Origin of the sequence: Enterovibrio qingdaonensis (assembly GCF_028683135.1) — a bacterium.
GTDB classification, from domain to species: domain Bacteria; phylum Pseudomonadota; class Gammaproteobacteria; order Enterobacterales; family Vibrionaceae; genus Enterovibrio; species Enterovibrio qingdaonensis.
The window spans coordinates 1-42,187 of record NZ_JAJUBB010000031.1 but is presented as its reverse complement, the minus strand read 5'-3'; the positions used below and the strand labels follow the sequence as shown (position 1 = coordinate 42,187).

The 42,187-nt window shown below is 48.1% G+C and carries 43 protein-coding genes and 1 other RNA gene; 34 read left to right on the top strand and 10 right to left on the bottom strand.

The annotated features are described in order from the left end of the window. Positions 1-254: 254 nt before the first annotated feature. A complete protein-coding gene (locus LRP49_RS23885) occupies positions 255-728 on the bottom strand; it encodes a helix-turn-helix transcriptional regulator (RefSeq protein ID WP_274146007.1) in 474 nt (157 codons plus the stop codon). Next, positions 725-2,089 carry a type II toxin-antitoxin system HipA family toxin gene (locus LRP49_RS23880; RefSeq protein WP_274146006.1) on the bottom strand — a complete coding sequence of 455 codons (1,365 nt, stop codon included), beginning with the start codon at positions 2,087-2,089 and terminating at the stop codon, positions 725-727. The genes LRP49_RS23885 and LRP49_RS23880 overlap by 4 nt, the downstream gene beginning before the upstream one ends. Positions 2,090-2,744: 655 nt before the next feature. Here LRP49_RS23880 and LRP49_RS23875 point away from each other — a divergent pair. Next, positions 2,745-3,032, top strand: coding sequence for a helix-turn-helix domain-containing protein (locus LRP49_RS23875; protein ID WP_274146003.1), 288 nt, complete (start codon positions 2,745-2,747; stop codon positions 3,030-3,032). Positions 3,033-3,135: 103 nt separating this feature from the next. On the opposite strand, the gene ssrA is transcribed toward LRP49_RS23875, so the two are convergent. Further along, positions 3,136-3,503: a transfer-messenger RNA gene (ssrA, locus tag LRP49_RS23870) on the bottom strand. A gap of 45 nt (positions 3,504-3,548) precedes the next feature. Next, entirely contained in the window at positions 3,549-4,034 is a 486-nt protein-coding gene (smpB, locus tag LRP49_RS23865; RefSeq protein WP_067419998.1) for an SsrA-binding protein SmpB, read from the bottom strand. A gap of 112 nt (positions 4,035-4,146) precedes the next feature. Here smpB and LRP49_RS23860 point away from each other — a divergent pair, with 112 nt between their 5' ends. Both LRP49_RS23860 and LRP49_RS23855 read left to right on the top strand, forming a co-directional pair. Continuing rightward, positions 4,147-4,581 (top strand): SRPBCC family protein, encoded by a 435-nt coding sequence (locus LRP49_RS23860; protein WP_274146001.1) that lies wholly within the window; start codon positions 4,147-4,149, stop codon positions 4,579-4,581. Continuing rightward, complete coding sequence (locus LRP49_RS23855) at positions 4,571-4,921, top strand: RnfH family protein (protein WP_274145999.1); 351 nt, start codon at positions 4,571-4,573, stop codon at positions 4,919-4,921. The genes LRP49_RS23860 and LRP49_RS23855 overlap by 11 nt, the downstream gene beginning before the upstream one ends. Before the next feature lie 112 nt (positions 4,922-5,033). Here the strand turns inward: LRP49_RS23855 and ppk2 are convergent, their stop codons facing one another. Together ppk2 and LRP49_RS23845 are read right to left on the bottom strand one after the other, a co-directional pair. Next, positions 5,034-5,870, bottom strand: coding sequence for a polyphosphate kinase 2 (ppk2, locus tag LRP49_RS23850; RefSeq protein ID WP_274145998.1), 837 nt, complete (start codon positions 5,868-5,870; stop codon positions 5,034-5,036). Positions 5,871-5,986: 116 nt separating this feature from the next. Next, positions 5,987-6,721: a copper homeostasis protein CutC gene (locus LRP49_RS23845; RefSeq protein WP_274145996.1), complete on the bottom strand. Its 735-nt coding sequence runs from the start codon at positions 6,719-6,721 to the stop codon at positions 5,987-5,989. Between the two features lie 383 nt (positions 6,722-7,104). On the opposite strand from LRP49_RS23845, the gene cspE reads away from it, so the two are divergent. After that, entirely contained in the window at positions 7,105-7,314 is a 210-nt protein-coding gene (gene cspE, locus LRP49_RS23840) for a transcription antiterminator/RNA stability regulator CspE (protein ID WP_067420003.1), read from the top strand. 555 nt (positions 7,315-7,869) lie between these two features. Here cspE and LRP49_RS23835 read toward each other — a convergent pair. Further along, positions 7,870-8,472, bottom strand: a complete 603-nt coding sequence (locus LRP49_RS23835) for a peroxiredoxin C (RefSeq protein WP_067420004.1) — start codon at positions 8,470-8,472, stop codon at positions 7,870-7,872. Between the two features lie 130 nt (positions 8,473-8,602). On the opposite strand from LRP49_RS23835, the gene LRP49_RS23830 reads away from it, so the two are divergent. The 3 genes from LRP49_RS23830 (at position 8,603) to aceA (ending at position 13,178) form a co-directional block, all read left to right on the top strand. Next, positions 8,603-9,499, top strand: coding sequence for a hydrogen peroxide-inducible genes activator (locus LRP49_RS23830; protein ID WP_274145994.1), 897 nt, complete (start codon positions 8,603-8,605; stop codon positions 9,497-9,499). Positions 9,500-10,208: 709 nt separating this feature from the next. Beyond that, positions 10,209-11,816 (top strand): malate synthase A, encoded by a 1,608-nt coding sequence (gene aceB, locus LRP49_RS23825; RefSeq protein ID WP_274145992.1) that lies wholly within the window; start codon positions 10,209-10,211, stop codon positions 11,814-11,816. 57 nt (positions 11,817-11,873) lie between these two features. Then, positions 11,874-13,178 (top strand): isocitrate lyase, encoded by a 1,305-nt coding sequence (aceA, locus tag LRP49_RS23820; protein WP_274145990.1) that lies wholly within the window; start codon positions 11,874-11,876, stop codon positions 13,176-13,178. 65 nt (positions 13,179-13,243) lie between these two features. On the opposite strand, the gene LRP49_RS23815 is transcribed toward aceA, so the two are convergent. Beyond that, positions 13,244-13,855: an acyl carrier protein phosphodiesterase gene (locus LRP49_RS23815; protein ID WP_274145989.1), complete on the bottom strand. Its 612-nt coding sequence runs from the start codon at positions 13,853-13,855 to the stop codon at positions 13,244-13,246. Between the two features lie 21 nt (positions 13,856-13,876). Beyond that, positions 13,877-14,332, bottom strand: a complete 456-nt coding sequence (locus tag LRP49_RS23810; RefSeq protein WP_274145987.1) for a CBS domain-containing protein — start codon at positions 14,330-14,332, stop codon at positions 13,877-13,879. 178 nt (positions 14,333-14,510) lie between these two features. Here LRP49_RS23810 and LRP49_RS23805 point away from each other — a divergent pair, with 178 nt between their 5' ends. The 8 genes from LRP49_RS23805 (at position 14,511) to secF (ending at position 23,642) form a co-directional block, all read left to right on the top strand. Next, positions 14,511-15,482: a serine protease gene (locus LRP49_RS23805; RefSeq protein ID WP_274145985.1), complete on the top strand. Its 972-nt coding sequence runs from the start codon at positions 14,511-14,513 to the stop codon at positions 15,480-15,482. Between the two features lie 191 nt (positions 15,483-15,673). Next, on the top strand, positions 15,674-16,687 hold the full coding sequence (locus LRP49_RS23800; protein WP_274145983.1) for a S1 family serine peptidase: 1,014 nt from the start codon (positions 15,674-15,676) through the stop codon (positions 16,685-16,687). A gap of 232 nt (positions 16,688-16,919) precedes the next feature. Continuing rightward, positions 16,920-17,915: a serine protease gene (locus LRP49_RS23795; protein ID WP_274145981.1), complete on the top strand. Its 996-nt coding sequence runs from the start codon at positions 16,920-16,922 to the stop codon at positions 17,913-17,915. A gap of 143 nt (positions 17,916-18,058) precedes the next feature. Beyond that, positions 18,059-19,114, top strand: coding sequence for a tRNA preQ1(34) S-adenosylmethionine ribosyltransferase-isomerase QueA (gene queA / locus LRP49_RS23790; protein WP_274145979.1), 1,056 nt, complete (start codon positions 18,059-18,061; stop codon positions 19,112-19,114). Positions 19,115-19,260: 146 nt separating this feature from the next. Continuing rightward, positions 19,261-20,388, top strand: a complete 1,128-nt coding sequence (gene tgt / locus LRP49_RS23785; RefSeq protein WP_274145977.1) for a tRNA guanosine(34) transglycosylase Tgt — start codon at positions 19,261-19,263, stop codon at positions 20,386-20,388. A gap of 81 nt (positions 20,389-20,469) precedes the next feature. Next, on the top strand, positions 20,470-20,799 hold the full coding sequence (gene yajC, locus LRP49_RS23780; RefSeq protein WP_274145976.1) for a preprotein translocase subunit YajC: 330 nt from the start codon (positions 20,470-20,472) through the stop codon (positions 20,797-20,799). A 26-nt stretch (positions 20,800-20,825) separates the two neighbouring features. Then, positions 20,826-22,679, top strand: a complete 1,854-nt coding sequence (gene secD / locus LRP49_RS23775) for a protein translocase subunit SecD (RefSeq protein WP_274145974.1) — start codon at positions 20,826-20,828, stop codon at positions 22,677-22,679. Between the two features lie 12 nt (positions 22,680-22,691). Beyond that, entirely contained in the window at positions 22,692-23,642 is a 951-nt protein-coding gene (gene secF, locus LRP49_RS23770) for a protein translocase subunit SecF (RefSeq protein ID WP_274145972.1), read from the top strand. 138 nt (positions 23,643-23,780) lie between these two features. Here secF and suhB read toward each other — a convergent pair whose 3' ends face one another. Further along, complete coding sequence (gene suhB, locus LRP49_RS23765; protein ID WP_274145970.1) at positions 23,781-24,584, bottom strand: inositol-1-monophosphatase; 804 nt, start codon at positions 24,582-24,584, stop codon at positions 23,781-23,783. Positions 24,585-24,768: 184 nt separating this feature from the next. On the opposite strand from suhB, the gene trmJ reads away from it, so the two are divergent. The 19 genes from trmJ (at position 24,769) to der (ending at position 42,157) form a co-directional block, all read left to right on the top strand. Continuing rightward, on the top strand, positions 24,769-25,500 hold the full coding sequence (gene trmJ, locus LRP49_RS23760; RefSeq protein ID WP_274145968.1) for a tRNA (cytosine(32)/uridine(32)-2'-O)-methyltransferase TrmJ: 732 nt from the start codon (positions 24,769-24,771) through the stop codon (positions 25,498-25,500). A 110-nt stretch (positions 25,501-25,610) separates the two neighbouring features. Further along, positions 25,611-26,132, top strand: coding sequence for a Fe-S cluster assembly transcriptional regulator IscR (gene iscR / locus LRP49_RS23755; RefSeq protein ID WP_274145966.1), 522 nt, complete (start codon positions 25,611-25,613; stop codon positions 26,130-26,132). A 33-nt stretch (positions 26,133-26,165) separates the two neighbouring features. Further along, complete coding sequence (locus LRP49_RS23750) at positions 26,166-27,380, top strand: IscS subfamily cysteine desulfurase (RefSeq protein ID WP_274145964.1); 1,215 nt, start codon at positions 26,166-26,168, stop codon at positions 27,378-27,380. Positions 27,381-27,409: 29 nt separating this feature from the next. Further along, the gene (iscU, locus tag LRP49_RS23745; protein WP_274145962.1) at positions 27,410-27,793 is read left to right on the top strand and encodes a Fe-S cluster assembly scaffold IscU; all 384 of its coding nucleotides are present in this window, start codon (positions 27,410-27,412) and stop codon (positions 27,791-27,793) included. A gap of 26 nt (positions 27,794-27,819) precedes the next feature. Then, a complete protein-coding gene (iscA, locus tag LRP49_RS23740; RefSeq protein ID WP_274145960.1) occupies positions 27,820-28,143 on the top strand; it encodes an iron-sulfur cluster assembly protein IscA in 324 nt (107 codons plus the stop codon). A gap of 13 nt (positions 28,144-28,156) precedes the next feature. Continuing rightward, positions 28,157-28,672 (top strand): co-chaperone HscB, encoded by a 516-nt coding sequence (gene hscB / locus LRP49_RS23735; RefSeq protein ID WP_274145958.1) that lies wholly within the window; start codon positions 28,157-28,159, stop codon positions 28,670-28,672. A gap of 38 nt (positions 28,673-28,710) precedes the next feature. Beyond that, on the top strand, positions 28,711-30,561 hold the full coding sequence (gene hscA / locus LRP49_RS23730; protein WP_274145956.1) for a Fe-S protein assembly chaperone HscA: 1,851 nt from the start codon (positions 28,711-28,713) through the stop codon (positions 30,559-30,561). A gap of 2 nt (positions 30,562-30,563) precedes the next feature. Further along, positions 30,564-30,902, top strand: a complete 339-nt coding sequence (gene fdx / locus LRP49_RS23725; RefSeq protein ID WP_274145955.1) for an ISC system 2Fe-2S type ferredoxin — start codon at positions 30,564-30,566, stop codon at positions 30,900-30,902. A 24-nt stretch (positions 30,903-30,926) separates the two neighbouring features. Beyond that, positions 30,927-31,127, top strand: coding sequence for a Fe-S cluster assembly protein IscX (iscX, locus tag LRP49_RS23720; RefSeq protein WP_274145953.1), 201 nt, complete (start codon positions 30,927-30,929; stop codon positions 31,125-31,127). A gap of 253 nt (positions 31,128-31,380) precedes the next feature. Beyond that, positions 31,381-32,682 carry an aminopeptidase PepB gene (gene pepB, locus LRP49_RS23715; protein WP_274145951.1) on the top strand — a complete coding sequence of 434 codons (1,302 nt, stop codon included), beginning with the start codon at positions 31,381-31,383 and terminating at the stop codon, positions 32,680-32,682. 151 nt (positions 32,683-32,833) lie between these two features. Beyond that, positions 32,834-33,265, top strand: a complete 432-nt coding sequence (ndk, locus tag LRP49_RS23710) for a nucleoside-diphosphate kinase (protein ID WP_274145949.1) — start codon at positions 32,834-32,836, stop codon at positions 33,263-33,265. Between the two features lie 214 nt (positions 33,266-33,479). Then, positions 33,480-34,601, top strand: coding sequence for a dual-specificity RNA methyltransferase RlmN (rlmN, locus tag LRP49_RS23705; protein ID WP_274145947.1), 1,122 nt, complete (start codon positions 33,480-33,482; stop codon positions 34,599-34,601). Between the two features lie 25 nt (positions 34,602-34,626). Further along, on the top strand, positions 34,627-35,382 hold the full coding sequence (gene pilW / locus LRP49_RS23700; RefSeq protein WP_274145946.1) for a type IV pilus biogenesis/stability protein PilW: 756 nt from the start codon (positions 34,627-34,629) through the stop codon (positions 35,380-35,382). Next, positions 35,372-36,319 carry a cytoskeleton protein RodZ gene (gene rodZ, locus LRP49_RS23695; RefSeq protein ID WP_274145944.1) on the top strand — a complete coding sequence of 316 codons (948 nt, stop codon included), beginning with the start codon at positions 35,372-35,374 and terminating at the stop codon, positions 36,317-36,319. Before pilW ends, rodZ begins: the two co-directional genes overlap by 11 nt. Positions 36,320-36,334: 15 nt before the next feature. Beyond that, positions 36,335-37,453, top strand: a complete 1,119-nt coding sequence (gene ispG / locus LRP49_RS23690) for a flavodoxin-dependent (E)-4-hydroxy-3-methylbut-2-enyl-diphosphate synthase (protein ID WP_274145943.1) — start codon at positions 36,335-36,337, stop codon at positions 37,451-37,453. 52 nt (positions 37,454-37,505) lie between these two features. Beyond that, positions 37,506-38,774: a histidine--tRNA ligase gene (gene hisS / locus LRP49_RS23685; protein WP_274145942.1), complete on the top strand. Its 1,269-nt coding sequence runs from the start codon at positions 37,506-37,508 to the stop codon at positions 38,772-38,774. Between the two features lie 13 nt (positions 38,775-38,787). After that, entirely contained in the window at positions 38,788-39,393 is a 606-nt protein-coding gene (locus LRP49_RS23680) for a YfgM family protein (protein WP_274145940.1), read from the top strand. Positions 39,394-39,408: 15 nt separating this feature from the next. Next, positions 39,409-40,566 carry an outer membrane protein assembly factor BamB gene (gene bamB, locus LRP49_RS23675; RefSeq protein ID WP_274145938.1) on the top strand — a complete coding sequence of 386 codons (1,158 nt, stop codon included), beginning with the start codon at positions 39,409-39,411 and terminating at the stop codon, positions 40,564-40,566. Positions 40,567-40,654: 88 nt separating this feature from the next. Continuing rightward, a complete protein-coding gene (gene der, locus LRP49_RS23670; RefSeq protein WP_274145936.1) occupies positions 40,655-42,157 on the top strand; it encodes a ribosome biogenesis GTPase Der in 1,503 nt (500 codons plus the stop codon). Positions 42,158-42,187: the final 30 nt, after the last annotated feature.

Here is a 42,187-nt window from a genome sequence, read left to right as displayed (position 1 = left end):
GAACAATAAAAAAGGCCAACCCTTTCAGGTTGGCCTTTTCCAAACGTTTGGTGGAGCTGGTGGAATCTGAATTTGCTTTTCATTGTCTTTAAAATCATTAACTTAAGAGTGTGCAATGGATTTGATGCAACTACCAATGTTACTAGAAAATCCTACTCTGGAAGGAACTGAACTCGCGTCTTCTTATTCCATTGTTATGCTATAGCCTAGGTCTTTTATGACAACTTAGTCTAAAGCAGGGCTCCAGACCTATTTTAATTCGTCGTTCCATCACTCTGTAATAACGATCTCAAGGCATTGGTTGAGGATGGGAGCAAGCCCACTCTCAAGCCAAAAGGCTTAAATGCCTTGTTCAATATGTCCGTTTTGTAACTGCCTCGGTCATTCTCAATATCTGAAAGCGTTTTTCGAGAAATATCCACCAGTTTTGCGTACACATCCTGTTTCAGTCCAAGTACATTGATCCGAAGGGCTTTCAAGGCTTGCCCTTGAGTTAACTCACCGAACAATAATTGCTTGATTATTTTGTTGGCGACATTTTTGCGTTCAGCGGCATCAACAGGTGTTTTGTTCTTTGAAACCCTTTGGATTTTTGGGGAGTTTGAAGCACCGTTTCCCATTACATCTCTATCATCAAATTGTGCTTGAGAAGGCTGTATACGGTTAGCTTTAAGGCGAGCAACGGTTGCTTTAGCTGACTCGTTGAGTGTCGATTTTTTTGTGCTCACAGAAGACCCCACTTAGTCAGTTTGTCTGATATATGGTTGAACCCTATGCCTGGTAGTTCGAGAATACTTTCTGGTACCCCCTTTGCTGCCAGTCTTTCCTTGAGATCAGTACATTGGCTTGCTGTATCGCGCAGAGCCACGAGTAAGGTCTCGCTAGGCACTAGGTCTGACAACGTGTTGGCTATTCCCACAAAATCATAGGTTCCGCCAACCTCCAAAGGTGCCCTCCATTTGGTTGTTCTTGGTATGCCTTCAGGATCAGCTTTCATCGGCGCAAAGTCGTAAATGGGTGCAAGTTTGATGTAGCCATCTCCTTTGAGGAACGATGTATTACGCCCGTGGTTATCGCTATTTCCAAAGAGGATATTAAGAAGGTCTCTTTTGACCCACTCGATAACAAATGACTGAATATCAAACTGATACCCTTGATGCGTCACCATGTAACTCTGAGTGATTTTATCATTGAGAACTCTGATGGTTTCTTCATGATCTAGGGTAACACCAGCACTTTTCCCCAAGATGGAATAGACCGACTCCATGCCAAATCTTTCAATCTTCCCTTGAGAGTTATAGCTAATGTCAAAACGAGGAAGCCACAATGAAGGGTAGTTTGCGCCTTCTTCCAAACGCATGTGTTCGATGGGGATGGTGTCAAACCCCATTTCTGTAAGCTCATGATAGTAAAGAAACTCTGCGCGAAGAATATCGCAATCTATGTCACTTCTTGAGCCTCTTGGGTATTTGACTAAATAGTGCAAATCCCGATTGTTGTTGTCGTCCTGATAAGGGTCTATCCATATTTTCCAGTTACTTGGATCATCTTCGATAGCGGCGCGGAGAAGGAGCTTGGGTGCTTCTCCTCCTGCACCTGTTGCACCGCCAGCCGCCGCTCCTCTCTGTTGGGCATAATCTAAAAAGTCACTGGCGCGGCTTTTTACATCTTCTACTGAGAAGACGAGACTATCTGCAAGCTCGAACCGATCAGGGAGAGAGTCTTTGATTCTAAGATTACCAACTGGAGACATGGTGCCATGCTTCAACAAGACGTAGTTTTGCTCGGCAGTGGGAAGGTCTTCAATTTCTAATTGTTTAACCCAGTATTTCCTGCTGGCACCACTGGGCATGATGTCGTCGAGAAACTTCAACCAACCTGGCTCTCCGTTGTCATCAAAGAAAAAAGCGACAGGGTGGTTGATGGAGACCGCGTGCAGGTCATCTTTTTCAAAATGGTCAATGGCATAGCCCTGGAGATAGTCAACAGCGGTCACCTTGTAGTTGTGTTGGTCACTTTCAGGAAACGAAATGATGGCGATATCGAGCCATTGTTCATTGATAAATGCCTGAATGGTCAGTTGTTCCATCACCATTGCTCCAAAATAAACTAATGCGTATTAATTTACGCATAAATTGCTCGTATTGCAATTAATGAGTAGTTTTCTACCCAAAGAGAAGCATGAATGCGCTCGAGCATAGTAATAAGAGTTTATATGAAGACACTGTCACTTAAAGGTTGCGAGTAGTTAATTACTCATAATCTGATTCATGCTTAATTAAAGAGTGTTGTTTTACGCAATAATGGCTTTCTGATAAGCATAATGTAAGCTTATGTACTCATTAACTATTTTAAATTTGACATTGGCAAACCTGAGGGGAAAAGTGCCAAGCGTGGTTCCAATTGGAACCAGTCAAAATAACGCATGAGTGGCGGCTTAAGCCAACAGCTAATCTATGGTGTAAGTTGATCTTGCTTATTAACTTATTGTTCTTACGCTAATTATATTGATTTGATTTTTATCGATGTACCTTTCGGTGTACCAATTCGTTAGGGTTACCCCAATTCTTCACCTAAATAGAGCATATTTCCTCAGAATCTAACGCGCGTATCTAACTCAACAATACAACCCTAAAGTTGTTCGCGGGGCTACGTACAACCTTAAAGTTGTTATAGGTTTTTTTTTACAACTAATATGTTGTTTATTGTGATTGCTACGACGATAGAGTTGTTTGAGGTGTGCAGTGAAGAATGTTGATGAAATTGCAGCGTTGCTCATTGAGCAACGTAAAAAGCTAGGTATCGAGCAAAAAGATATGTACATGCGAATCGGCATGAAGCAGCAACAGTACCAGCGCATTGAAGCGGGGAGCGATGTAAAACTATCAACCTTGCTTAGGGTGCTTGAGGGGCTAGACTTGGAGCTATCGATATCTCCCAAAGGTACGCCAGCTGATACAACCGGCTTTAGCAGAGCCGGAGTTGAGTTAGCTGATGACGTTGATGATCTCGATTTTTGGTTTAATTCATAAGATAGCTCATGAGCAAAAGTCATTGAGTCAAATGGCTTGCTTTTGAAAATATAGGCACAACAAAAAAGCGCCAACCCTTTCGAGTTGGCGCTTTCCAAACGTTTGGTGGAGCTGGCGGGAGTTGAACCCGCGTCCAAAATCAGTCTAACTAATGGCGCTACATGCTTAGTCTATCTTTAATCTCGTCAGTGTGCTGCGAATAGACACGCTACAAAAAGACATACCAGAATTCTATTTCGCGGTTCAGCTCTCTAGTCAAAGCTTCCCTCGCTATCCTGATTGGGTTTGACTGCCCTGATTCCCCGTCCTACAGGCGGAGGCTAGGGAGGGCAGGCTCTAAGCAGGTTATTAAGCTGCTAGTGCGTAGTTTTCGTCGTTTGCGACTATTTTTTTGCGGCTTTTTACGAGGCAAACCGCCCCTCGGCATGCTCCACGAGCCTTCTTGATCCTGTCGAATCCTGAATCAGCCCCGGAATATGGCGCAGATACTAGCATAACATGCTGCTGCGTCAATGATTATCTGGCTGCAGCCTTCATGATACGCGCTTTGTCGCGCTGCCAATCGCGATCTTTTGATGCATCGCGTTTGTCATGAAGCTTTTTACCTTTTGCCAGACCAATCTTAAGTTTAGCCCACGACTGTTTCCAGTACAGGGAGAGTGCGACAACGGTGTAACCTTCACGGTTCACTTTGCCAATCAAAGAGTCGAGCTCGCGACGCTTGAGCAGCAGTTTACGCACACGTGTTGGGTCAGCCACTACGTGAGTAGAAGCAACATTCAACGGGGTGATGGTCGCACCCGACATGAAGGCTTCACCATTTCGGAAGAACACGTAGCTCTCACTGATGTTGGCTTTACCTGCACGGAGCGATTTCACTTCCCAGCCTTGGAGCTCAAGCCCGACTTCAACATCGTCTTCGATGAAGTACTCGTGGCGAGCTTGGCGGTTCTGCGCAATTGTATTGCTGCCCGCTTTATTCTTTGAATTTTTCTTTACCATAATGGCACCATTATACGGCAGTGATTCTCTCTGGCGATATACTTTTTATGGGTTTTTTTGCCTAAATTCAGTCCAGTGATATGATGTCGGCATCGACCTGTGAGGAGATGCTATGCCACGTATTACCCGTTCTGCCCTCGTGCCGTTTAGTGCAGAGCAAATGTTTAAGCTTGTTAATGATGTTGAAGCCTATCCGTCTTTCTTGCCTGGCTGCGCCGGTTCGCGCGTGCTGGAAGCAAGTGACAGTGCGATGACGGCTTCTGTTGATGTTGCTAAGGCAGGTATTCGCAAAACCTTTACTACCCGCAATGAGTTAGTGGAAGGCCAAGCGATAAAAATGGAATTGGTCGATGGCCCGTTCCGTAAGCTGGTGGGCGGTTGGCATTTCACTTCGCTGGATGTTGACGCATGCAAGATTGAGCTGAACTTAGATTTTGAATTTACCAACAGTCTGGTTGAAATGGCGTTTGGTAAAGTGTTTAACGAGCTGACGTTGAACATGGTAAAAGCGTTTACCCAAAGGGCGAGAGACGTATATGAGCGATGAAAAACTGCTGCACGTGGAAGTGGTGTATGCCCTGCCGCAGGAACAGCGCGTGTTTAAGGCGATTGTGACGCCGGACATGCATGTCGAAGACATCATCCGTCATTCTGGGGTGTTAGATGCTTACCCTGAGATTGATCTGAAAAAGAACAAAGTGGGTGTGTTTAGCCGTTTGGTAAAATTAGACGCGCTGGTACACGATGGCGATCGCATTGAGATTTATCGCCCTTTGGTGGCTGACCCGAAAGAAATTCGCCGCCGCCGTGCAGAGCGCGCCAAATTGGAAGGCAATGCTGACCCGGTTACGGGTGGCAAGGTAAACCCGCTACGCAAAGCGGAGTAAGCGTTTACCTGTTTGATGCTTAAACGTATGAAGGGCAGCCGAGGCTGCCCTTTTTTGTGTCTGATTGTTGAGGGGAGCCCCGCTGAAGCGCCCTTTAATGTGCGTAACGTGTTTAGTCATCACCGAGCGCAACATCGTGGGCGATGTCCGGCACAAAGCGTTGGCTGTCGAGTGGCGCGCGAATATAGCCTTCTTGGTTGATGTCGGGCAGGGCAATATCGTCGTAGGTGATGGTTTCATACGGGATGCTGGCAAGCAGGTGCGAGATACAGTTTAGGCGTGCGCGCTTTTTGTTGTCAGCATCAACGACCCACCAAGGCGATTCTTTGGTGTCGGTGAAAGCGAACATCCTGTCTTTGGCTTCGCTGTATTCAATCCAGCGGCTGCGTGACTCCAAGTCCATCGGGCTGAATTTCCAACGTTTGATGGGCGTTTCAATCCGCTCTTTGAAGCGTTTTTCCTGCTCGTCGTCGGAAACAGAAAACCAGTACTTCAGCAAGATGATGCCTGAACGCTGTAGCATGCGCTCGAACTCGGGACAGGTGCGGAAGAATTCTTCGTATTCATCATCGCTGCAAAAACCCATGACTCGCTCAACACCTGCGCGGTTATACCAGCTTCGGTCAAACAGCACGATTTCGCCTGCAGCGGGTAGGTGCGCCACATAGCGTTGGAAGTACCACTGGGAGCGTTCGCGTTCGGTGGGTTTGTCGAGGGCGACAATGCGGCATACACGTGGGTTGAGTTTTTCGGTGATACGTTTGATGACACCGCCTTTGCCTGCGGCATCACGGCCTTCGAATACCACAACGACTTTCAGGCCTTTGAGCTTGACCCATTCTTGCAGTTTGACGAGCTCGGTTTGCAGCTCGGCGAGTTTGTCTTCGTAGGCGGCTTTGGTGAGTTTCACCTTCTTGGTTTTCTTTGTGGTGTTGTCTGGGTTTGCCATCAACCGCTCCTTTCCGTTTGAGCTTTGGATTCTGATCACCCTAAAAAGGAAGGGGGATCATTTCAATCCCCCTTTTTTAGAAAGTGCCAAATGGCGCGGAAAAATGCGACGTTCGGTTAGCGCAAGGCGGCGATGGTGCGCTGGATGATGTCAGGGTTAGTGACGGTAATGTCAAAGTCGCTGTCACTGTTGCCCATGGTCGCTTTCTCGTTGCGATAGTTCATCAGCGAGGCGCGGGTGGTTTTGCCAGAGAGGTGAATTTCGTGCGCGCCGGTGGACTCGATAATCAGCTTGGCATTGTCGGGTGATACACCCGCTCCCGGCATGATGCTGAGTCGGCCTTGGGTGAAGGCAACCATCTCTTTTAAGGTGTCGATGCCCAGTGCAGCACTTTTGGCGAGGCCGGAGGTCAGCACACGCTCTGCGCCGTGGGTCATCAGAAACTCCAGGGCGTCAAACGGGGCTGAGCAATGGTCAATCGCGCGGTGGAAGGTAACACCTAGGTCGCCAGCAGCCTTGAACATCTCGCTCACGGCGTCTTGCGCAATTGTGCCGTCTGCATTCAATGCACCGATGACAACGCCATGAAGGCCTGCTGAGCGCGCCATGTGGATATCGGCGAGCATGATCTCGATATCATCACTGGAATACAGGAAGTCGCCTTCACGGGGGCGAATGATGCCGTAAACAGGGATACCACTGATGCGTGCGGCCTGTTTCATATAACCGGCACTGGCAGTCAGACCGCCGGTTGCCAAAGAGCTGCACAGTTCGATGCGTCCTGCGCCGGCGGCTTGAGCAATAGGAAGAGATTCAAGGCTGTCGATACAAACTTCGACCAATACAGACATTACGCGTTCCTCGCTATGAAATTACGCTCATCATCAATGAGATATGGTTAAAATAGAAGCGGGTAGGGTGTAAAAGTTTGGTAAAAATCGGGTGACTAGTTACAGAATGCACTAAGTGGTTAAAAAATAAGCAATGCGTAAAATTGTTTAAATAAAACGCACGATATCGCTTTACTTTGGTGGCTGTTCCTATAGTATGAGCCTCGCTCTGGTTTGCAGAGTTATTAATGCAACATAAAGTTAAAGTAAGACCGCAGATTTCCTTCGTTAATACGATGACCTCTGTGTCCCCTTCGCTTAATCGTCACATTCAATAATTCAACATTCAGTGCAATACTCGCAATTTGCGATTTTTCATCGAATTTATATATAAGGGGCATAAAATGTCTAAGTCTACTGGCATCGTAAAATGGTTTAACGAAGAAAAAGGTTTTGGTTTCATTTCTCAAGACAACGGCGGCGCAGACGTATTCGTTCACTTCCGTGCAATCGCTTCTGAAGGCTTCAAAACTCTGGCTGAAGGCCAAAAGGTTTCTTTCGACGTTGAGCAAGGCCAAAAAGGTCCTCAAGCAGCTAACGTAATCAAGCTGTAATTGTCGTAAAAAGGGCCGCGGAGTAATCCGCGGCCCTTTTTTGCTATCTGGAAGGTGAGAATCTCACTTTCTAATGCCTCTGCGTTTTTTCGTTAGCTCTCCTTCTTTAGATTCTTTTCCTACGCGCAACGCTCTTTCTTCTCTCGTTTTTACCGCTCCATCTCGTTTTCACTGCATCATCTCGCTTTATTCGTACTCTCTCGATTTACTCTTTCTTACCAAGCACCAAGCACCAAGCACCAAGCACCAAGCACGCCAGTATCATCTATGATGACGCTCTGAATCCGTGTGCGCGGTATTCGGTAGTCCTTAAGCTTGTGGCTTTGTTGTTTAAACACTCAGTGTGAAACGAATGTGGTAGAGCGAGCTGTGCGTATGCTTTGATTGGCAGCAGGTGGGTTTAGGTTGAGTCGTGAAGGTGAGGTGAGACAGGGCGTTTCATAAACCCCAGATACAAAAAGGGCCCGGTGGTCCGGGCCTCATATTTTTTATAAGCTGACTTATTGGCTTTACGCTTACGCGTTAGGGACTGCTGTTGAGTAGCAGTCAGACCAATTACAGGTCTTCAGTGTGCTCAGACAGGTAAGCAGCAACGCCTTTCGGAGATGCGTCCATACCCGCTTTACCTTCTTCCCACTGTGCTGGGCAAACTTCACCGTTTTTCTGGTGGAAGTTCAGTGCATCAACCATGCGCAGCATCTCGTCGATGTTACGGCCTAGTGGCAGGTCGTTAACAACTTGGTGGCGAACCAGACCGTCTTCGTCGATCAGGAAAGAACCACGGAAAGCAACGCCCGCTTCTGGGTGCTCAACGTCGTATGCTTTACAGATTTCGTGCTTAACGTCTGCTACCAGTGGGTATTTAACTTGGCCGATACCGCCGTCTTCAACAGCAGTGTTACGCCATGCGTTGTGAGAGAACTGAGAATCGATAGAAACACCGATTACTTCTACGCCTTTAGCTTGGAAATCAGCATGACGCTTGTCGAATGCGATCAGCTCAGAAGGACATACGAAGGTGAAGTCCAGCGGATAGAAGAACAGAACTGCTTTCTTACCTTTGGTGAACTCTTTCAGGTTGAAGTTTTCTACGATTTCACCATTGCCCAGTACTGCTGCTGCAGTAAAGTCTGGGGCTTGACGGCCTACTAGTACCATTTCTCAGCTCCTAAAAATGTTTGTGTATCAGGCGATAACGCCTCGATTCATCTATGAACGGGACAAACTATAATGGAACTGCTAAATTGAAAAAAGTGGATTTAATAGATTAATGTAATCGGAAAAATCGATGACAAAGTTCCCTTCTCTCAAACAGCTTCATTATTTGGTGACATTGTATGAAACCCGCCACTTTGGCGAGGCGGCAAAACAATGTTTCGTCAGTCAGTCTACACTAAGTTCTGGCATTCAAAACCTAGAAGATTTGATTGGTTCTCAGCTTATTGAGCGTGATAACAAAACGCTTGTATTTTCTGCAATCGGCGAAGATGTCGTGTCTCGTAGCCGCGAAATTTTGGCTCGTAGCCAAGATTTAATGGAACTGACGCAAGTTAAGGATAGCCCCATGCAGGGCAAGCTGCGCGTGGGTTGTATACCGACCATCGCCCCATTTTTGCTGTGCGATTTGGTTCAGGCGGTGAATAAGCAGTACCCAGAGCTTGATTTGCTCCTTCGTGAAGATACCACCGCGAACCTGCTGACGGCGTTAAAAAGTGGCGAGATGGATGTGCTGATCCTCGCGTTGCCGGTAGATATTGGCAGTATGGCGAGCCGTGTTGTCGGGCGAGATGCCTTTAAAATGGTGATGAGCCGGATTCAGGCTGCGCAAGTCCACAAGCCTTTAAGCTATTCAGACTTACCGGATGAGTCGGTTTTTTTGCTGGAAAGGGAGCATTGCCTGACCGATCACGCGGTATCGGCCTGTAAGCTCACTTCAACGGCAAAAATAAATCCCTTTACCGCAACCAGTTTACACACCTTGGTGCAAATGGTGGCTAACGGGCTAGGGACAACTTTTATTCCTCAAATGGCGATCAATCACGGTCTTATTGAGAATTTGAACCTCGCGATTGTTGAGCCGCCAGGGCAGGAAGCATATCGCGAGATTGGGTTGGTTTGGCGACCAACATCAAGCCGAAAACCGACCTTTGACGTTCTTGCTGAACTGGTCGAGACGCTGCTTTAGCCAGATGTTTTTATCCTATACTGCTCGGTTTTTACTTGGCGATACCGAGCAGCATTCCCCCTTCCTTTCTCTCAAAACGATGAAATAGCCGTGCATTTTTCATCAGAGCCTACGGGTTAGAGTAATTCAGTAAAACTTTGACGTTATATTTCGGAATATCCTCTCATATCGGAATAATCTGCTAATTTCAGAAAAGAAAGTCATCTGCAATTCTGAAACTAACTTATGTAGGAATGCCGACATATTTTTCGTCACATATTAAGCGGTTACGAACGAATCCCGTCTATCCCTCAAATATCAGTCCAATGTTAACTTTTTGTTATAAAAAGAATTTCTGCAAGTATGGCGTACTGCTGCTACGTTTAAAACGTGGCATTTTCTATGTTTATAAAAAAGCTGAATAAGAAATTTAATTACGTAAGTAATTACAAAAATGCAACCTTGGGATGATTTGAATATAAACGGAATAAGAATCTGCAAATTGTTTTAATTTAGTGTTTTGAGTTAAAACTCTAAAATCACTTATAGTATTGATTTATAAGATTTTGAATCTATCTATACTTAAGTCTAATACGTTGGTGGGTGTTGACGTTCTTCGATAAATACGCAAGTTTATTGAGGAGTTTGGAGCAAATTGAAACCAATGTATTGCGCTAAGGGATAATGGCCAATGTTGTGATTTGGTTACAAATGAAAATGGAGGAAGGATATGGATTTGCAAGCACAACAAACTTCATCGCAGTTTTCGTTCAACCCAGCCATCACGGATCAAGAATCGGATGTCTTGACCGATGAAGCTCTTGCATTTCTCCATAAGCTCGCGAGCCGCTTTGCACATCGCGTTCCGGAGCTTTTAGCCGCTCGTGAAGCACGTCAGGCGCAATTCGACGCCGGTGACATTCCTGATTTCTTGCCGCAGACAGCGTCTATTCGTGAGGATGCGTGGAGCATTCGCGGTATTCCCGCTGATTTGCAAGATCGCAGATTGGAAATCACGGGTCCGCCTGAGCGCAAAATGGTAATTAATGCCTTAAACGCAAATGTGAAAGTGTTTATGGCTGATTTCGAAGATTCGTTCTCGCCGGTATGGGGCCCTGTTTTACAAGGTCAGCGGAATCTGACGGACGCGATTGCGCGCACCATTTCGTACAACAATCCCGCGACAGGTAAGCACTATGCGTTGGGGGATGATCCTGCCGTGCTGATTTGCCGTGTACGTGGCCTGCATTTGAAAGAAAAACATGTGCTGCTTGATGGCAAGCCCATTCCCGGTGCGCTGTTTGATTTTGCGCTGTATTTTTTCCGAAACCACAAAGCACTGCTGGAAAATGGCTCTGGCCCTTACTTTTACCTGCCTAAGTTACAAGCGCACCAAGAAGCAGCGTGGTGGAACGATGTGTTCTGTTTTGCCGAAGACGAGCTTGGGTTGTCACGTGGCACCATTAAAGCCACGGTCTTGATTGAAACCCTGCCTGCTGTGTTTGAGATGGATGAAATCCTCTTTAATTTGAAAGATCACATTGTCGCGCTGAACTGCGGACGCTGGGATTACATCTTTAGCTACATCAAAACATTCCGCAACCACCCTGACCGCGTTCTACCAGACCGTCAGGTTGTGACGATGGAAAAACCGTTTTTGAATGCTTATTCGCGTTTACTGGTAAGAACGTGTCACCGTCGTGGTGCGATGGCGATGGGCGGCATGGCAGCCTTTATTCCATCGAAAGACCCAGAAAAAAATGCGTGGGTGCTGGACAAAATCACCACGGATAAATCTCTTGAAGCCAAAAACGGGCATGACGGGACGTGGGTTGCGCACCCTGGGCTAGCAGATACCGCAAAATCGGTGTTCGACGCGGCATTGGGTGATAGAAAAAACCAATTAGACGTGACGCGTGAACACGATGCGCCCATCACAGCAAAAGAGCTCACAGAGCCTTGTGAGGGTGACCGTACGGAAGAGGGAATGCGCCATAACATCCGTGTTGCGGTGCAATACATTGAGGCATGGATTTCGGGGAATGGTTGTGTGCCTATCTATGGCTTGATGGAAGACGCGGCAACGGCGGAGATCTCCCGCGCATCTATCTGGCAATGGATTAAGCATGAGAAAGCACTAAGCAACGGAAAAACGGTGACGGCTGATTTCTTCCGCGCGTGTTTGGAAGAAGAAATGGCCGTCTTACAAGAAGAAATCGGCGAGGACGTATTTAACCGCGGTAAGTATGTTCAGGCGGCCAGTATGATGGAGCAACTGACCACCAGTGATGAACTTGCTGACTTCCTGACGCTGTCAGGGTATGAGCTACTGGATTAACGATTGAGTGGATGTAAAACCTACTACTAACTTTGCACATTGAGAGAGGGAAGAACAATGACACTGACGAGACAACAGCAAATCGACGCGCTGAAAAAAGACTGGGAAGAAAACCCACGTTGGAAGAATGTAAAGCGCACTTATACTGCAGAAGAAGTCGTTGAGCTACGCGGCTCTTTTGTACCGGAACAAACCATCGCTCAGCGTGGCGCAGAGAAGTTGTGGGATCTCGTCAATGGGTCAGCGAAGAAAGGTTACGTTAACTGTTTGGGCGCGCTGACGGGTGGTCAGGCAGTGCAACAAGCGAAAGCGGGTATCGAGGCAATTTACCTGTCTGGTTGGCAGGTGGCTGCGGATAACAACACCGCATCAAGCATGTACCCAGACCAATCATTGTACCCGGTTGATTCTGTCCCAGCGGTTGTAAAACGCATCAACAATGCTTTCCGTCGTGCGGATCAAATCCAATGGTCGAAAGGTGACACGCCAGAAACAGGTACCGATTATTTCTTGCCTATCGTGGCGGATGCAGAAGCGGGCTTTGGCGGTGTATTGAATGCGTATGAGCTGATGAAGCACATGATTGAAGCGGGCGCAGCAGGCGTACACTTCGAAGACCAACTGGCTTCAGTGAAAAAATGTGGTCACATGGGCGGTAAAGTACTGGTTCCAACGCAAGAAGCGGTACAAAAACTGGTTGCTGCGCGTTTGGCAGCAGACGTTGCAGGTACCACAACACTGGTAATTGCACGTACCGATGCGAATGCTGCGGACTTGTTGACGTCAGATTGTGACCCGTACGATAAAGACTTCATCGAAGGTGAACGTACTGCTGAAGGTTTCTACAAAGTGCGCGCGGGCATCGATCAAGCGATTGCGCGTGGTCTGGCTTATGCCCCATACGCTGATTTGGTGTGGTGTGAAACGGCGAAACCAGACTTGGAAGAAGCGCGTCAATTCGCGGAAGCGATTTTGGCAGAGCACCCAGATCAGCTGCTGGCGTATAACTGTTCGCCTTCTTTCAACTGGGAGAAGAACTTGGATGCCGATACTATCGCGCGTTTCCAACAAGAGCTGTCAGACATGGGTTACAAGTACCAGTTCATTACGCTGGCAGGTATCCATAACATGTGGTTCAACATGTTTGAACTGGCACATGCATACGCACAAGGCGAAGGCATGCGTCACTATGTAGAGAAGGTACAGCGTCCTGAGTTTGCAGCCGCAGATAAAGGGTATACCTTCGTCGCGCACCAACAAGAAGTGGGCACAGGTTACTTTGATAAGATGACCAACACCATTCAAGGTGGCGCGTCATCGGTAACGGCACTGACAGGCTCAACAGAAGAAGATCAGTTCTAATCGCATAGGCAAACCAAGAAACAGAAAGCCCAAGAATCCGCCACTGCGAACCTTTAAAAGCGACCTTAGGGTCGCTTTTCTTTTTGCTGCGTAGCAAAGGTCGAGGCCGCGTGTAATACCTCACTATATATAGAGGGAAAGTGTGCAAGCAGGGTGTCGCGGTGATTAATAACAACAGCAGCAGTATCAGCAAGCGGCCCCATTCTCGGGCTTCGCAACGACATGCGCTTTAACACAAACGGTAAGGTATCGATGTCTTTATAAGATGGAAGCCATTGCTCTTTCCACATTTTGTCATGCATAAACAGAAAGTGCTCAGGCAATGGGAAGGGCTCGCGAGCAACAGCTGCACGGCTTTCATGCTCAGCATCAAGTAAAAACTGCGCAAACGTTGTGGAGTGAAATGTACTCCATTGCGTGGCAAGCGCATGGTCCCAGAAAATGTCTAATGCGATGGCACTGTAACGATATAGGTGCGCGGGAAACAGTGCACGACATGTTTTTATCGCATCCAGCGAATCAATATAACTGTCGACATAACGATGAAGATACACGCCTTCAACGGTATCTTGCGAAAAGCGACCATCAGGCTTACCACGAACAAAATCCGCCAATAAATTGCCCATCAATTGGCTTTGGCACTGCGTTGCAACATGCAGGTGTGCGAGGAAATTCAATCCACCTCACTTACTGCTTTGTTACGCGGCGTCGTCGCTGTCTTCAAGCTCGAGCGGCTCGGCCTCTTCTTGCAATTCAATCAAGGTGATGGCAATCGCAACAAAGTCAGAATCAGTAATGATGCCGACTAGCTTATCGTGTTGTACAACGGGAAGGCAGCCTATTTTGTGTTTTTGCATATAAAGTGCCGCGGATTTAAGTCCCGCCGTGGGTGCCACGGTATACAGTGAACGATCAAGCAAGCGGTCGAGTGTGGCCTGCATGGGGTCGTTATCGCTCAGGGATTTTTCAAGGCTTGAGCTTTGTGCCGCTAAAACATCACGTTGCGTGACTAAACCTTGAAGGCGGTTATCGTCTGACACGATAGGGACGTGACGAATCCGTTTTGAATCCATCAGGCGTTTTGCGTCATTTATCGTATGCTTAATAGATAGCGTAAGTGGTGCTGGTGTCATCATATCGATCACGGTAAGCATATGACCTCCTAATTCCATTGAAAAAATAGGGTTATGAGATGAATGTAGCGAAAATGTATCGCGATTTAGGTGATGGCATTCATACTTTCTGACAGCAATACATCAAAGTTTTCTTGAGCATTTTTTGAAGGGGCTGATCGGAGCTGGATTTCATTTAAATGGATGTAACAGGAGTGCTATGCGACACATTGTGATGCTCGTTTTGACTCTGTGCTCTCTGCCAGCTTTGGCAGTAGATAAATCCCCCAATGTTGTTGGCGGCAGTGATGCCGTTATATCTGATGCGCCTTGGCAGGCGTTTGTAAAAATTGGCAACCGTTTCTGTGGTGGTGTGGTGATTGCCAACACTTGGGTGTTGACGGCGGCGCACTGTTTAGATTCTGCGGATGACGATGAAGCTTTCAGCCTCGTCAGTGCAAGCAACGTGACAGTCTACACGGGAACCGCTGAAACGTTTGGTGCGAGCTTTTCGAGCTTCTTATCTAATGTTGATGCCGTGTACGCCAACAGTACCTATAACAAAGACACGCTAGAAAATGACATTGGACTGCTCAAATTGTCATCCAGTGTGCATGCTAATGCCTCCGCGGTTCAACTGCCTTCCAATACGGTTCAGTTAGCTGTCGATGCCACGGCAGACACGTCAGCGAAAGACTTGCTGTTGACGGGCTGGGGTTACATTGACACCAGCCGAACGACCTCGACCAATACCTTGCAAAAAGCAACGCTCTCCACCATATCAGATGCCTCTTGTGGGACCTCTTGGGGCTCGACGGTAACCGAGGTATCTGATTATCAGAGCAAGTTTTTCTGTGCTCAGGAAACTGGAAAAGGTGCCTGTAATGGTGACTCGGGTGGGCCGTTGATTTGGTATGATCCATCGCGCGCGGGCGATGCAGATGGCGGGGCCACCTTGGTAGGCTTGGTAAGTTTTGGTGTTAGCTTTCAGTGTGCATCAGATGCTTATCCCGACGTATATACTCAGGTGTCAAACTATCTGAGTTGGATTTCGGGTTGCCAAGCAGGTTCATGCCCAACCTTGACCGCTGCGGCTGTCGCCACGAGCAGTGGCGGTGGAGGCAGTACGACGCTATTTCTGTTTGTGTCGGTTTTCTTTGCGTTTTTATTTAGGCAGCATCGCGCTGCCTAAGTATCACAGTGCATTTCACAATGTGCCTCCGACATTTCGCAATATAAACAATCAATTGCACGACGAAGTGAGAATTGCGCTGAATAACGCATAATCAGCGGTTTTCCTTTTTGTCTCTTCATTCCTCTTAATTTCGACTTACGATATCGTCACACCTGCACATTAACCCACGTAATGTTTTAGGGGCAGGGATGAACATAAGCAAATGGCTAGGAAGGCTGTTTCCGGTATTTTGTGTATTGGGAACAACCAGTGCTTTCGCAACGAATATTCAACCGACCATTGTGGGAGGGAATGAAATCCCTATCAGCAACGCGCCTTGGCAAGTGTATGTACAAGGGACTAACGGCGCGAGTTCTGTGGCGTGCGGTGGCACGATTATCGCGGACAACTACGTGCTAACCGCAGCACATTGCCTATATGGTTTTGATTCGTATTCATATAGCGTCTACGCGGGCAGTGCATATTGGCCGACAGGGTCGAAACACGAAGTGACGGCGAGTTTTCTCCATGAAGATTATAACGATGAGACCTTAGCCAACGACATCGCGTTGCTGAAAATTTCAGGTACCTTGCCGCTCACCGCCTCTGCGATAAAGCTTGTCGACGAAGATAATCAAATCGCGTTTGATACAGAAGCATCCTTAGGTCAGCAAGACAACCTCTATGTCACGGGCTGGGGGACGACAACGCAAGATCGCCAAAATGCCACCTTTAACTTGATGGGCACTCCCATGACAGGTGTGGCGGACTCAGTTTGCGTATGGAATACCGACGATGGGATTAATTACTCTCAAACGCGTGCAGACATGACCATTTGTGCCAACAATGACGAAGTAAAAGGGGTATGTACGGGTGATTCCGGTGGGCCGCTAACGTGGCAAGATCCGTCGCATGCCAGCGATACGGACAGCGGCATTCGTTTGATAGGTGTGGTGAGTTACACCTGGGCGGGAGAGTGTGCAAATACCCTGTATCCCGATGGTTTTGCGGAAGTCAGTCATTACCTCTCTTGGATTTCACAAAAAATGAATGAAGGTGGTGATGGCGGCGATGAGACACCTGGTGGTGGCGGCAACGGCGGCGGTGGTAGCGGCGGTGCGCTCGTCGGCGGCGGCGGTGGTGGCACTACCTCTGTGTTGGCTTTTGTTATTTTGTGTATCGCGGGTGCTCGTCGAATCGTCGAAAAAGGTATCGCACGTTAACCTCTCTCACTTTAAGAGAACTCCCTCTCTCGCAGGAGCCAATCAATAGTCTATTGATTGGCTCTTTGTTTTTTCATCGCGCTGGAATTCCACTTACCTTGCCTTGCAAATGAGAAATTCTTATTAGGAAAAAGAAACGCGCTTTACACCTTTCCTTGTCCATATATCTTCTACACCGCCAGCGCTATCGTCACTTTGCACAGTTGCATAGTTTTGAATGAAAGGCGCAAGGATGATGAAAAATAAATGGCTAGGGAAAGTGGTACTGGCACTTTGTGTGTTTTGGACCAGCAGCAGTCTTTTGGCAACAGAAAAACAGCCCCTCATTGTGGGTGGCTCTGCAATTTCTATTGGCACCGCCCCATGGCAGGTGTTTTTACGTGGTCAGACTCCTCTGAACACGGTGTCGTGTGGCGGCACACTCATTGCGAACAACTTTATCTTAACGGCAGCGCACTGCTTGCAAGGTTTCGAGTCCTACACCTTTACTGCGTATGCCGGAAATGCGTATTGGCCTGCTGGTAAGACGCTTCCAGTTATCGCGAGGTTCGTGCACCCACAATACGACAGTTCGACGCTGGATAATGACATTGCACTGGTCAAAATTTCAGGCACTCTCCCCGCAACGGCACGTAAAATTACGCTAGTCAATGAATCCAATCAAATCGCCTTTGATAATGAGGCGGCGAATGGAACAACGAACAACTTGTTTGTGTCAGGGTGGGGGGCAACGACACCAAATCGAAAAAATGCATCTGATAACCTATTAGGCGTGAACATGACAGGCATTGCCGATACTCAGTGTCTGTGGAACCGGGATAACTCGAACAACTACGTCCCTGAATGGGGAAATATCATCATTTGTGCAAACAGCACGGGGACACAAGGTGCCTGTATCGGTGACTCTGGTGGCCCCTTGGTTTGGAAAGATCCCTCCCGCGCAGGTGATGCGGACGGGGGGAGTCGTTTGATTGGCGTGGTGAGTTTTACGTGGCGGAATGAGTGCGCCAATAGCAATTACCCAGATGGATTTTCAGAAGTTAGTCACTACCTTTCTTGGATTTCACAGACCTTGAACCAGAACGGTGTTGATAATAGTGACGGCGGCAGCGGGGGTGGTGGCGGCACGCCTGTTGGGGGCGGCGGTGGCGGCGGCTCTATGGGTGGAATACTCATGCTGTCTTTATTCGGGGTTGCCTTGTTTAGCCGCAGAAAACGCCTTTCATAATTCCTGACAATTTCGCTATCGCATAGCGCGCGGGCGAACAGTACCAAACCACCTGAGCCATCAGGTGGTTTACTAACACTCTTGCTTGATATTGCAGCACAGCAGCCTATACTAGCGGGCTGCTTTAGAATGGGGCTTTTTCAATGCAAGTATCCGACTTTGACTTCGACCTTCCGGATGCGCTGATCGCGCGTTATCCGCAACCTAATCGTACCGCTAGCCGTCTGCTGCAATTGACGGGCAATACGGGCGAATTGCACCATAAAAATTTCACCGACATTTTGGATCTGGTTCAGCCGGGTGACCTGATGGTGTTTAACAACACACGTGTTATTCCTGCGCGTGTCTATGGTCGAAAAGCCTCGGGCGGCAAGATTGAAGTGCTGGTTGAGCGTATGTTGGATGACAAGTCAATTCTGGCGCATGTACGTGCATCAAAGCCGCCGAAGCCGGGTACACAGCTGTTCTTGGGTGAAAACGACGAGTTTGAAGCAGAAATGGTGGCGCGTCATGACGCCTTGTTTGAGATCCACTTCAGCGGCGAGCAAGCTGTGCTTGATATCCTGAATCAAGTTGGTCACATGCCACTGCCACCGTACATCGATCGTCCCGATGAAGACTCGGATAAAGAACGCTATCAAACGGTGTACAACAAAAAGCCGGGTGCAGTAGCAGCACCAACAGCAGGTCTGCATTTCGACGAAGACATTCTGGCAACGCTGAAAGAAAAAGGTGTGGAAACCGCATTTGTGACCTTGCACGTTGGCGCGGGTACGTTCCAGCCAGTGCGTGTTGATGACATTAATGATCACGTAATGCACGCAGAGTACGCGGAAGTACCACAAGACGTGGTAGATGCAGTACTGGCAGCAAAAGCTCGCGGTGGCCGCGTGATTGCAGTGGGCACAACGTCTGTTCGTTCATTGGAAAGCGCGGCGCAACATGCCAAACAGCAAGGCACTGAGCTCCAGCCTTTCTTCGATGATACGCAGATCTTCATTTACCCAGGCTACGAATGGCAGCTGGTGGATGCGCTAGTCACAAACTTCCACTTACCGGAATCGACACTGATCATGCTGGTGTCTTCGTTTGCTGGCTATGACAATGTCATGAATGCTTACAAAGAAGCCGTCGAAAATGCTTATCGTTTCTTCAGTTACGGTGATGCAATGTTTGTAACGCGCAAGACTGAGGTATAATCAGGGCTTGGCGTGAACTCGTTTGGTAAATCAAACGAAAGAAAGCAATTTTTTACTGGCTGTCCGCTATTGCGCCGACAGCCAGTTTTGTCTCTGTGCAAAGGCACATCAACGCCAGACTGTTTCTCTGGCAATTCGGAGGTATCGTGAAATACGAACTGATTAAGAAAGAAGGCCGTGCGCGTCGTGGTCGTCTGACATTTGACCGTGGTACGGTTGAGACCCCTGCATTTATGCCTGTGGGTACGTATGGCACCGTTAAAGGTATGACGCCAGAAGAAGTGGCGGAAACCGGTGCTGAAATTCTGTTGGGTAACACCTTCCACCTGTGGCTGCGCCCAGGTCAAGAAGTGATGCGTGCTCACGGTGATTTGCACGATTTTATGCATTGGCAAGGTCCTATCCTTACCGATTCAGGCGGTTTCCAAGTATTCAGCTTGGGCAAAATGCGCAAAATTACCGAAGAGGGTGTGCATTTCCGTAACCCAGTAAACGGTGACAAGATTTTCATGGACGCGGAAAAGTCGATGGAAATCCAATACGACTTGGGTTCTGACATCGTGATGATCTTCGACGAGTGTACGCCATACCCGGCGACGCACGAAGAAGCGAAAAAATCGATGGAAATGAGCCTGCGTTGGGCACAACGTAGCCGTAACCATTTCGATAAAATGGGCAACAAAAACGCACTGTTCGGTATCGTTCAGGGTTCTGTGTATGAAGACCTGCGCGATGTGTCTGTTGAAGGCCTGACCAATATCGGTTTTGACGGCTACGCAGTGGGTGGTTTGGCGGTTGGTGAACCGAAAGAAGACATGCACCGTGTTCTTGAGCATACGTGTCCAAAACTGCCGGAAGATAAGCCACGTTACCTGATGGGTGTGGGTAAACCGGAAGACTTGGTTGAGGGTGTTCGTCGCGGCATCGACATGTTTGATTGCGTTATGCCGACCCGAAATGCGCGTAATGGCCACCTGTTTGTGACTGGTGGTGTGATCAAGATCCGCAATGCCACACATAAAAACGATACAACTGCACTGGATCCAGAGTGTGACTGTTACACTTGCCGTAACTACAGCAAGGCGTATTTGCATCACCTTGATCGCTGTAATGAAATTCTTGGCGCACGCCTGAATACTATCCATAACCTGCGCTACTATCAGCGTTTGATGGAGAGTTTGCGTAACGCTATCGACGAAGGTAGATTAGAAACCTTCGTTCAAGAATTCTATGCACGCCGTGGCCGCGAAGTGCCACCGCTGAAAGAAGATTAAGGTTTCCAAATTGTCGGCGGGAGACCGCCGACAACGAAGAGACCAGTAAAAATGTTCAAATTAATACGAGGACGTACCTGAATGTTTATTTCACAAGCTCATGCAGCAGCAGAAGGCGCACCACAAGGTGGCGGTATGCAGCTATTTATCATGCTTGGCCTATTTGCCGTTATTTTCTACTTCATGATTTACCGTCCGCAGGCAAAACGTGTTAAAGAGCACAAGAACCTGATGGCATCGATGGGTAAAGGTGATGAAGTGCTGACCAACGGTGGCTTGGTAGGCAAAATCACTAAAATTTCGGAAGACAATGACTTCATCGTTATCGCGCTTGGCGCGAACAGTGAAGTAACTATTAAAAAGGATTTTGTGACTGCTGTTCTGCCAAAAGGCACGATTCAGTCGCTGTAAGCCCATCACCATAAAGGATCATAGCAGTGCTAAACCGTTATCCTTTGTGGAAGTACATTATGGTTGTGTTGGTGTTAATCGTCGGCGCAATCTATGCACTTCCCAATATCTACGGTGAAGATCCAGCGGTTCAAATCTCCGGGGCGCGTGGCGCCTCGGTTGATCTTTCAACTCTGGACTCCGTCAAAAATACCCTCGAAAAAGACAACATTCCTTTCCAATCTCTTGCGCTGGAAAACGGCACAGTTCTGGTTCGTTTCAAAAATACTGACCAGCAAATTGAAGCCCGTGATGTACTAAACGCTGAGTACAAAGAAGAAGGCTACGTCGTTGCACTTAACCTTGCAGCAGCGACGCCGAGTTGGCTTGAAGCGATTGGCGCTACCCCAATGAAATTGGGCCTCGACCTTCGTGGTGGTGTTCACTTCCTGATGGAAGTAGACATGGATGCAGCGATGGAAAAGCTGCTCAGCCAACAGGAAGATACGTTCCGTACCGAGTTACGTGAAGCGAAGATCCGTTACCGTGGTATCCGTGTGGGTGCTGACGATAACATCGACGTGACTTTCCGTAACGAAGAAGACATGGATAAAGCTGAGTCTGAACTGGCGAAACTGCACCCAGATATGGTGTTTACCACCGACAGTGCCCGTTTTGCTGTTTCTGCTAAGTTCACCGAGCAACGTCTTCAGGAAATCCGTAACTACGCTGTAGAGCAAAACATCACCATTCTGCGTAACCGTGTGAATGAGTTGGGTGTTGCCGAGCCTCTGGTTCAGCGCCAAGGTGCAAGCCGCATCGTGGTTGAACTACCAGGTGTTCAGGACACTGCGCGTGCGAAAGAAATCTTGGGTGCGACGGCAACGTTGGAATTTCGTGAAGTGGATGACAGCGCCGATCTGGCTGCTGCAGCTGCGGGTCGTGTTCCACCGGGTAGCGAAATCAAGCAAACCCGTGATGGTCGCCCAGTTGTTGTTAAAAAGCGTGTGATTCTTGGTGGTTCTCACATCACCGATGCAAGCTCAAGCTTTGATGAATACAGCCGCCCTCAGGTAAACATCTCGCTGGATAGCGAAGGCGGTGGCAAGATGGCCGCGTTCAGTAAGAACAATGTTGGCAAACTGATGGCAACGGTCTTTACCGAGTATAAAGACAGCGGTAAACGTGATGCGAACGGCAAGGTTATCCTGGCTAAGCATGAAGAAGTGATCAACCAAGCGACCATTCAAACGGCGCTGGGTCGTAACTTCCGAATCACAGGTATCGACTCTCAGGCTGAAGCTCACAACCTTGCACTGCTGTTGCGTGCAGGTGCGCTGATCGCGCCAATCTCCATCGTTGAAGAACGTACCATTGGTCCATCAATGGGTCAGCAGAACATCGATATGGGTATTAAGGCGTGTCTGTACGGCTTGATCGCAGTGATGTTGTTCACCGCCGTCTACTACCGTCGATTTGGTTTGTTCGCAAACGTAGCACTGCTGGCAAATGTGGTATTGATTATCGGTGTCATGTCGATGATTCCTGGTGCAACCATGACGCTGCCGGGTATCGCAGGTATCGTTCTGACCGTCGGTATGGCGATCGATGCGAACGTACTGATATTTGAACGTATCCGTGATGAAATCCTTGAAGGGCGTAACCCTCAACAAGCGATTCACCAAGGTTATGCGAACGCATTCAGTACCATTGCCGATGCGAACATCACCACCTTAATCACGGCATTCATTTTGTTTGCAGTAGGTACAGGTCCGGTGAAAGGTTTCGCGGTAACACTGTCTATCGGTATTTTGACGTCTATGTTTACGGCGATTATCGGTACGCGTTGTTTGGTTAACTTGGTCTACGGCGGCAAGCGCGTAGATAAATTGTCGATTTAAGGAGGCATTAAAATGTTTCAACTTTTAAAGCCGAACTTCTTTTTCGACTTTATGCGCTGGTCCAAGCCCGCTTACATTTTCTCCGCGTTAATGATTGCCGCGTCAATCTTTACCCTCTCAACCAAATGGTTGAACTGGGGTTTGGATTTCACGGGCGGTACGCTGATTGAAGTGGGCTTTGAAAAGCCAGCTGACTTGCCTCAAATCCGTGAAGCGCTCGCAGCAAAAGGGTTTGGTGATGCCATCGTGCAAAACTTTGGTACGTCACGAGATGTTATGGTTCGCCTGCGTCCTCGTGAAGATGCGCAAGGTGAGTTGCTAGGCACCCAAATCTTAGATGCAATTAAGGCGGGTACGGGGCAGGAAGTAGACATGCGCCGTATCGAATTCGTCGGGCCGAACGTTGGTGAAGAACTGACAGAGGCGGGTGGTCTCGCGATTATCGCGTCACTGCTTTGTATCTTGCTTTACGTGTCTGTCCGTTTTGAATGGCGTTTGGCGACGGGCGCAGTAGCGTCACTTGCGCACGACGTGATCATCACCTTGGGTATTTTCTCTTTCTTACAAATTGAAGTGGATTTAACCATTGTGGCGGCACTGTTGACGGTTGTGGGTTACTCGCTCAACGATACCATTGTTGTATTTGACCGCGTTCGTGAAAACTTCCGTAAGATGCGTAAAGGCGACTCGGCTGACATCATGAATGAGTCAATCTCGCAAACGCTAAGCCGTACTATCATCACGTCGGGAACGACCTTGTTCGTGGTTATCGCCTTGTTCCTACAAGGTGGTGCAATGATTCATGGTTTCGCTGCCGCATTGCTGATTGGTATTACTGTCGGTACGTATTCTTCTATCTATGTCGCTTCGGCACTGGCACTGTCTCTGGGTCTGACCCGTGAGCACTTGTTGCCACCGCCACCTGTTGACAAAGAAGGTGAAGAGTTTGATCCGATGCCTTAATGGCAGAGCTTGAACAGAAAACGGAGCCCAAGGGCTCCGTTTTTTTATCGACATGAAAAACGCGGCAGTCTCGCTCACGCTGCAAACAAGAAACAAAAAAGGCGTCCCGAAGGACGCCTTTTTCAATTCCGAAGAATCTTATTTTTTCATCGCTTCATTCGCGTTGTCGCGAATCTTCGCCAAAATATTTTTCAATACTTTTGGGTTAGCAGTAACGATGTTGCCAGACTGAACGTAGTCAGTACCACCAGAGAAGTCAGTACAGATCGCACCAGCTTCACGAGCAATCAATTCGCCCGCAGCGATATCCCAAGGCTTCAGGCCAAGTTCGAAGAAACCGTCAACACGGCCAGCAGCTACATAACACAGATCCAGTGCAGCAGAACCTGTGCGACGGAAGTCTGCACAATCAACGAACAGTGCGCTAACAACTTTCATGAAACCTTCAGAATGTTGTTTCGCTTTGAATGGGAAGCCAGTCGCCAGGATAGTGCCTGACAGATCTTTCGCTTCACCTACACGGATACGCTTGCTGTTCAACTGTGCACCAGCACCACGTTGAGCAGAGAACAGTTCGTTACGGATTGGATCATAAACACATGCGATCTCAGTGCGACCTTTGATGCGCAAAGCGATAGACACAGAGAAATGTGGGAATGATTTTACAAAGTTGGTCGTGCCATCCAGTGGGTCGATGATCCATTGGTAATCAGTGTCTTTGCCTGATACGACGCCCGCTTCTTCTGAAACGATGCAGTGTTCAGGGTAAGATTTCTTGATTACATCGATAATGATGTGCTCTGCAGAAGTGTCGACATTGGTAACGAAGTCGTTAGTGCCTTTAGAAGACGCTTCTACGTTATCAGGGTTTTCAGCAGATTTAGCGATAAAGTCGCCAGCCTTTCGCGCAGCGCGAATGGCAATGTTTAGCATAGGATGCATACAAATTTCCCAACGGATGTTAAAGAACGGAAAGCGGCGGCGAGTATATCAGAGCTGGGCTAAAAGGGAAGTGGTTATTTTTTGTGCATGCGTTGCGGTCTCTAAAGCAAAACACCACAATTCGTTTCGTGTTGTGGTAGAATCCCGCGGCTTTTTGTAATCGAAGAAATTCAGTGAACGCTAAATGTTAGATAATATTCGAATTGTGCTCGTAGGCACCACACATTCAGGCAACATCGGCTCAGCAGCTCGCGCAATGAAAGTGATGGGGCTGAAAAACATGGTTCTGGTCGCACCAGAATGCACTGTTGACGGTCAAGCAATCGCTTTGGCTGCCGGCGCGAGCGATATTGCTAACAATGCACGCATCGTTAACACCGTCGAAGAGGCTGTTGCAGACTGTGGCTTAGTCATTGGCACGAGTGCGCGTAACCGCACACTGGAATGGCCAATGTTGGACTCGCGTGAAGCGGGTATTAAAGCCGTAGAAGAAGCGGCGTCGCACCCGGTTGCATTTGTGTTCGGTCGCGAACGTACCGGATTGACGAACGAAGAACTTCAAACCTGTCATTTCCATGTGGCCATTCCCGCAAACCCAGAATACAGCTCGCTGAATCTGGCAATGGCGGTTCAGACGCTGTGTTATGAGTCACGCATGGCATGGCTTGATAGCCAAGCATATAAAGGTGAGGTAAAAGAACAACCTTATCCGCTTGCTGAAGATCTAGAGCGTTTCTACACACACTTAGAAGATGTGTTGAATGAAACTGGCTTTATTAATAAAGCGCATCCAGGCATGGTAATGACCAAATTGCGCAGGCTTTTCAACCGCGCACGCCCAGAGAGCCAAGAGTTAAATATTCTCCGCGGCGTTCTGTCATCTGTTGAGAAACTGCGCAAAGAAAACAAGAAATAGTCCTTATATTTTAAGGGTTAAAAACTTGACTAATTTAGTAGGTTAAATACTTGACCATATTAGTCGGGTATGTCAGACTCATCACATTACTCGCTCACAGGTAGGATGTTATGAGACTGACTTCGAAAGGCAGATATGCCGTTACAGCGATGCTGGATGTCGCGCTACACTCCGAAATGGGGCCAGTGCCTCTTGCAGATATTTCAGAACGCCAAGGCATTTCTCTATCATATCTGGAACAACTTTTCTCGCGTCTGCGTAAAGCAGGGCTGGTATCCAGTGTTCGAGGTCCAGGTGGTGGTTATCGCTTGGGTGTTAACGCGAATGAAATCGCAGTCGGCATGGTTATCGCAGCGGTTGATGAATCCGTAGACGCGACCAAGTGTCAAGGTAAAGGCGATTGCCAAGGCGGTACACGCTGTTTGACACATACGCTATGGCGCGATTTAAGCGCGCGTATTAGCGGCTTTTTAAATGACATCACGCTCGGCGAATTAATGCATAACAACGAAGTTAAGCAAGTCGCAGATCGTCAAGACTCTACGCTTGAGTCACCCACTATTGTTAGACATGGTTTAAACTCCAGTGGCAGCGAAACCCCTGTTTCAATGGGTGTGAATTTTCGCTCGTAGTAAATAGAAGTGCCGGAGTACTTGGAGACACAAATGAAATTGCCAATTTATTTTGACTATTCAGCGACATGCCCAGTAGATCCGCGTGTGGCAGAAAAGATGATGCAGTGCCTGACCATTGATGGTTGTTTTGGTAACCCAGCATCTCGTTCGCACCGCTACGGTTGGCAAGCTGAAGAAGCAGTAGACACGGCGCGCGAAAATATCGCTAATTATCTGAATGCAGACCCACGTGAGATCGTATTCACGTCTGGTGCAACTGAATCAGATAACTTGGCAATCAAAGGCGTTGCTCACTTCTACGGAAAGAAAGGTAAGCACATTATTACGTGCAAAACCGAGCATAAAGCTGTTCTGGATCCATGCCGCCAACTAGAGCGTGAAGGTTACGAAGTCACCTACTTGGAGCCAGAGTCAAACGGTATCGTTGACCTTGGTAAACTCGCCGATGCTATGCGTGAAGACACTATTCTTGTTTCCATCATGCATGTAAACAACGAAATTGGTGTGATTCAAGACATCGCTGCAATTGGTGAATTGTGTCGCGAGCGAAAAGTGGTATTCCACGTAGATGCTGCGCAATCTATCGGTAAACTGCCGTTAGACACCCAAGAAATCAAAGTAGACTTGATTTCGATGAGTGCGCACAAAGTATACGGCCCTAAAGGCATCGGTGCCCTGTATGTTCGCCGTAAGCCACGTATTCGCTTAGAAGCTCAAATGCACGGCGGTGGTCATGAGCGCGGTTTCCGTTCTGGTACCTTGCCGACTCACCAAATCGTGGGTATGGGTGAAGCATTCCGTATCGCCAAAGAAGAACTTGAAAAAGACATGGCGCACTCGCTGGCACTTCGCAACCGTTTCTATGACGGCGTGAAAGACCTAGAAGCGGTTTATGTGAATGGTGATTTTGACCAACGCGTCGCGTCAAACCTTAACGTTAGCTTTGCTTTCGTTGAAGGCGAGTCGCTGCTGATGGCTCTTAAGGATCTTGCAGTGTCTTCTGGCTCTGCATGTACATCAGCAAGCCTAGAACCTTCTTATGTTCTCCGTGCTCTTGGCCTAAACGATGAGCTGGCACACAGTTCAATTCGTTTCTCATTCGGCCGCTTTACCACTGAAGAAGAAGTGGATCACGCGATTGAGCAAGTACGTAAAGCAGTGATTAAACTGCGTGAAATGTCACCACTGTGGGACATGTACAAAGAAGGTATTGATTTGAACACTGTTGAGTGGGCACACCACTAATCAGTAGTTAGGATTTCGAGGAATTAATCATGGCTTACAGTGAAAAAGTAATCGACCACTACGAAAACCCGCGTAACGTTGGTGCATTCGACAAAGATGATCCGAATGTAGGTAGTGGTATGGTCGGTGCACCTGCTTGTGGTGACGTGATGAAACTGCAAATTAAAGTGAATGAGCAGGGCATCATCGAAGACGCGAAGTTTAAAACCTACGGTTGTGGTTCAGCCATTGCTTCAAGCTCACTGGTTACTGAGTGGGTGAAAGGCAAGTCTCTGGACGAAGCAGCTGCTATCAAAAATGCTGAAATCGCGGAAGAACTGGAACTGCCACCAGTAAAAGTTCACTGCTCTATCCTTGCGGAAGATGCGATCAAAGCAGCAGTTAGCGATTACAAGAAAAAACACGAAGCTTAATACGTAACAAAAGGGTTGTTGTACATATGGCCATTACTATGACAGACGCGGCGGCATCACGCGTTCGTTCTTTTCTAGAAAGCCGTGGAAAAGGCATTGGATTGCGTTTAGGGGTTCGCACGTCAGGTTGTTCAGGCATGGCCTATGTGCTGGAGTTTGTTGACGAACTTCAAGAGGAAGATCAGATCTTCGATCACGATGGCGTGAAAATCATTGTCGATAGCAAGAGCATGTTATACCTCGAGGGCACCGAGTTGGACTTCACTAAAGAAGGTCTGAACGAAGGCTTTCAGTTCAACAACCCTAACGTAAGCAGCGAGTGTGGTTGTGGCGAGAGCTTTAACGTTTAACTCGTGAGATGAAATGAATCATTTCGAACTATTCGGGCTATCATGTCAGTTTGAACTGGATGGTAGCTCTCTTTCTTCGCAGTACCGCGAACTTCAAAGACGCTTTCATCCGGACAAATTTGCAACAGCATCTGAACAAGATAAACTGCTTGCTGTTCAAAAAGCGGCACAAATCAACGACGCGTATCAGACATTGAGCGATCCTGTTCGCCGGTCTGAATACATGCTTTCTCTTAATGGGATCGAGCTGCGCGACGAACAGCAAACCATGCAAGACCCAGAGTTTTTAATGCAGCAAATGGAACTGCGTGAAGAGCTTGAAGAGATTGCAGACAGCAATGAGCCGGAAGAGAAGTTGTTTGACTTTGAACAGCAAGTGTCGAACATTCACAAATCACTGTTAACCGAGCTAAAAAAACAACTCGATGATGCGCAGTGGTCTGACGCAGCGGCAACGGTGCGCAAGCTTAAGTTCTTAGTCAAACTCAAACAAGAAATCGAACGAATCGAAGATCGGCTGCTCGGCTAATTAACGTCGCGGTGGCTGATCAGGCTACAGGAACCAACATGGCACTGTTACAAATTGCAGAACCTGGTCAAAGTGCTGCGCCACACGAGCATAAGCGCGCAGTAGGTATTGACCTTGGCACAACCAATACACTGGTCGCGTCTGTTCGCAGCGGTACCGCGACAACGCTTAACGATCTTGAGGGTCGCGCACTGATCCCGTCGGTCGTTCATTACGACGAAAACGACATCAAAGTCGGTTACGATGCACAGGCATTGTCTGAAACTGACAGCGCAAACACTGTCGTGTCAGTGAAGCGAATGATGGGACGTTCTCTAACGGATGTTCAGTCTCGCTATCCTCACCTTCCTTATGACATGTCCTCTTCTGAGAACGGCCTTCCGATTATCAATACCCGCGATGGTAAGAAAAACCCCATTCAGGTGTCTGCTGACATTCTGCGTGCGGTGAACACTCGCGCAGTTGAATCATTAGGCGGTGAACTTGAAGGTGTGGTCATTACCGTTCCTGCTTATTTTGACGACGCGCAGCGCGCGGGCACCAAAGATGCAGCAAAACTGGCGGGTATGAATGTACTGCGTCTTCTGAACGAGCCAACGGCGGCAGCGATTGCTTACGGTCTGGACTCGGGTCAGGAGGGTGTAATCGCGGTATACGATCTGGGGGGCGGTACGTTCGATATTTCTATCCTTCGTCTGTCTAAAGGCGTATTCGAAGTGTTAGCAACCGGTGGTGATTCAGCACTGGGCGGCGATGACTTCGATCACCTTGTTGCCGATTGGATTGCGGAGCAAGCGGGCTTTGATGCACTGTCTGGTGACGATCGACGCCGTCTTCTCAATGCAGCAACTGCAGCGAAAGTAGCATTGAGCGCAGCAGGCAGCACTGACATTGACGTGCTTGGCTGGAACGGTTCGCTAACGCGTGAAGCGTTTGATGACCTGATTGGTGCGTTGGTGAAGAAAACGCTGCTGTCTTGTCGCCGTGCGATGAAAGATGCTGCCGTTTCAACTGAAGACGTGTTGGAAGTGGTGATGGTGGGTGGCTCAACCCGCGTGCCTTTGGTTCGTGAAAAGGTCGGTGAGTTCTTTGCTCGTAAACCACTAACAAGCATTGACCCCGATAAAGTTGTCGCGATTGGTGCGGCTACGCAAGCGGACATCTTGGTCGGTAACAAACCGGACGGCGAAATGCTGCTGCTGGATGTTATCCCATTGTCTCTGGGCATTGAAACCATGGGCGGTCTGGTTGAGAAGATCATTCCGCGCAATACCACGATTCCTGTCGCTCGCGCACAAGAATTCACCACGTTCAAAGATGGCCAAACGGGCATGAAAGTACACGTGGTTCAGGGCGAGCGAGAAATGGTAGATGACTGCCGTTCACTGGCAGACTTCACCCTGAAGGGCATTCCGCCGATGGCTGCGGGTGCTGCGCACATTCGTGTGACCTACCAAGTCGATGCGGATGGTTTGCTTTCCGTGACAGCTATGGAAAAGAGCACCGAAGTTCAGGCATCTATTCAGGTGAAACCGTCTTATGGTCTGAGCGATATGGAAATTGTCGACATGATCAAGTCGTCGTTTACCCATGCGCAAGAAGACAAAGATCTGCGCTACTTGGCTGAGCAACGCGTTGAAGCAGATCGAGTGATCGAAGGATTACTGGTAGCGATGCAAGCAGACGGTGAATTGCTGCTGTCTGATGAAGAACAAAAAGCCCTAGTGGAAGCGATTGAAGCATTGATTGCGCTTCGTAATGGGGATGATGCAGCTGCTATTGAGCAAGGTATTAAAGATACAGATAAAGCGAGTCAGGAATTTGCTTCTCGCCGTATGGATAAATCCATTCGCGAAGCACTGGCTGGCCATTCAATTGACGAGGTTTAAACATGCCAAAGATTGTTGTTCTGCCACACCAAGACTTGTGTCCTGAAGGCGCAGTACTGGAAGCGGAAACTGGCGATACAGTTTTGGACGTTGCACTGCGCAACGGTATTGCGATTGAGCACGCGTGTGAAAAATCATGTGCTTGTACCACGTGTCACGTGATCATTCGTGAGGGCTTTGACTCGATGGATGAGAGCGACGAGTTGGAAGATGACATGCTGGATAAAGCATGGGGATTAGAGCCAGAGTCTCGCTTGGGATGTCAGGCAAAAGTGGCAGACGAAGATCTGGTTGTTGAAATTCCGCGTTACACGCTGAACCACGCCGCTGAAAACCACTAAGTAACAAGATTGGGAGTAGGAGTAATGAGCCTTAAATGGATTGACTCACGCGATATCGCAATTGAGCTGGTAGATAAATTCCCGGAAATCGATCCGAAAACGGTGCGTTTTACTGACTTGCACCGTTGGGTGATGGAGCTGGAAGAGTTCTCTGATGACCCTAATCACTCCAATGAAAAGATCCTAGAGGCGATCATCCTGTGTTGGATGGACGAAATGGACTAAATTGCTTGTTTTAGTCAAGTAATACAGGCAAATTGGATTACATAGTCAAGCTCAGTAACGTGCTTGAGAAAAGAGCGGGCTAGATGCCCGCTTTGTTTTAGTTGTACGAAGTATTTTGAATTTACTATCTAAAATTCAAGACATTGCTACGGCTAAAACGTCATAATCACTAAGTAAGCTATAACAATAATCAGCCGAAAAGAATTTGACGTTCTGTGGGGCATCACAGAGCGTGTTGAAAAAGGAGTTCAGCATGACCGAGAAAATGCTAGTTACGCTATCACATGAGCCTGCCGCTGATGTTTGGGGCAGCAATGCCGTTGTATCGTTTGGTGTGCAAGGCGCAATTGTGCATGCAACGGGTGACGACAAGATCACCCCGGTTCAACAAGCTGCTCGTCGTTTAGATATGCAAGGCGTTCGTAAAGTTAAACTGGACGGTGAAAACTGGGATCTGGAAACCGCATGGGCGTTTTATCAAGGCCTACGTGGACCTAAACCTGTGTTTGATTTTGAAGCACCTGTTCTCGAAAATGCCGCTCAAAAAGCCCTGAAAGATCGCATTGTTGCCACTGATTGGGTTTGTGAAATCATCAATGAAACCGCCGAAGAAGTGGGTCCGCAACAGTTAGCGGTACGTGCAGGCGAATTCATCAAATCTCAAGCTCCTCATCCTGAGCATGTTTCTTACAAAATTGTTTCTGGTGCTGACTTGCTCGAACAAGGTTGGGTGGGTGTGCATACCGTGGGTCGTGGTTCTGCGCGTAAACCCGCTATGCTGCAACTGGACTACAACCCAACAGGCGATGAAAACGCTGAGGTATTTGCTTGCATTATCGGTAAAGGTATTACCTTCGATTCGGGCGGTTACAGCATCAAACAATCAAGCTTTATGGACTCCATGAAAGCGGATATGGGCGGTGCAGCAATGGCAACGGGTGGCTTAGGCTTGGCCATTGCCCAAGGTCTGAACAAGCGCGTAAAACTGATTCTGTGCTGCGCAGAAAACATGATCTCCAGTAACGCGTATAAGTTGGGTGACATCATCACCTATAAAAATGGCGTGACCGTTGAAGTTTTGAATTCAGACGCCGAAGGCCGACTGGTACTGGCAGATGGCCTATTGTATGCCAATGAGTTTTCGCCAGCCCTGACCATCGACTGTGCAACATTGACTGGCGCAGCCAAAATGGCGCTGGGTAATGACTACCACGCGCTGTTCAGTTTTGACCAAGCCTTGGCTCAACGTTGTTTGAATGCCGCGGATGCAGAGAATGAAGGCATGTGGCAATTGCCTTTGGCGGAATTCCACCGTCAGATGTTGCCATCAAACTTCGCTGATATGGCAAATGTGGGTTCTGGCCAGTATTCGCCAGGCGCAAGCACAGCCGCTGCATTCCTTTCCTACTTCGTTGATGATTACGAAAAAGGTTGGGTACATTTAGATTGTTCGGGTACTTACCGTAAAGCACCGAGTGATAAGTGGGCGGTAGGTGCGACGGGTATGGGTGTGAAGACACTTGCACGAGTTCTACTCGACGAATCTGCACTTTAAACTCACAATTTGTAAGCGAATTAACAACACGGTTAACGCTTTCGCAATATCAGTGTGGGGTCAGCGTGTCGTGTCTGTTAGGCTACCAGTGAGATAACAAACCGATAACAGGCACGAGACCTGTTACATTGAAAATAAAAAGGAATACGATATGACTATTGAGCGCACCTTTTCAATTGTGAAGCCCGACGCCGTTAAACGAAACCTAATTGGTGAGATTTACCATCGCATTGAGCAAGCGGGATTGCGTATTGTGGCTGCAAAAATGTTGCACTTGGACAAAGAGAAAGCCCAGGGGTTTTATGCAGAGCACGAAGGTAAACCGTTTTTCGATGATCTAGTGGCATTTATGACTTCAGGTCCGGTGATGGTACAAGTACTGGAAGGTGAAGATGCGATTGCTCGTTACCGTGAACTGATGGGGAAAACGAACCCAGAAGAGGCTGCATGTGGAACGATTCGCGCGGACTATGCAGTGAGTATGCGATTTAACTCGGTGCATGGTTCTGACAGTCCAGCATCAGCGGAGCGAGAAATTGCTTACTTTTTCGCCGACAGTGAAATCTGTCCGCGCGGTGAGTAATTCGTTCATTTAGTGAGTAAAAAAGGAGAGCATATGCTCTCCTTTTTGTTTTTAGGGTGTTTAAGGGCTATAAAACCCTTTAGGTAACAGGTGGAATCCCGATCACAAAGGCTGTACAATTTCGCGCCTTGATTTAAGGCGAACGGCCTAAACCAGTCGGAATACTGTATTCGATTGGTTGCTATTACTGATTTATTGTTCACGAGGCAATCTGATGACAACAGAAAAAATCAATCTGCTGGATTTCGATCGACAAGCGCTGCGTGCGTTTTTCGCTGAAGAACTTGGCGAAAAAGCATTCCGAGCGGATCAGATCATGAAGTGGATGTACCATTTTGGTGTTGATGATTTCGATCAGATGAACAACATCAACAAACAGCTTCGTGAAAAACTGAAAGCGAAATGTGAAATTCGTGCCCCAGAAGTGAGTGCGGCTCAGTATTCAAAAGACGGTACGATCAAATGGGCGATGCGTGTTGGTAACCAAGACGTTGAGACCGTTTACATTCCTGAAGAAGACCGCGCGACACTGTGTGTATCTTCGCAAGTTGGTTGTGCGTTGGAATGTAAATTCTGTTCTACGGCGCAACAAGGCTTCAACCGTAACCTGAAAGTCTCTGAAATCATTGGTCAGGTTTGGCGTGCCGCGAAAGAAATTGGTATTGAGAAAGAAACGGGCCGTCGACCTATTACCAACGTGGTAATGATGGGCATGGGCGAACCATTGCTGAACATGAAGAACCTGATCCCTGCGTTGAACTTGATGCTGGATGATTTGGCGTACGGTTTGTCTAAGCGTCGCGTTACCGTGTCTACGTCGGGTGTGGTTTCTGGCCTGGATCAGATGGCTGGAAAAATTGATGTGGCGTTGGCGATCTCTTTGCACGCGCCGAATGACGAATTACGCAGCCAAATCATGCCAATTAACGACCGCTACAACATTGAGACGTTTTTAGACTCAGTGCGTCGTTACATTGCATCTTCAAATGCGAACCGTGGTCGTGTGACGGTTGAGTATATTCTTCTCGATCATGTCAACGATGATATGGAGCATGCGCGCCAACTCGCAGAGCTGTTAAAAGACACGCCTGCGAAGATAAACCTTATTCCTTTTAACCCATATCCTGGGTCACCATATAAGAAGCCAAGTAATTCTCGTATCGACCGTTTCCAGAAAACGCTGATGCAATACGATTACACGGTCATTATTCGTAAGACTCGAGGTGATGACATCGACGCTGCATGCGGACAGCTTGTAGGTGATGTGATTGACCGTACAAAACGAACGCAAGGCAGACAGAATACTGAGGAACAAATCCCTGTAAAATCAGTCTGACCTTATAGGCTGAAAGGAATGGGAAATGGCAAGGACGCTGGTAAGTCTGTTATTGATGGGATTATTAGCTGGTTGCGTCACAGTAACAGATGAGAAAACGCAGACGAATTTTGATAATATTCAAGCTGCCGAATCGCGTATCTCACTTGGACTTGCATACCTAAAAGACGGCAATTGGCTTCGTGCACGAGAAAACCTTGAAATGGCGGTGCAGTTTGCACCCCGATACGACCGTGCATTGATCACTTTTGCTCACTACCTTCAAGAGGTAGGAGAGTATGAACAAGCTGAAAAACAGTACAAGGCTGCGCTGCGGTATTCGCCAAAAAATGGCGATGCGCATAACAACTACGGCGTTTTTCTCTGCAAGCAAAGTCGATTCGAAGAAGCCCAAGAGGCTTTCGAAGATGCCATTGCACAGCCAAACTATTACAAGTTGGCAGACAGCTATGAAAATGCGGCATTGTGTGCATTGAAAGCCGCGGATGCTCTGGCTGCTAAGCAATTGTTTCAAAAAGCAATAGACCATGAACCTAACCGCCCCGTCTCGTCATTGCGTCTTGCGCAGTTAGAAATAGACGACGGCGAGCTTGTGCAGGCGAAACTACGATTGTTCCATTTCCATAAGCGTTATGGGTATCAACCTCGTAGTTTACTTGCCATGGTCAAATTAGAAACATTGGCACTCCAGCCTACAGAGGCTGTACGATACGCAAATATACTAGAGAAAAAGTTTCCCGAATCTAACGAATACAGACAGTACTTAGCGAATGAATACTGAACTAAACGAAGAACAGCTTGACGGTGTTGAGACATCTCATCCTGGGATTGTATTGAAGCAAGCCAGAGAAAAAATGGGGCTGTCTGACCAAGATGTCGCAGATAGACTTAGACTTCGTGTTTCTGTCATTCAAGAATTAGAAGAAAATTGCTGCGACGGTCAGCAAATCGCGACGTTTACCCGTGGATATATCCGCTCCTATGCCAAATTGGTTGGCGTGGACGCCGACAGCCTGCTTGGTGGCTTTAAGCCATCTCCTGAAGTCGACGAGAATGCTCAGAAAATGCAGAGCTTTTCGGGTAAAACACGCCGTGAGAAGCATGACAGTCGTGTGATGGGGTTGACGTGGATTATCTTGGCTGCCGTTGTTGCTATTACGACCTTTTGGTGGTGGCAAAACCAGGAAAACGAAGATTTGTTGACCTTGCCAGATAGCAGTAACTTGCTAGTGACAGAAGCGACTGACGCTGAAAGTCCTGCGAATACAGTGATAGAAACCGAAGTCATTGAGCCACCAGTTACTGCTCCTGTTGTTGAAGCCGAAACAACCGCTGAAACGGCAAAACCTGCAGACGCAGAGCCTGCTGTGAATGAATCTGTTCCAGCGGCAGAGCCTGAAGTAGTTGTTGCCGATGCACCAACGCCGACTGTAGTCGTGAGCGAAACTCCGACAGCACCTACTGAAACGCCTACAGATTCTCCTGCACTCGTCCTGTCGTTTGATGGCGATTGTTGGGTTGATGTGCGTGATGCGAGTGGTAAACGTCTGCTTACAGGGATAAAATCAGCGGGTCAATCTGTTGAGCTGACAGGTAAAGCCCCATTCAAACTTGTTTTGGGTGCTCCATCAGCGGTTGAACTCGTCTATAACGGCGAAAAAGTTGATTTGAGTGGTTACCCATCAGGACGGGTAGCACGTTTGAGCCTACCGAAGTAAGTCAGAGTACACCTAATGCATACCGAATCTCCTATTATTCGTCGTCCCTCAACGCGTATCTATGTGGGCAACGTGCCTGTTGGTGGCGGCGCGCCGATTGCTGTGCAGTCTATGACCAACACGCGTACTACGGATGTTGAAGCAACCGTGGCGCAGATCAGAGCGTTGGAAAAAGTGGGAGCCGATATCGTTCGTGTTTCTGTTCCAACCATGGATGCAGCGGAAGCATTCAAGCTTATTCGCGAGCAAACCAACCTTCCTTTGGTAGCAGATATTCACTTTGATTACCGTATCGCACTGAAAGTGGCGGAATACGGTGTTGACTGTCTGCGTATCAACCCGGGCAACATTGGCAATGAGCAGCGTATTCGCTCGGTTGTTGATGCTGCGCGTGATAAAAATATTCCTATCCGTATTGGTGTGAATGGCGGCTCACTTGAGCGTGACATTCAGGAAAAATACGGTGAGCCAACACCGGCAGCATTGGTAGAGTCAGCCATGCGCCATGTGGATATCCTGGACCGTCTGAACTTTGATCAATTTAAAGTCAGTGTAAAAGCGTCGGATGTTTTCTTGGCGGTTGAGTCTTATCGCCAATTGGCAAAGCGCATTGATCAGCCACTTCACTTGGGTATCACCGAAGCCGGTGGTGCAAGAGCGGGTGCTGTGAAATCTGCTGTTGGTCTTGGTATGCTGCTGAGCGAAGGTATCGGTGATACGCTTCGAATTTCGTTGGCCGCAGATCCTGTTGAAGAAATCAAAGTGGGCTTTGATATTCTGAAATCTCTGCGTATTCGCTCGCGCGGCGTAAACTTTATAGCTTGTCCAACATGCTCTCGTCAGGAGTTTGATGTGATTGGCACCGTAAATGCGTTGGAGCAGCGTCTAGAAGACGTGGTATTGCCAATGGACGTTTCTATTATTGGCTGTGTGGTTAATGGCCCAGGCGAAGCAGAGGTATCTCATATTGGTGTCGCTGGTGGCAATAAACGCAGCGCATATTATGATGATGGCAAACGCCAAAAAGAACGTTTTGATAACGACAACCTGATCGATCAGCTGGAAGCGAAGATCCGGGCTAAAGCGGCAATGCTGGACGAAAACAACCGCATTGACGTCAATACTCAAGAGTAAGCGCAAGCCGCTTACTTAAAGCAAGAACAACAGATCGGTTACGAGAGTTAACGTGGCGAAAACTATTCAAGCAATTCGAGGCATGAACGATTGCCTCCCAACACAATCTCCACTGTGGCAAAAAGTGGAAGGTACCGTTAAAGACGTAGTCAGCGCATACGGCTATAGCGAAGTGCGTATGCCAATCGTTGAGATGACAAATCTATTCTGTCGCGCTATCGGTGAAGTGACCGATGTGGTAGAAAAAGAGATGTACACCTTCGAAGACCGCAATGGTGACAGCCTGAGTCTGCGTCCTGAGGGTACGGCTGGTTGTGTACGCGCCGGTATTGAAAACGGTCTGCTGTACAACCAAGAACAGCGCCTGTGGTACATGGGTCCAATGTTCCGCCACGAGCGTCCTCAGAAAGGTCGCTACCGTCAATTCCACCAATGTGGTGTGGAAGTGTTTGGTCTGAATGGTCCAGACGTTGACGCAGAACTGATCATGATGACTGCGCGTTTATGGAAACAATTAGGTATCAATGAGCACGTTCGTCTAGAACTGAACTCTATTGGTTCTTTGGAAGCGCGCGCAAACTACCGTGAAGCACTGGTAGCGTTCTTACAGCAACACGAAGACGTGTTGGATGAAGATTGCAAACGCCGTATGCATACCAATCCACTGCGTGTTCTGGACACCAAAGTACCAGAAATCCAAGCGGTATTGGTTGATGCGCCTAAGCTGTCGGAATACCTGGATGAAGAGTCAAAACAACATTTTGCAGGTCTTTGTGAACTGTTGGACGCAGCAGGTATCCAATACACGTTGAACGAAAAATTGGTACGCGGTCTGGATTACTACAACCGTACCGTGTTCGAATGGGTAACCGAAAGCCTAGGTTCTCAAGGCACAGTATGTGGCGGTGGCCGCTACGACGGTCTGGTTGAGCAACTGGGCGGCAAAGCAACGCCAGCTGTTGGTTTTGCAATGGGTCTAGAGCGTCTGGTTCTGCTGATGGAAACCCTTGAGCTGAACGCAACCCGTCCAGTGGTTGACGTTTACATGGTGACCATGGGTGAAGGTACGCTGGTTGCAGGTATGGCGCTTGCAGAGCGTCTGCGTGAGCAAGTACCGGGCCTGCGTGTGATGACGCACTTTGGTGGCGGTAACTTCAAGAAACAATTTAAACGTGCTGACAAAGTCGGCGCGGCAGTAGCACTGGTGCTGGGCGAAGATGAAGTCGCTAACGGCCTAGTGACTTACAAAGATTTAAAGGGTGGCGAACAGCTGACCATTTCTCAGGATGATGCAGCCGAAAAATTGGCTCAATTGGTTTAAGAGAGGACGAAACTTGGACGTCTACACCACAGAAGAACAACAAGTCGAAGATATTAAGAAGTGGTTTCGAGAGAACGGTAAAGCCGTTGTTCTCGGCGCAGTAATTGGTTTGGGCGGTCTTTACGGATGGCGCTATTACCAGGCTGAGCAGGAAAGCAGCCGTGAACAGGCATCAGAAGCATATACCCAAGTGGTAGCTGCACTGGCTGCCGGTGATGCGCAGGCGGAAGAAAAAGCACTGGCGTTTATTAAATCAAACGACAGTACTTATTCATCGTTACTTGAACTGCAACTGGCGAAGTCTTTTGTTGAAGCGGGCGATTTGCCAAAAGCATTGGAGCAACTCCGTGCTGTGCAGGCATCAAAAGACAACACGCTGAAAGCGATTGCGACAGTTCGTATTGCACGTATCGAAGCAGAGCAAGGCAAGTATGATGCTGCGCTTAAAGAGCTTGATACGGTTGCGGATGAGAGCTGGAAAGCGCAGGTTGAAGAACTTCGTGGTGACATTTTTCTGAGCAAAAATGATGTAGCAGAAGCGCGCTCAGCGTATGCAGCATCGTTGGCAGCGGCGACTAACCCTGTTGTTCAGATGAAATTAGACAATCTGTCTCAATAAGGTCGAGAGAGTTAAATGCGCAAGGGATGGAAACGTATTGGTGCAGTAGCCGTACTGGGATCATTGCTGATCGGTTGTGCGGGTGAGGAAGATTCCATCCAGATGGCTCCTGTACCTCAAGTCGTGAGTGAGTTTACGCCAACAAATGTTTGGAGTGCTCAGGTAGGTGATGGTGTTGGTGGCTATTTCAGTAATCTGACACCAGTTTATGCTTACGACAAAGTCTTTGCTGCCGATCGAGATGGCACCGTAAAAGCCATGGATGTTGAAACAGGCAAAACGCTTTGGGAAGTTAATCTCGAAGATGACAAGCCAGTTTTATTGTCAGGTGGTATTACAGCGTCTTACGGCAAGCTATACATTGGTACGGAAACAGGGCAGTTGATTGCGCTGAATGAAGATACTGGTGAAACCGCGTGGAAAGCGAACGTTAACGGCGAAGTACTTGCGAAACCATTAGCTGATGAAGGTGTGGTTGTCGTTAATACTGGCCGTGGCGAGTTGTCAGCGTATGATGCTGAAACCGGTGAGCAACGCTGGAAAAACGCCAGTGATGTGCCGAACTTGACGCTTCGCGGTGACAGTTCTCCGATTTCTGTGTCTGGTGGCGTGTTCTGGGGAATGGCAAATGGCCGATTGGGCGCAGCTTTCCTTGAGAACGGTAACATCATTTGGCAACAGCCGATTGCGAGCCCGAAAGGCGCAACTGAAATCGACCGTCTGGTAGATGTTGATGCGTCACCTGTAATTTCAGGTTCTCTGTTGTACGCGGTTGGTTATAATGGCCAGCTTGTTGCGATAGACCTGCGTTCTGGTCGTCCTGCGTGGAAACGCGCATATAGTTCATCGACTGACTTTTTGGTTGCGGGCAGCTATCTGTTCCTCATCACTGACAAAGACCATGTTGTGGCGGTCGACTCTCGAAGCGGCACAGAACTATGGCAGAATCGCGATCTTGAATACCGTCAGTTGACGGCACCTGTTGCGATTAATGGTTATGTGGTTGTGGGTGATGCAGAAGGTTACTTGCACTGGTTAGACCCAGCCACGGGTGATTTTGTCGCCCAACAACAAATTGATAGTAGTGGTATTGCTGTTGCGCCTGTAAAAGTGGATGACGGATATATTGTCATCGCGCGTGACGGAACTATTACGAAAAAACAAACGCTATAATATCAAGCGTTTATATATTGTCCGGCTCCTGATCTTCACGGATCAGGAGCCGCTGTTATTCATAAACAAGAGATTTTAAGAGGTCAGTATGATTCCTGTAGTAGCCCTTGTCGGGCGTCCGAATGTGGGGAAGTCGACACTCTTTAACCGGCTGACAAGGACGCGCGATGCGCTCGTGGCCGATTTTCCGGGTTTGACCAGGGATCGTAAATACGGAAAAGCAATGCTGGGTGAGCACGAGTTTATCGTGGTGGACACCGGCGGTATCGATGGTACCGAAGAAGGCGTTGAGACCAAAATGGCGGAGCAGTCACTGACTGCGATTGAAGAAGCCGATGTTGTTCTGTTCATGGTAGATGGACGTGCAGGTCTGACTGTTGCTGATGAAGCAATTGCAAAGCACCTTCGCACCCGTGAAAAGAAAACCTTCCTTGTTGTTAACAAGGTCGATGGTATTGATGCAGATGCTGCGAGTGCTGAGTTCTGGCAATTGGGCATGGGCGAGATGTACCAAATCGCAGCGGCACATGGCCGTGGCGTACTGTCTCTGATTGACCGTGCATTGAAGCCATTTGCCGAAGAGTTGTCTGAGCAAGAAGAAGGCGATGAAGCCCTTGCGGGTCTGGTTGATCTGACCGATGAGCAAGATGTAGACGGTGAAGACAAAGATTTGACAGAAGAAGATGCTGAATCAGCGTTGGAGCGTTTGCGTAACCTTCCAATTAAATTCGGTATCATTGGTCGTCCAAACGTTGGTAAGTCGACACTGACTAACCGTATTTTGGGTGAAGATCGTGTTGTTGTATACGATATGCCAGGTACTACACGTGACTCTATCTACATTCCAATGGAACGTGATGGACGTGAGTACGTGATTATCGATACAGCGGGTGTACGTCGTCGTAAGCGTGTAAACGAGAAAGTCGAGAAGTTCTCGGTTATCCAAACGTTGAAAGCGATTGAAGACTCAAACGTTGTTTTGTTGGTCATTGATGCACGCGAAAACATCTCCGATCAGGATCTGAGCCTGTTAGGTTTTGCATTGAATGCGGGTCGTTCTATCGTGATTGCGGTGAACAAGTGGGATGGTTTGGACTCTGACGTGAAAGAACGTGTGAAATCAGAGCTGGACCGCCGTCTGGGCTTCGTTGATTTTGCTCGTATCCACTTTATCTCAGCACTTCATGGTACCGGTGTTGGTCACCTGTTCGAGTCTATTCAAGAAGCGTACGAGTCAGCAACTAAGCGTATTAGTACGTCGATGCTAACCCGCATCATGACCATGGCGCAGGATGATCACCAGCCGCCAATGATCCGTGGTCGTCGCGTGAAGCTCAAATATGCCCACGCGGGTGGTTACAACCCACCAATTTTCGTGATTCACGGAAACTTGGTGAAAGAGTTGCCAGATTCGTACAAACGTTATCTGATGAACTACTACCGTAAATCACTGAAAATCATGGGTACGCCAATCCGTATTCAGTTCCAGAACAGTGAGAACCCGTTTGAGGGTAAGAAAGAGAATTTGACCATTTCTCAGGCGCGTCAACGTAAACGCCTGATGGATATGGTGAAAACGCGTAAGAAGTAGTACTGAAAGCCCAAAAGCCGACCATATGGT

Coding starts and splice junctions, on each gene's coding strand:
- rlmN (WP_274145947.1), top strand. CDS start 33,480: ATGACAACAGAAAAAATCAATCTGCTGGATTTCGATCGACAAGCGCTG.
- ppk2 (WP_274145998.1), bottom strand. CDS start 5,870: ATGGCAAACCCAGACAACACCACAAAGAAAACCAAGAAGGTGAAACTC.
- queA (WP_274145979.1), top strand. CDS start 18,059: ATGCAAGTATCCGACTTTGACTTCGACCTTCCGGATGCGCTGATCGCG.
- trmJ (WP_274145968.1), top strand. CDS start 24,769: ATGTTAGATAATATTCGAATTGTGCTCGTAGGCACCACACATTCAGGC.
- LRP49_RS23855 (WP_274145999.1), top strand. CDS start 4,571: ATGAGCGATGAAAAACTGCTGCACGTGGAAGTGGTGTATGCCCTGCCG.
- LRP49_RS23835 (WP_067420004.1), bottom strand. CDS start 8,472: ATGGTACTAGTAGGCCGTCAAGCCCCAGACTTTACTGCAGCAGCAGTA.
- cspE (WP_067420003.1), top strand. CDS start 7,105: ATGTCTAAGTCTACTGGCATCGTAAAATGGTTTAACGAAGAAAAAGGT.
- iscA (WP_274145960.1), top strand. CDS start 27,820: ATGGCCATTACTATGACAGACGCGGCGGCATCACGCGTTCGTTCTTTT.
- yajC (WP_274145976.1), top strand. CDS start 20,470: ATGTTTATTTCACAAGCTCATGCAGCAGCAGAAGGCGCACCACAAGGT.
- LRP49_RS23810 (WP_274145987.1), bottom strand. CDS start 14,332: ATGCTTACCGTGATCGATATGATGACACCAGCACCACTTACGCTATCT.
- der (WP_274145936.1), top strand. CDS start 40,655: ATGATTCCTGTAGTAGCCCTTGTCGGGCGTCCGAATGTGGGGAAGTCG.
- bamB (WP_274145938.1), top strand. CDS start 39,409: ATGCGCAAGGGATGGAAACGTATTGGTGCAGTAGCCGTACTGGGATCA.
- ispG (WP_274145943.1), top strand. CDS start 36,335: ATGCATACCGAATCTCCTATTATTCGTCGTCCCTCAACGCGTATCTAT.
- LRP49_RS23795 (WP_274145981.1), top strand. CDS start 16,920: ATGATGAAAAATAAATGGCTAGGGAAAGTGGTACTGGCACTTTGTGTG.
- LRP49_RS23880 (WP_274146006.1), bottom strand. CDS start 2,089: ATGGAACAACTGACCATTCAGGCATTTATCAATGAACAATGGCTCGAT.
- LRP49_RS23750 (WP_274145964.1), top strand. CDS start 26,166: ATGAAATTGCCAATTTATTTTGACTATTCAGCGACATGCCCAGTAGAT.
- LRP49_RS23860 (WP_274146001.1), top strand. CDS start 4,147: ATGCCACGTATTACCCGTTCTGCCCTCGTGCCGTTTAGTGCAGAGCAA.
- iscU (WP_274145962.1), top strand. CDS start 27,410: ATGGCTTACAGTGAAAAAGTAATCGACCACTACGAAAACCCGCGTAAC.
- LRP49_RS23830 (WP_274145994.1), top strand. CDS start 8,603: ATGACAAAGTTCCCTTCTCTCAAACAGCTTCATTATTTGGTGACATTG.
- secF (WP_274145972.1), top strand. CDS start 22,692: ATGTTTCAACTTTTAAAGCCGAACTTCTTTTTCGACTTTATGCGCTGG.
- hscB (WP_274145958.1), top strand. CDS start 28,157: ATGAATCATTTCGAACTATTCGGGCTATCATGTCAGTTTGAACTGGAT.
- LRP49_RS23805 (WP_274145985.1), top strand. CDS start 14,511: ATGCGACACATTGTGATGCTCGTTTTGACTCTGTGCTCTCTGCCAGCT.
- fdx (WP_274145955.1), top strand. CDS start 30,564: ATGCCAAAGATTGTTGTTCTGCCACACCAAGACTTGTGTCCTGAAGGC.
- ndk (WP_274145949.1), top strand. CDS start 32,834: ATGACTATTGAGCGCACCTTTTCAATTGTGAAGCCCGACGCCGTTAAA.
- LRP49_RS23845 (WP_274145996.1), bottom strand. CDS start 6,721: ATGTCTGTATTGGTCGAAGTTTGTATCGACAGCCTTGAATCTCTTCCT.
- pepB (WP_274145951.1), top strand. CDS start 31,381: ATGACCGAGAAAATGCTAGTTACGCTATCACATGAGCCTGCCGCTGAT.
- iscX (WP_274145953.1), top strand. CDS start 30,927: ATGAGCCTTAAATGGATTGACTCACGCGATATCGCAATTGAGCTGGTA.
- hscA (WP_274145956.1), top strand. CDS start 28,711: ATGGCACTGTTACAAATTGCAGAACCTGGTCAAAGTGCTGCGCCACAC.
- pilW (WP_274145946.1), top strand. CDS start 34,627: ATGGCAAGGACGCTGGTAAGTCTGTTATTGATGGGATTATTAGCTGGT.
- rodZ (WP_274145944.1), top strand. CDS start 35,372: ATGAATACTGAACTAAACGAAGAACAGCTTGACGGTGTTGAGACATCT.
- aceB (WP_274145992.1), top strand. CDS start 10,209: ATGGATTTGCAAGCACAACAAACTTCATCGCAGTTTTCGTTCAACCCA.
- suhB (WP_274145970.1), bottom strand. CDS start 24,584: ATGCATCCTATGCTAAACATTGCCATTCGCGCTGCGCGAAAGGCTGGC.
- aceA (WP_274145990.1), top strand. CDS start 11,874: ATGACACTGACGAGACAACAGCAAATCGACGCGCTGAAAAAAGACTGG.
- iscR (WP_274145966.1), top strand. CDS start 25,611: ATGAGACTGACTTCGAAAGGCAGATATGCCGTTACAGCGATGCTGGAT.
- smpB (WP_067419998.1), bottom strand. CDS start 4,034: ATGGTAAAGAAAAATTCAAAGAATAAAGCGGGCAGCAATACAATTGCG.
- LRP49_RS23800 (WP_274145983.1), top strand. CDS start 15,674: ATGAACATAAGCAAATGGCTAGGAAGGCTGTTTCCGGTATTTTGTGTA.